We start from the raw sequence: 42627 nt of genomic DNA on the forward strand, positions 1-42627 counted from the left end.
TCGTTGCTCTAAAGTTTTTATAGTCGGTACTCATGCTAAATGTATTTACGACTTATTACCAAAAGAAATAACTAAAGCTTATTTTGAAAATGTTGATGACTTAATAAAAGATTTACCAAATTTATTAGACAGGGACGAGCTTATATTAATAAAAGGCTCAAGAGGAATAAGACTTGATAAAATTATTACCTATTTTAAAGGATAACCATGCTATATAATCTTTTACTACCATACATACATAATTCGCATATTGCTAACTTATTTCATTATATTACTTTTCGGAGTGGCCTGGCTATCCTTATTAGCTTAACCATTTGCTTCTTAACAGGGCCACGACTTATCAGGTTTTTACATGTTCTACAAAAATACGGGCAACCGATTCGTCTTGATGGACCTAAATCCCATCAAATGAAAGCAGGCACTCCTACTATGGGTGGGATAATGATTATTTTATCTAGCTGCCTTACTACTCTATTACTCGCGGATATTACCAACAAATACATTTGGATATCTTTATTTGGCTTTATCAGCTTCGGTATTATCGGTTTCCTGGACGATTATGCAAAGATAACAAAAAATAACCATAAGGGTATCAAAGGTAAAAGCAAACTCTTACTGCAAATGTTTATTAGCCTAATTATATGTCTTTCATTACAATATACCGATCATCCTGGAGGTAATCAACTAGCTATCCCATTTTTTAAAAATTTACTTATTAATCTAGGATATTTTTATATACCTTTTGCGATATTTGTTATAGTCGGTGCTTCTAATGCGGTTAACTTAACTGACGGTCTTGATGGCCTTGCTACTGTTCCGATTGCCCTTACTGCTAGCTCTTTTGCTTTAATAAGTTATTTAGCAGGTAACCATATTTATGCCAATTATTTGCAGATAATATATATTCCCAATAGCGGTGAGTTAACTATTTTTTGCGCCTCACTTGTTGGAGCAAGCCTCGGATTTTTATGGTTTAATGCTCAGCCGGCGGAGATTTTTATGGGCGATACCGGCAGTTTAAGCCTTGGTGGCGTCCTTGGCACTGTAAGTATCATTACCAAGCATGAGCTAGCCCTTGGTATTATCGGCGGGTTATTTGTTGTTGAAACTATTTCAGTTATTTTGCAGGTATATTATTTTAAAACTACTAAAGGTAAAAGAATTTTTAAAATGGCCCCATTACACCACCATTTTGAAAAAAATGGTTGGGCTGAGTCAAAAGTAGTAATCAGATTTTGGATTATTGCCGTTATATTTGCTCTTATAGGTTTGTCTTCCTTAAAATTACGTTAATAACTAAAAATTATATTAAGCAATTAGAAATACTACTAAATTTTTCTTGAATATATAAAAAAATACGATAGAATTTATTAAATTTTATTAATAGGTTTTATATGTCAAAAGAAGATAACTATACTACTCCAGAAGAAAAAAAAGCAAATCAAGTTTTAATTTCAGAGAAAAAAAATTTAGAACAAATTCTAAATAATATTGATAACCTTATAGAAAATAATAAACAATTAGAAGATTTTAGAGAGGTACAAAAACAAATAACCGAACTGAAAAAAGAACAAAACCTCTCTATTCCATGGTTTAAAAAACTTATCAAAATTATTTCTAACGTAAAATACGTAGTTGTCAAAAGTGAATCACAATTAACAGAAGAAGCTATAAAAAATATTAATAAAACCTTACAAAGCGTTGATAATAATTTACACTTAATAGCAGAAAAGTCTGCTCCTTTAAAAGAGACTATGAAGAAAGAAATTAGGAAAAACCTAGAGGGCTTATCAGGAAAGAATTTATCAAAAGAGCAGCAAGATAAGTTAGAAAATTTAGAGTTGAATCCTTTACTTTTGACAAAGCTTTCAGAAAACAATAATATTGAAAACGCTTTATTTAATATAAAAAACAACATACTTACACTTTTAGATGAAAATAAAAATATTACAGAGCTTACACAAATAAAACAACAAATAAAGGAGATTAAGTCAGAAACACCACTTACATTTTTTGAGAAGCTAAGTAAATCATTCCAAAAAATAAAAAGCATTTTTGTTGATACGCCAGAACAAGTTTTTCAAGGAAGTAAACAAAAAACTATCGAAAAATTAGGGCATATTGAGAAAGCGTTAGATAGTATTGATAAAAATATAAAAAACTTATCCCAAGACATACGATCAAAAACACTAATAAAAGCAGATAATATATCACCCAATAAGTTACCAGAGGCTATAAATAAATTAAGCCCTACTGTATTTGTTGTTCCAGAAAATCTACATGACAATTTACTTCCATCACTTAATGATGATCTAAATCAAGATACCCCTTTTCCTCCTCCACCAATTAAAAATGAAGGTTTTTCTACTTTTAAAGAACGAGCAGGCGCTCCAACTATTCCATATCCTTTAGCAAAGAGTATAGATACAAATCCAGTGATAAAAAGGGCTCAAGCTTTATCTTCTACAGAATCAGCTTCTTCTAATAACTTTGCCGGTGTAAAAAGAAATAGAGGACAAAAAATGTCTAATAAACTTCCAACACATTAGAATAAGAAATTTCTGATTATATTTTCTTCTTATTGTTATCTAAAACCCTAATCAAGTAAAATGATAAGGTGCAACCGATGCTTAGGCATAAGAACAATAAAGCAAAATTATTTATTGTTTCACTATGTAGTTTTGAAACGATAAAAGTTATTAATGCTACTAATATATAATATAATGAACCGAAAATCGAGCCGGCTGTACCGGTAACTTTGGCATAATCTTCTAGAGCGTAACGTAACGTCATAGGTATTAGGAGATTATGCCCAATCATATGCAGCATTATCGGAATAAATATTATGGCTATAGCAAAATTATTGTTGATCTGATTATTGCTTAATAAAAAAGCTGCGGTTATTAGCATAGTGCAGCCGAATAAGCTAAATCCGAGTCCTAAAATCATTATTTTTTTGTCGTCCACTTGGCGTTTTTTTATTAAATACCCACCAAGTAAGCCGCCAAAAATATTAGCTAAACATAGTAAAAACGCTAATTTACCGTAAAAAGAAGGCGATAATCCCATATTTTCAATAAAAATAAAAGGAGCTTCGATAAAAAAACCGTAAGTCATGCCGTTAAATGCACCGATAATAAAAGCATAAAGCCAAAGGATTTTATCTTTTACTACTATTTTAAAAACCTTAAAATATTTACTCGTTTGCGAAATGTCCATATACGGATTTGTTTCGGGTAAAATTTTGCAGTATAAAATAAGTAATATAGTAACCATTGAACTTGAAAAGATGAAGACATAACGCCAATCTGAATACTCAACGATATAACCACCAACCGATGAACCAAGCGATGGAATGAATGCCAGCCACACTGATAGACTAGCATAAATATAGGATAGCTCACTCCCTTGATATGAGTCTCTAGCCATCGCCTGCCCTATTACGGAGCCAACACTTGCACCAAAAGCTTGAGCAAAACGTGCTATCATTAACATTTCTATATTAACTGCTAAGGTACTAGTAATAGATGATATAATATAGATTAAGAGCCCTAAAAGAACTATTGGTCTTCTGCCGTAAATGTCTGATAATCTCCCCAAAGACAATATACCAAAAGCAAAACCCAAAAAATATAAGGTAGAAGTAATTTGCGCCGTGCTGCCGCTAATATTAAAAAAAGCGGATAGACTAGGCAGCCCCGCTGTATACATTGTTTCTGATGTAGGAGATAAAACGAATAAGTAAAGAAGCATCCAAGGCGGGATTTTAGCGATTATTTTCATAAGTTTTATAATACTACATTTTTATATCATTCCGTTGATCGCAGGAATCCAGGCTAAAAAGCCTTAGCTTGCAAGGCTTTTTTCTATATAATTGTAAGTTATCGTTACATCTTTAGTTTAATTTTTCTGGATTCCTGCGATCAATGGAATGACATGCTGCTGCTTTTATCGATCCATGCAACAACGCCCACCTAAAACAGGAATGACATAAAAAACACTGCTGCTTTTACTGATTAATCCGTTCCAAACAAATTCGTTCTGTAATGTTTTTTAATTTTTCTACTCTTTCAATCAAATAAAGCAATTGTTCTTTGCTAATTCTATAATTTTTATCGTATCTCGCTTTTACATAAGCATCTCGAAGTAATTTAAAACATTCTTTTTGTTCTAGAGTTGCTTGCGGAAATACTTTAAGTAGTTCAGCGTTATAATTTGCACAATATCCGCCTAGCTTTCTTATATCGTGTAATTTCGGTTTATGACGAGAAAAAACTAATAAAATTGTATTGTAAAAACTCTCGGTAGCTTGGTGTAACTCAAAAGCACATTTATTAAAATATTCTTTTTCTAACGAATATTTGCAATCCAAAAACTCTTTACCCTGCTCAAACCATTGTTCATAATCTTCTTTTGCAATTTCTTTTAACGAACTCCAAGGTAAATCTTTAGCTTCTGCAAGCTGAAACTCGCCGCTATCATATAAAAGAATTCCTTCTTTCTTAATATCAGTATAAAAGTAACGTCCTTTTTCAAGTTGGGTATTTACCTCATTTATTGACTCACATATTATAGATATCGAAGGTTCTAGCGACAAAATTTTAGCTTTCCTTAAGCCTGTTTGTTCTAATCTTTTTTCTATTTTAGATTCCACTCTTAAAGTAGCATGCTGCTTAAATTTACCTTTTTTTAATATTACTAAGAAGTCCAAGTCACTTATATAACTATAAGTAATATGACCTTCAGTATACACATCTCGCACCCAGTTGCCTCTAGCATAAGAGCCGTATAAAATAATCATGGCTATTTTATCCTTGGCAACATCTAAAATTTGCTGAACTATATAATCAAGTCTGTCTTGAACTTCAATAGAGCGTTTAGGTAAAGTAGTTTTCATAATATTATTTTTTATTTCTAGGTCATTATGACTATTACAAGTATGGTGTCATCTAGTTCCTTGATTACGGTATTCAGAAAATTTTAGTAAAAAAGACTGGATGCTGTGGTCGTAGCTACGGCATGACACCGAACGCTTTGCAAAAATTGGTACCATGTAATAAAAGCTATACTCTAAATATTCAAACATTAAATCTAAAATGTACTATGTCACCATCTTGCATTTTATACTCCTTTCCTTCTAGTCGCATCTTCCCAACTTCTTTAGCTCTTGCTTCGCTACCTAAATTTATATAATCTTCATAGCCGATAACTTCTGCACGGATAAAGCCTTTTTCAAAATCTGTATGAATTATTCCGGCGCCTCTAGGTGCAAGAATACCATTTTTGAAAGTCCAGCTATGCGCCTCTTTTGGTCCAATAGTGAAAAAGCTTTTAAGATTTAACAGATTATATGCCTCTTTAATAACTTTACTTAACCCCGTTTCTTCAAGCCCGATATCTTTCAAAAATTCGGTTTTCTCCTCGTGACTTTCAAGAAGAGCAATATCCGCTTCTATTTTTGATGAAATAATCACGCATTTGGCATCTTCCTTTGTTGCTCGCTCAGCTACTAATTTTGTTAATGCGTTACCTACTGAAGCGTCTTTCTCAAGCACATTACAAATATATAAAGTCGGTTTTGAGGTTAATAATTGCAGCTGTTTTATATCTTCCGGATCATAAATATTATTAAGCACTCGTGCAGGCTGGCCGTTAGCTAGTACCTTATATATTTCCTTTAATAATTCTACTTGATCTTTTAGTGCTTTATCACTGGTTTTTAAGCGTTTTTCACTAGTGGCTAAACGTTTTTCTACCGATTCTATATCGGCAAGTATTAATTCAGTTTCTATAATTTCCAAATCATGTATCGGATCAACCTTATCATGAACATGGGTAATATCTGTATCTTCAAAACAGCGCAGCACATGCAAAATTGCATCTACCTCCCTTATATGAGCTAGAAATTTATTACCGAGTCCTTCGCCTTTACTTGCTCCCTTAACAAGCCCAGCAATATCAACAAATTCTATATAAGACGGGATAAGTTTTGCACTACCTGCAAGATTTGCTAGCTTCTGTAAACGCTCGTCAGGTACTGAGACTATACCGCTATTCGGCTCAATCGTACAAAACGGATAATTCGCCGCATCCGCCGATTGGCTGGCCGTTAGCGCATTAAATAACGTTGACTTACCGACATTCGGCAACCCAACAATTCCACATTTTAATGTCATAAATTTTTCCTTAATAAATACATAACTGAATCTTTTTCATAACCGCATTTTGTAAATTCAACTTTGTATCCTAATTTTTCATAAAACGGTTTTGCCTGAAAATCCATAGTCGATAAATAAATAAAATTGCATCCACGCTCAAATGCTAATTCCTCAGCTTTCTTCATTAATGAAGTTCCGTAATTTCGGTTTCTAAAATTCTCATTTACGAATAGTGAACTAATATGTAACCCGCCCCAAAAACTTACTCCTTGCATTCCAGCAATAAAATTTTTATTTTGATCTAAACAAGAAAATGAAAAAGTTTTTAAATCTCCTGTTAAACCTTTTTTTTCTCTAGCATCTTTATTAAAAGCTTCAACAATTATAGATCCGTGATCTTTATCCATTTCATCAGCATAGATAATTTCAAAAGGTAATTCTTCTTTCATAATGTTATATTTTTTTAAATTTTTTGATGTCATCCCCGCACAGGCGTTGTTGCGTGGATACCCAAAACGTTAGTATGTCATTCCCGTGAAAACGGGAATCCAGGCTTTGCTTTGTCATGCTGAATTTGTTTCAGCATCTCTTGTAAAAGATCCTGAAACGAGTTCAGGATGACTTAAAGGTATTTTTTCTGGATTCCCGTTTTCACGGGAATGACAACAAAAGTTTGATTCCCCAGCAATGCTTTTGCAGGAACTATATAGAGTAATATAGTTCTCTTTGATATTGCTAAATTACTTTATTTTTAAATTCTTCTAATTTTCCTTCCAGTAATAAATCAAAATTATTAGTTATTTTATTTATCGCCTGCTCTATTATATTATATTCTGCCTTAAAAAAATTATGAAGCACATAATCAGCCACTTCTTCACTATTTTCCGGCCTGCTTATCCCAATCCTTATACGATGATAATTATTACCTATAGTTTGGTCGAGCGATTTTAAACCGTTATGCCCGCCGTTGCCTCCTCCCTGTTTATATTTTATTCTGCCGACGGCTAAATCAATATCATCATGAATAACATAAATATTTTCAAGTTTAATATTATAGTAAGACTTTATTGCTGATACTGCATTACCCGACAAATTCATATAGGTCATCGGTTTTATCAGCAATAACTTATAAGTTCCTACATTCCCTTCAGCGATGTCAGCATTAAATTTTTTCTTTACGTTAAAAGATAAATTATACTGTTTTGCTAACTTATCTACTGCAATAAAACCGATATTATGCCTCGTATACTGATATTCTTTTCCCGGGTTACCGAGACCTATAACAAAAATCATAATATTACCTTGAATAGAGAGAAATTATAGTTAACTGATATGAGACCTAAAATCTGGAAGTTGATGAAGGAAATATATAGAGAAGGATTTTTGCGGGATTTATCGTTGTATAGAGTTACCAGAATTGTCATTATGAGGAGGCATTTTCCTATGTTATTTCCGTGAAAACAGGAATCCAGAAAATTATAGTCATCCTGAATTTATTTCATGATCTATTACAAAAGATGCTGAAACAAGTTCAGCATGACAAAAACAGTCTAGATTCCTGCCGCAGCTAGAAATGACATCGGAAACTCCATACACTTTGAGTCAAGCCACGGTATGACGCCTCACACTACTTCGCTGCCGCTTCAGCAGGTGTTGCACCCTCTTCTGCCTCAGTTTTTCCTCTACGTCCTATTATCGTTGCAAGAACAAATTCTTTTTTAGTTGCAAATTGACATCCTTCAGGCAATTTTACATTCGAAGATTTTATAGAAGTAGCAATCGGCATATTAGTAACATCAATAGTAATATTCCGGGGAATATTATTAACATCACATAACATGGGAATAGTTCTTTTTATTATATTAAAATACCCTCCCCTTTTAACTCCAAGTGCTCTTTCCTTACCTTCATATACTACCGGCACTGCCATTTTTTGAGTTTTTTCTTCTAAAAACACAAAATCAACATGACGTACTATATCTGTAACAGGATGTAGTTCTACTGCTTTTGGCAGTACTTTATATTGTGTTTCACCAACATTAATATTGATTAACCCTGATATAAAAGCTGGTTTCCGATAATATTTTGTTATTTCTTTTTCTTCAATTGAAATAGCAACAGGCGTTTTATTTGCGCCGTAAATAATAGCCGGAACTCTTCCCGTTCTTCTTAATTCTCTTGCTGCACCGGTGCCGAATTCTGATCGTACTTCTGCAGCAAGTTCTAATATCTCACTCATCTTAATATATCTCCCTAAGCCTTTAAACTTTAAAGCAGGTAATACTAACTGCAAATTATTAAAAATTCAAGTTATAATTATAATTTTTTACTTTTTATTCAATGCCCAAATATTTATGCGTTTGCAGAGATAATCTATAACCTAATTCTAAAGCAAGCTTAACGGCTAATTTATTATTATCGTCGTTAAGTTGTGAGTCATTTTGATCCATTGGTTGAATAAAAACCGGTATATTATAACGGGTTTGTCCAACTTCAGGGACGAAGCTATATTCAGCCACATTTTTAGCAACTATAAATTTTATTGCATTAATATATGGTAATAAATCTTCTCTGATTTTAGAATAACCGTTTTTTCCGGCTTTCGGCGAACATATTATTGAAATTTCTTTCGGTAAGGCTCGATATAACGTACCGTTAGTCTCAATTTGTATTTGAAATCCTTTCTCTAATAATTTCCTACATAGCAATTCAATAGGTTGACGCAACGGCTCACCGCCGGTTATTACAACGAGTGTAATAGATTTTTTCCCTTCAGAGTTTTTACTAAGAGAACTAACCTCACTAATAATATCAGTGACATTAATTAAGTTATATTCTTCAAAATCCGTGTCACAAAAATTACACGCAAGATTACATCCGCCAAGCCTTATAAAAACAGCAGGCACACCGACAAAAATTCCTTCCCCTTGAATGGTCTTAAAAATCGCCTTAACTTCTAATTTTGTCCCGTCACCGTTTAAAATTCCCCTTTTAGGATTTTCTCCAAACATTGATTTTACTTATGAATAAATGATTTATAACCCGCATTGTAGCACAAAATTTAAAAAATATCTTGCAATAATTCATTAATAACATTATTGTGTAGTTTCATCAGTGACATGGCTTTGGTATGCCTATATTTACTGACAAAATCTTAAAATACCAATTTAAAGGAATAATCATGCCTAAATTAAAAACAAAATCCGCTGTAAAAAAGCGTTTTAAACTTACGGCTAGCGGTAAAGTTATCGCATCTCAAGCAGGCAAAAAGCATTTTATGCGTCGTCGTACTAAAGCTCAACTTCGTAATCTTCGAGGTACTACAATTCTTTGTGCTCAAGATGGATATAATGTAAAAAAATATTTTCTTCCATACGGCATTAATTAATTAGGAGCTAAAAAATGACACGCGCAAAATCAGGAAAAATTTCCAAAAATCGACATAAAAAAATCCTCAAACTTGCTAAAGGTTATAGAGGTCGTGCTAACAGTTGTTTTAGAGTAGCCGTTGAAAAAGTAGAAAAAGCACTTCAATATGCTTATAGAGATCGTAGAAATCGTAAACGTGATTTTAGAGGTTTATGGATTCAAAGAATAAATGCAGCTGTACGTGAGCATGGTTTAGTATATTCTCAATTTATTGGTGGTCTTAAAAAAGCTGCAATTGATATAGATCGTAAAGTACTTGCCGAGCTTGCAGTAAATAACAGTGAAGGTTTTTCTCATATCGTTGAGCAAGTAAAAGCTCATATTTAATTTGGTATGATGTCATTCCCTAGGTTCTGTGCACCTAATTGAATTATTATAATTTTGAGTTAATTTTTAGTGAAAATTAATAAGATTTTTGTAGGAATAGTTATTCATATTTCAAAAAAATCTTATAATTTGCAACAAAAAAGAACCAAAATTAGATTTATTTTAATTAGCTGCACAGAGCCTAGGAAGTAATGTTCAAGGTGCTTCGCAATGACGACTTTATCAACCCATGAGACAAAAACCTTGAGCAGTTTGTAGTAAATGGTTTTAGATAATTTTATTCTTCCTAAATCAACACCGACTTGATCGCAGTATACACGCAATAAAAAACTTATTTTAATTTATAAAATAATTTAATCTTTGGAAGAAATTTGCAAAGGGTGACGCATAAGAGCTTTTTTTAAATGATTGGTTTGAATATGAGTATATATTTGCGTTGTACTGATATCAGCGTGACCGAGTAGCTCTTGAATAACCCTTAAATCTGCCCCGCCCTCCAGTAAGTGACTGGCAAAACTATGGCGCAATATATGAGGTGAGATACTTTCATGGTTAAGCCCGGCTTTTATTGCTACCTGTTTAAGAAGAATAGCAAAATTTTGCCTGGTCATATAGCCGCTACCAGAAGTAGAAGGAAATAAATAAATTATACTTTTAGGATATTTTTTATTGATAAAATTATTTCTAATTTTTAAATACTCTGTAATATTTGCAACAGCCTGTTCGTTTATTACTATCATCCTTTCCTTATTGCCTTTCCCTAACACAGAAAATATTTTTTTTACTTCAGATGAAAGTCTGTTAACTAAAATATTACTAAGTTGCAGGCTAACAAGCTCAGAAACACGAAGCCCGCTGGCATATAATAAATGAATCATGGCTTTAAGCCGCAAGCCTTCAGGAGTTTGATTATTTTCACAATAATCAAGTAAGGTTTTGATTTCTAGAATTGATAAGGTAGTAGGGAGTTTATCCTGATATTTTGGTAAATCTACCATTAATACAGGATTATAATTTGTATGATTTTCACTAATTAAAAATTCGTAATAGCTTTTGATAGTTGATATTTTCCGATTAATTGAGCGTGCTTGTAAGCCGTTATTTGCTAAATACTCAATCCAGCTCCTAACATTTTCGGTAGTTGTATTTGATTCTAATATTTTTTGTCTGGTCAAAAAGTTTTGAAAATCCAGTAAATCACGCTTATAGCTAAGTAATGAGTTTTTTGATATAGCCCGTTCAGCCGACATCATCTCAAGGAACTGTTCAATAAATTCCATATTATATTACTCGTCTTTCAAGAGCCGAATACTGTAATTTTTATCATCTTTTGCAAAGCGTGTAAGAGGTCATACCGTGGCTTGTCCACGATATCCAGTTTTTTTGTATTAAGGCTTTTGGATACCGTGCATAATCAATTCCAGTAACCACACGATAATTAAGTGGAGGCCAGGGCCGGAATCGAACCGGCGCATAGAAGATTTGCAGTCAACCGCATTACCACTTTGCTACCTAGCCTAAAACCTTGCGGAATTTTAACCGCATTTCAATAAAAAAGCAACTTATTTTGTGGTTATTATTGCCCAACTGTGGTTATTAATATCCCAAATATTTAGTATTCTCATCTTTTACTAACTGCACTAACTGCTCTATGGTCAAAACTTCCTGAGCTTCTACGCCTAGCCTTCTGATCGTTATCGTATTATTTTCCATTTCCTGCTTACCTAGTACAGCGATTAATGGCACTTTTTGATTAGAAAACTCACGTATCTTATAATTAATTTTATCTGGTGATATATTAATATCCGTTCTTACGCCATTCTCAATTAAAGCTTTTTGTACTTTTAAAGCATAGTCATTTAAATCGCTGGTAATGGTTGCAATAGCAACTTGAATAGGTGCAAGCCATAAAGGAAAACGACCCGCATATTCTTCAATTAAAATACCGATAAATCGCTCAAGTGAACCGAGGATTGCTCGATGAAGCATAACCGGTCTTTTCTTTTCACCACTTGCGGCAATATAATTAGCATCCAAACGCTCCGGTAATACAAAATCAACTTGCAAAGTACCGCATTGCCATTCACGACCAATTGCGTCAGTTAAGACAAATTCAAGCTTCGGGCCATAAAATGCTCCATCCCCCGGATTTAGAGTATATGAGTAGTGCGCCTCTTTTACCGCTTCTTTTAAAGCATTTTCTGCTTTGTCCCAAACTTCATCACTACCGGCACGAACTGCAGGACGATCCGAAAATTTAATTTTAAATTCGGTGAAACCGAAATCTTTATAAACTTCGGTTAGTAACTTACAAAAACTTACTGTTTCACTAGTAATTTGCTCCTCAGTACAAAAAATATGAGCATCATCTTGTACTAAGGCTCGAACTCTCATAAGTCCGTGCAAAGCTCCAGATGCTTCATTCCTATGACACAAACCGAACTCCGACATACGCAAAGGTAAATCACGATAGCTTTTAATACCCTGCTTAAAAATTTGTACGTGGCAAGGGCAATTCATCGGCTTTAAAGCTAAAGTTTTATCTTCTACTTCTAAAGCAAACATATCTTCTCTAAATTTCTCCCAATGTCCGGAAGCTTCCCATAGGCTCTTATCAACTAAAACAGGAGTTTTTACTTCAGTATAGCCGTTTTTACGAATCTTTTTTCTAATATATTCTTCAACGCTCCGGTATATACTCCAACCTTTATCATGCCAGAATACCATTCCTTGCGCTTCTTCTTGAAAATGAAATAAATTTAACTCTTTCCCTAGCTTTCTATGATCGCGCTTTTCTGCCTCTTCCAGCATATAAAGATAGCTATCTAGCTGTTCTTTTGTTGCCCACGCAGTGCCGTAAATACGCTGTAACATCGGATTACGACTATCACCGCGCCAATAAGCCCCTGCCACCTTCATTAACTTAAAATGCTTGACAAAACCCGTTGAAGGAGCATGCGGACCACGACATAAATCAATAAAATTACCTTGCTTATAAAGACTTATAGGTTCATCACTTGGAATTGAAGCAATAATTTCTGCTTTATAATCCTCACCTATTGATTTAAAAAACTCTACTGCCTTATCGCGATCCCATAGCTCACGAACAACAGGCTCATTCCTTTTAACAATTTCTTGCATTTTAGCTTCTATTTTTATCAGGTCTTCCGTAGTAAACGGTTTATCTCTAGCAAAATCATAATAAAAACCATTTTCTATGGCAGGACCGATAGTTACTTCAGTTTCCGGAAATAATTCCTTTACCGCTTCAGCTGTTAAATGCGCTGCATCGTGCCTTATTATCTCAAGACATTCAGGATCTTTAACAGTCAAAATTCTTACTTTACAGTCAGTATTGATTATAGTACTTAAATCTTTTAGCTCATTATCTATTTCGACAATCATTGCCTGTTTTGCTAAAGAAGTAGAAATTTTATTTGCCACTTCAAAAGCACTAATATTTTTTTCAAATTGCCTAGAATTTCCATCAGGAAAGGTAATATTAATCATTATTTTATAACTTATAATTTTTTATTTAATGCCATTTATAAATGACTCTATGAATTATAATATAATTTATATTTATTTAAAAGAATTAAGGTAGATAATTTAGAAATTTATAGAATGTTTTGATAGTAGTATCGTCCTTATAAGGAGTTATTACTTGTGTAAGAAATAGTTAAGCATATTCGCTGTCATTCCCGTGAAAACGGGAATCCAGTCTCTCTTTGTCATGTTGAACTTGATTCAGCATCTTCTGTAAAATATTCTAAAATAAATTCAAGAAGATTATAATTTTCTGGATTCCCGCGGAGGCGGGAATGACATTGGAAGCGTTTTTACCAATCTACGCAACAAGGCGCCTCCCCGGGAATAACATAGAACATAACCTATCTATGCAATCATGCTGAACAAGAATAACATCAAGTATATTCCTATCAATACAAAAATAATTTATTTGAGTTTTTATTGGCATTTTTGTTATTATTAGCGTTTTGGTAATGTGTATTAGTATCTAGTGATTTTAAATATTTATTCATTGCGGCCGTAAATTCATCGGTTTTATAACGAAAAAAATGGTCTGCTCCAGTTATTATTTTATAATCAACCTTTATATGTGATTGTTGCTTAGATAATTTATTTGCTAATTTACGTACTTCATCAACCGACACGATACTATCATTATCGCCTTGTAATATAAAACCCGGAATAGGACACGGCGATAAAAAAGAAAAATCATATTTATTTACTGGGGGTGATATGGCAATAAAATAATTTATTTCAGGGCGACGCATTACTAATTGCATAGCTATCCATGCACCGAATGAAAACCCTAATATTAAATTAACACCGCTATTAGGGTTATTTTGCTGAAGCCAATCAAGAGCGGTTGCGGCATCAATTACCTCACCTACTCCATTATCAAATTTACCCTGGGAACGCCCCACCCCTCTAAAATTAATTCGTAGTACCGTAAAACCGTTATCGGCTAAAATTCTGTATGAGTTATAAACTATTTTATTATTCATAGTTCCCTCATATAACGGATGAGGATGTAAAACCAAAGCAAGGGGAGCCGCCGGATCTGCAGACTTAGTATAGACTCCTTCAATTCTTCCAGCAGGCCCGTTAAAATAAATTTGTGGCATAATTAATTTATGATAAATTTTTATAAGTTAAAACATAACATACTAATTAACCTCAATCAAGGAAAGTAAATAGGCATTATTCAAAAAAAATGTTGGCATATTAAGTATCTTCAGGTTTATAGTTCTCGCTATTTTCCTGATTATTGTTAGATTTAACTAGCTGCTGAACACGACGAGTAGTTAAACTTAACGCTTTAGCTATATCGGATAGTTTGTAGTTAATAAGGCTCACGGTCTAAGGAAAAGTGGCATTTTGCCATTATGCTTTGTAGAAAAAATTTAAGCTGGTTCAGCTGTAGCTTCAACTATTTCACCTACTAACTTAGGTTTCCAGTTTTCAATTTCATTTATTAACTGATCAGGTAAGTTTTTATCATGTATGTAGTCTTTACTATATTTAGGGTTTTTAATAATATTAGATATCAGTAAACTTTTTAAAGTATCATAAGAAGCTATATGATTATTTAATTTTTGAATGTTATCATCTATAAGTATAATATCATTTTCTATGAGATCTTTTTCACTTTTTTTCCCATTGCTACTTATATGTATAGCAAGCCTAGAATTTAAATTTTCGTATTTAGCTTTTAGAGATTCTCTAAAACTACCTAATTTATTTAAATGGGTGGAAAAAAATCTAGAATTTTCAGGGGTTATTGATAACTGCCAATCTACAAATTCTTTTATACAGCTCCTAAACGTATAATCTTTTATTATACAAAAATCATTACATTTATATGCTTCCATAAGCTTCAGTAAAATTTGTACTTTAGTTTTATTTGCTAATCCTTGTAAATTTTTTGAATATGAAAAAACTTTATTAATAGGAGTGATTACTTCAGTATTTGCTCCATATTGTGTCAGTAATTTTACTATTTTAGTGTATCCATATTTAGTAGCTACTTGAATAGGGGTCAAACCCGATTCACTTTTAAATTCTGTTGAAGCACCATATTTAAGTAAAAGATTTATAACATCAACGTTTTCTACAGAAGAGTTAGCTGTAGCTAATTGACATAAAATACTATGACCAAGATTAGGATTGGCTCCTTTCTCTAGTAAAAATTGTACTATCTCAACTGCAGAATTTGAACAAGCATATTCTAGAAAAGTTTTACCTATAAAATTTGGAGTATTAGAGTCAATACCTTGATCAAGAGCTTTTTCTAGAAGTAACTTTATTTTGCCAGTTTTATTATAGTTTTTAAAGTTGTAAAATACAGGAAATATATCGTCTGCTGTCATAGGCGAGGTTGAATTTAAAATATCGTCCAGATAATCTGAATTTTGATTTATTTGAGTATTATTTTCTGGAAGCATTAAGGTACTTATATTTATATAAAATATGAATACATCACAAATTATTAATAATCAAGTTAATATTTTAGAATTTTCTTAAGAATTATATTGGTAATACTATAATCTTCAACCCATTGCAATAAAAAATAGTTTACTTATTAATTTATTAGTAGTATTTATAATTTAGCAAATTTAAATTCAAAGGTTACTTATGAGACCATTAGAATTATTAAGGGACTTAGTTTATTTTATTGATTCCCAGAAAGATCAACTTAAAAATATTTTTACTGAAGAATTACTTGATAATGTTATAAGCTATAAACTACTTGATAATATAACTTCACTTAGTTTAGATGAAATAAAAGAATATTTTGTTAATAACAAAATAAACATACAAGCTCAAGATGAATGTGGAATAGGGTTTATACAACATGCTTTACATAATCCAAATTTCAAAGAAGTTATTCCATATTTAATTAAGCAAGGAGCAAATATTGATCAGCAAAATAATTACGGTTATACTGCTTTACATAGCGCTGCATCTAGAAGTCCATATAATTTTATAGAATGTATAGATAAGATGAAAGTATTATTAGATAATGGTGCATCTCGTAATATAGAAAATTCTAGAGGTGAACAACCGCAAAATATGCAATATGTTTCTCAGGAAGCGAAAGATTTTTTAATTTCATATCAGGTAAGCTCTAATCAAGATAGCATTGCTTTAGGAAAGCATAATGAATATGCTCAATAGTTTGAAGTTTAATCGCTTTATACTTCTATGCTACTGCAAAATAAGGTAGTAGCATATTTCGCTTTTTGCTCTTATCGGTTAAGTTAGAATCCCTATACCTATAGCCTTTCCAGGCTCATAATTCTCAAAACGAAGCAAAATGCTTTAAAAATTCCTATCGCTAGGGAAGGTATGGAGGGCGTTACCCACGATAGCGTTATCCAGGAAGTACCTTTTAAATTATATTAAGCACATAAATTTTAACCCTACAAACGCCAGGTAAGGATAATAGAAATCTGATACTTATATGGGATACAAGCCATTAATCATGACGAGTTTGGTAAGCCTAAAACAACGTTTGTATACTTCTTGATTATATCGAATTATTTATATCATTCCCGTTTGAACTAGCACGATATAAATTCGGCAAAATTGAAAGATATTTTTCCTTTGAAAGTTCGTTATAAAGTACTGGATCGATATTACCGCCGGATATTAATACTAATATTTTCTTCTGACTTCCCTGAGTTTTTAACCATTCTACTACTCCTACCATATTTATTGCACTTGACGGCTCGCATACAACTTTTAGTAAATGATTGAGCCAGGCAGTCCAGTAATATATTCCGTATTCATCGGCTAAAAATAATTTATCGATCTTTTTTAAATAAGTAAAAGTACGCGGCGAAATACTTAAGGTTCTAAGACCATCAGCAATAGTATTAGGCGATTCAGCAAATTTATATATTGAGTTATTTTCAAGTGATAGGAAAGCATCCTTTGCTTCCTTGGGCTCAGAACCGATAATTAAACTCGAGGGTGAGAGCAATTCTTTGGCCAGGTATGAACCGGCTATTAATCCCCCTCCTCCGCAAGAAGCAAAAATAGCATCAGGAGCAAAACCTAATTGCTGCAAAGCTTCGTAACACATGGTACCTGCACCAGCAATAGTTGAATCACTATCTGAAGGATGCAAATAATAAAAACCGTTTTTTATATCTTCTTTTGCCCTCTCTTCCGCTTCTTGTCTTGTTTTCGTAAATATTACTTCCCCGCCATAATGCTTTGCCGCTTGTTGCTTAACTTTTGAAGTATTTTGCGGTAAATAAATTCTAGCTTGCACGTTAAGTAATTGTGCTACCCAAGCAAGCCCTATTCCGTGATTACCGGTACTATACCCTACTATTTTACCTGGTAATTTCCCCTGATCCTTTAATTCTAATAAATGATTTAATACTCCTCTAACTTTAAAAGCGCCCGTTTTCTGTAGTGATTCAATTTTAAAAAAAATATCATGTCCAAGCATTTCATTTAAAGTTTCCGACTGAATTATTGGCGTTAAATGCAGATATTGTTTTACTCTATTATGCGCTATTGCTATTGTTTCAGGAGAAAGTAATAAATTCATATATTAATGTTCCGTAGCTTGAAATGAAAGTGACACTATATTATATACTTAACAACCAACTTAAACTCTATAAAAATTTAAGGTTTTAAATAATGAGTAAAAAAACTCTGCCGTTAATGGCGTTACGAGATATAGTAATATTCCCCGGAATTATCGCTCCTGTTTTTGTAGGAAGACAAAAATCTCTTCAGGCTTTATCTAACACTACGATTGCCGAAGAAGATAATAGTAAATATATTTTATTATCTCTTCAGAAAAAGACCGACCAAGCTGTGCCAGATAAAAGAGACCTTCATAATATAGGGGTGCTTGCCAAAGTTATTCAAGTGGTAAAATTACCAAATAATACAGCAAAAATTCTTATTGAAGCAATTGCCAGAGTAAAATTATCTAATATCTTTGGTGAGGAGGCATTTGAAGCCGATTATAAAATTATGCCTGATGAAGAAATATTTGATGCCACTAATATGCGGGAACTAGTAGATAACGCCGTTCGTTTATTTACTCAATATGCCGTTACTAATAAAAAAATTAATACTGAAATTATTGAGGCAATAAGTAAAGAGATAAAAGATAGCTCTAATTTTCTTAATATAATTAATATTTTAGCTTCGCATCTAATTACTTCACTTGACGCCAAGCAAAGTTTACTAGAAGAAATAAGTCCTTTTAAACGTATTACCACGATTATAGGAATACTTAGTTCTAATTTAGTACATTCAGAAACTGAGCAGGCATTGCAACAACGAGTAAAAAAACAAATTGAAAAAACTCAGCGCGATTATTATTTGCACGAGCAAATGAAAGCAATTCAAAAAGAGTTAGACGAAGATAAATCGGAACTTTCACAAATTGAAAAGAAAATTAAAGTTTTAAAACTTTCCAAAGAAGCAAAAGAAAAAGCCGAAGCTGAATTAAAAAAATTAAAGATGATGAATCAAATGTCCGCTGAATCTTCGGTAACACGAAATTACCTGGATATTTTACTTAGTTTACCTTGGGGGAAATACGATCAAACTAAAATTAATATTAATCAGGCGGTAAAAATTTTAGATCGCGATCATTTCGGGCTTGAAAAAGTTAAAGAACGAATTATTGAATATCTGGCGGTACTTGAGCGTTCCCAAAAAATTAAAGGACCAATATTATGTTTAATAGGGCCGCCTGGAGTCGGCAAAACTTCGTTAGTAAAATCTATCGCTGAAGGAATGAATAGAAAATACACTAAACTTGCTTTAGGCGGTGTTAGAGATGAAGCGGAAATTAGAGGACACCGGAAAACATATCTCGGCTCCATGCCTGGTAAACCGATTAATTTAATAAAAAAAGTTAAAACCAGTAATCCAGTAATGTTATTAGATGAAATTGATAAAATGGGTTCTGATTTTAGAGGCGATCCGGCATCTGCTTTACTCGAGCTATTAGATCCTGAGCAAAACAGTCATTTTGTCGATCACTATCTAGAAGTAGAATATGACCTTTCAAATGTTATGTTTATTGCTACTGCCAATTCTTATAATTTGCCAAGAGCTTTAAGAGATAGAATGGAGATTATTGATATTTCCGGTTATGTAGAAGAAGAAAAAATACAAATTGCTAAAAATTACTTGATACCTAAACAATTTAAAATGCATAAAATTAAGAAAGATGAAATTAACATCACCGATGAAGTTATTTTAGATTTAATTAGATATTACACTAAAGAATCCGGTGTAAGAGCTTTAGAGAGAGAAATAGGAGCATTGACTCGAAAAGCCCTTAAACAAATTTTATCTGATAAAACTATTAAACATGTAGATATAAATAAAGTAAATCTTGAAGAATATCTAGGGGTTAGAAAATATAATTTTGGGCTCGCTGAAAAGGAAAATCAAATAGGAGCTACTACTGGCCTTGCCTATACTGAAGTGGGGGGTGAACTTTTAACCATAGAAGCGTTAGCATTTCCAGGAAAAGGCGAAGTTAAAACTACAGGTAAGCTTGGGGATGTAATGAAAGAATCAGCCTCAGCTGCTTATAGTTGCTTTCGTAGTCGAGCAGACAGTTTTGGTTTAAAATATGAAGACTATAAAGATTTAGATATTCATATTCATGTTCCGGCCGGTGCTATTCCTAAAGACGGGCCATCGGCAGGCTGTGCTTTATTTACCACTATCGTATCGTTAATGACTAAAATACCCGTTCACCGTACTGTTGCAATGACGGGAGAAATTACTTTAAGAGGAAATGTTTTGCCGATTGGAGGACTTAAAGAAAAATTACTTGCTGCTAGCCGCGGAGGTATTACTACCGTATTAATTCCGGAAGAAAATGTTAAAGATTTAAAAGATATTCCACAAAACATAAAAAACAGTCTTAAGATTTTACCAGTTTCTAATATTGATCAAGTATTAAAATTTGCTTTAGTAAGTAATGCTAATTCAGTTGCTACAAATATTGCTGTTTAAAAAAACAATTACCAAGCGAGGATTATAAGTATTTTGTCATCTAATTCTTTGATCCCCTACTGTATGAACGTTGTAATAATGTCATTCCCGTGAAAACGGGAATCCAGTCTTTTTCTTTGACATTAATCCACTTGTTTTAGGATATTTTGTATGAAATACTGGATCAAGTTCAACATGACTTAAAAGTATTTTTCTGGATTCCCGCCTGCGCGGGAATGACATCGTAATACTCATGCGGGTAGCCTTACTGTCAAGAGAAAAATCTGCTATAATCTTAAATATTTATATTGAATAAAATACCATTCTCGTGTCTACTAAGGGTATATTTTTGTATTAAAATTTTCGATGTTATCTTTACGAAAACAGAGCGTTATCGCAGGCACTGGAAACGCTAGTAAAAAACATTGTCATTGCGAGCAAAGCGAAGCAATCCAGCCAACTTCAATAAGATTGCCGCGTCGGCACGATGTGCCTCCTCGCAATGACAATTCCGGTAACCATGCAACAATAAATAAAAACAAAAATATATAATCTCTATTACTAAATTTAATCAATATATCTTAAGTACATATAATGACCACACCCGCAAAAGCTAAATTTCTTATAAATATTGACCTTAATAACGATAATCTGCTTACTCCTTTCGGTAAAGCCGTTTTAAAAGATCGCTATCTTTTGAAAGGTGAAAATTTTCAAGATTTGTTTGCCAGAGTTGCAAGTTATTATGCTGCAAATAAAGAACATGCTCAGCAATTATACGGTTATATGAGTCGGATGTGGTTTATGCCAGCAACACCAATTTTGAGTAACGGCGGAACGGATAGAGGATTACCTATTTCATGCTTTTTAAATGAAACGGATGATAGTTTAGACGATATAGTAGATTTATGGACGGAAAATGTTTGGCTAGCATCACGCGGCGGCGGGATCGGTAGTTACTGGGGAAATGTTCGCTCTATTAATGAAGTTATTAGTGGTAAAGGTAACTCTTCAGGAATTATACCATTTATTAAAGTTATGGACTCTATGACTCTTGCTATTTCGCAAGGCTCTATTAGACGTGGTTCATCTGCAGTATATTTACCTATTAATCATCCTGAAATTGAGGAGTTTATTGATATAAGACGCCCAACTGGTGGTGATATTAATCGTAAAGCTCTCAATATTCATCACGGTATAGCCGTAACCGATGAGTTTATGAAAGCTGTTGAGCATGATAAGGATTTTGAGCTTATTAGCCCTGCTACTAAAAAGGTTGTCAACAAAGTTAGAGCTAGGGATTTATGGATTAAATTATTAACTACCAGAATAGAAACCGGTGAACCGTATTTATTATTTATCGATAGTGTTAATAAGTCTATACCGGAACATCATAAAAAGTTAGGACTACAAGTTAAGATGTCGAATCTTTGTAGTGAAATTACTTTACCGACGGGAATTGATCATTTAGGGAAAGCTAGAACTGCAGTTTGTTGTCTATCATCATTAAATTTAGAATATTTTGAAGAATGGAAAGATGATAAAGAATTTATCCCGGCTATTATGCTATTTCTTGATAATGTTTTAGAAGATTTTATAAATAAAGCTCCAACCACCATGGCACGAGCAAAATATTCAGCGCAGCGTGAACGTAGCGTTGGGCTAGGTGTGATGGGATTTCATTCCTTTTTACAATTAAAAAAGGTACCGATCGAGTCAGTAATGGCAAAAGTCTGGAATAAAAAAATATTTGAGCATATAGGTAAGGAAGCAGATAAAGCCTCAATAGCACTCGGAGAAGAAAAAGGAGCTTGCCCTGATGCGAAGGAGGTAGGGAGTAAAGAACGATTTAGTAATAAAACAGCAATCGCGCCAACTGCTTCAATTTCGGTGATTGCCGGTAATGCTTCTCCTGGAATTGAACCATTTGCCGCTAATAGCTTTATTCAAAAAACTTTAACCGGTTCTTTTAATGTGCGTAATAAGCATTTAGAAAAGCTCCTAATAGAAAAAAGTTTTAATAATGAACAGGTTTGGTCTTCAATTGCCACGCATGAAGGATCAGTGCAGCATTTAACATTTTTATCAGATGAAGAAAAAGAAGTTTTTAAAACTGCATATGAGATAGATCAGAATTGGCTTATTGAGTTAGCCGCAGATAGAACGCCGCACATTTCACAAGCTCAGTCTTTAAATGTGTTTCTTCCCGGTAACGTTAGTAAACATTATTTAAATAATATTCATTTTAAAGCCTGGAAAAAAGGTGTAAAAAGTTTATATTATTGCCGTTCAACTTCAATCCAAAGAGCAGATAAGGTTTCACACAGCGTGCTTAAAGTTGACTTTAAAGATATTGAAAAGGATAATAAAAAAATTAAAGAAGAAGCGGATAAATATGACGAATGTTTAGCTTGTCAGTAATAGACTTCAAAAATTAGCGTTGCTTTGTTAAATCCTGCGGTAAATTATACGCTTCACTCTTCGGATTAAAGGCACTCTGTTCTTTACTGAAATTAGTTCTTCGTGCACAACTCTTCATTTTATAATAGTATATAAAAATAACTATATGCAAAGATATTTAGATCCAACAAATGATATAGCATTTAAAAAACTGTTTAGCGATAGCGCTCGTTTAATGAGCTTTTTAAATAGTATTATGAGATTGCCAGATAATTTAAAAATCATCGGGCTTGAATATATTTCAAATGAGCAGGTACCGGATTTAGGTCAAAATAAAAGAAGTATTGTAGATGTCAAAGTAAGAGATAGTTCAGGTAATGTCTATATCGTTGAAATGCAAAATGGCTATGCTGACGCTTTTTTAGCAAGAGTTCAGTTTTATGGTTGTGTAGCATTTTCTTCACAATTAAAAAGAGGTAAAGAATATGCCGATTTGGCGCCGGTAGTGATGGTAGTCATTACTTCCGGATTTCAGGCATTACCAGAAGAAAAAGAATGTATTAGTTATCACCAGACTATTAATGTGGGTAATGGTCAAAATCAACTCAAATGCCTATCATACGTATTTGTCGAATTAGATAAATTTACCAAGGAAGCAGAGGAACTTGAAACAATAGAAGATGATTGGCTATATATGATGGCTAAATTTGATAGAGCAAAAGAACCACCAAAACATACGAAAGATGAAATCGTACTTTCGGCTTATACAACTATTGAACAATTTAACTGGAGTGAAGGCGAATATGATAGCTATATTAAAGCAATGTTATTTGCTCAAACAGAGGAGTTAAATCAAAGAAATAAGTATAAAGAGGGGAAAGAAGAGGGGAAAGTTGAAGGAAAAATTGAAGGGAAAGCAGAATTAATAGGAATGATGATAAAACAAGGTAAATCTGTCAAACAAATAGCAGAATTTACAGGATTATCTACAGAAGAAATAGAGAAACTCCAAGATTAGATATATGAAACAATACATAGATTTGCCTCTCTCAAGAGAACATAAAAGTAGTTATTACTAAGAAAAAAAAGAGAGAGGCAGAAAAGTAACAAGAAACTTATTACCTGAAGATATAGATATAATATCAGGAACTACAAAACAAATAGAAAAATTAAAGAACAAATAAAAGGAAATATATGTCATTACTTGATGCAAGCCCGATTTACAAGCCATTTTCCTACCCGTGGGCATATGAAGCCTGGCATACTCAGCAAAAAATCCACTGGTTGCCTGAAGAAGTACCGCTTGCCGATGACGTTAAGGATTGGAAATATAATTTAACTCCGGGTGAGAAGCATTTATTAACTCAGATATTTCGCTTTTTTACGCAGGCAGATATTGAAGTAAATAACTGTTATATGAAGCACTACTCAAGAGTATTTCAGCCGACGGAAGTATTAATGATGTTATCGGCTTTTTCTAACATGGAAACGGTTCATATAGCTGCTTATTCTCACTTGCTTGATACGGTAGGTATGCCGGAAGTTGAATATTCGGCTTTTCTTAAATATAAGGAAATGAAAGACAAGTATGATTATATGCAACGTTTCGGCGTTGAAACTAAGGAAGATATTGCGGCTACTTTAGCGGTATTCGGAGCTTTTACCGAAGGCTTGCAGTTATTTGCATCATTTGCCATTATGCTAAATTTTCCACGTTTTAATAAAATGAAAGGTATGGGACAAATTATTGCGTGGTCGGTGAGAGATGAAACTTTACACACCAATTCCATTATTATGTTGTTTAAAACTTTTGTTAGGGAAAATCCGGAAGTTTGGACCGAAGAACTTCGCAGCCGTCTTTATGAGGCCTGCGCTACAATTGTGCATTTTGAAGATGCCTTTATCGAGCTTGCTTTTGAGGTAGGGGGCATTGAAGGATTAACGGCGAGAGAAGTAAGGCAATATATTCGTTATATTGCTGATCGCAGGCTAATGCAGCTTGGTCTTAAGGAAATATATTTAGTTGATCATAATCCTTTGCCTTGGCTTGATGAAATGTTAAACGGCGTTGAGCATACTAATTTTTTTGAAAATAGATCAACTGAATATTCCAAAGCAGCAACTACCGGCTCTTGGGAAGAGGTATTCGCTGAAATGGATAAATAGCCTTATATTCTTTAAGAACAAAATTTAAGTGAAAGGCGTTTGTTCAAAAAATATTTTGGCTAGGTGAATATAAATATCAAGCGTCTCTTTTTCGTCTTTATTAAAAATATAAGGCGCCTTTACATAAATAAGGTTTTTTTTATTAAGTTGATTTTTATTACTAAGTAAATGTATATATAACCGATTAGAAGAATCGGATTCTTTACTTAATATGTGATATAAAGTTGTTATTTCTTTTTTAGATAATAATATAATATCTTCTAATTCTTTTTTAAATAACACACTTAATTCTTTATCTTTTTGTAATTCTTCTTGTGAAATTATTCTAATATCCTCTAGATTAAAATAAAATTTAATATTTTTCAAAAATTCCTCAGCGTATTTTTGAGGTGAAAAATGTTCAATATTTTTAACAAGATGGTTAAGAAGAAATTTTTTATCTAGATAAAATTGAATTATCCTTAAGTTTTTTTCCTTTAAAATTTTTTCATATCGCCATAATTTTACAACGCCTATTGCAATAAAAAAAATAAAAATACTAACTAGCAGTAGGTTTAAAATATTAATTTGATTAAACATTATTATAATTAATTTATAATTTCAAAAACACACCTATAGTAGTAAATTTTATTTTAATTTCAATTATTTATTTATATGGTTGTAATATATTATAAACATTGTTGCGTAGATACTGGAATTATTATTTTAGAATGAGCATAATTTTTCTTCATTAATATCTTTACTAAAAACTTTAAAAAATAAATAAAAAACAGCAATAGCATTATAAATAATGCTATGCGTTTGGCCAATATCCTTTTTTATTTTGCTTATATTCATTGCAACAAAATAAATAATAAATTATATGAACGACTGGAAAAGGAGTAGGGCATTCTGAAGTTCATCGCTATACAAGAAAGCATTGTTATATGAATTATTAAAAACGCTGATGACTATATTTTTCTGAATTTTCGTCGTTGCTGGCATGAAATTGATAACGTTTTTATTGATTTATACAATACACTTCATAATGATAAATTTTTAATGATCTTTTCTAATTGTATTTTAGTAGTAGAACTTGCTAAAGTTAAAGGTAGCCGTATATCCTCACCGCATAAACCTAAATAATAAACAGCATATTTTACTGGGATTGGATTGGATTCAGCAGATACTGCTTTATACAAGGGTAACAGCTGCCTATGAATTGCAAGCGCACCTAAAGCATCTCCATTAATCCATTTATTTTGTAATTCTTTACATAAGTTAGGTATTATATTCGATACTACCGATACACACCCTACTCCGCCTTGAGCATTATATGCAAGGCTTAAATCGTCATTACCGCATAATAGATTAAAATCTTTTTTTATTAATCCTTTAATTCTTAATGGTCTTTCCAAATCTATACCTGCATCTTTTAAAGCTACAATCCGAGATAGCCTAGCAAGGTTGAATATTATTTCATCAGTAAAATCCATACCTGTTCTACTCGGCACCGAATATAACATAATTGGTAAATTACTTGCCTCATGGATAGCTTCAAAATGTTTATAAATTCCTTCTTGTGTAGGTTTTAAGTAAGAGGGCGGGCTAGCCATAAAACCGTCGACTCCAATTTTTGTAGCTTCAGCAGCAAGCTCTACAGCATAAGCAGTATTATTTGAAGAGCAACCGGCTATTACTGGGATACGCTTATTAATGATATCCTTACTAGTGTGTAGCAATAATTTATATTCTTCAAAACTTAAACTACTGCCCTCACCCGTCGAGCCTGCCACTACTATTCCATCAACACTACTATCTATTTGATATTTAAGAATTTTCTCCAGCGATGTTAAATCTAATTTATTGTTTTTAAAAGGAGTTATAACTGCCGTAATTAACCTTTTAAATATATTATCCATTTTATTTATTTTTATTTAGTTTATTATTAAGTGCGATGTCATACCGTGGCTTGACCACGGCATCCAGTCTTTTTATTAAATGTTTTTTCTGGATATCGTGGTCAAGCCACGGTATGACATTATGCTGGATGCTAATCACTCACGTACTAATTTATCATATTCTTTTTTTAAAGAATCGGTAATTTGATGATCTTTAAAAGTTATTTTTTTATTTCCCAAATCTATAGAACGAATTTTTTGCATTTCAATAGCCGTGCCTGTAGCAAAACATTCGATAAAATTTTCTACATTCTCTAATTTTATATATTCTTCTTTAGTTTCTATCCCTAATTTTTTAGCAATTTCTATAATAGTCTGGCGAGTTATACCGTTTAAAAATGTATCGGCTATAGGAGTGTATAGCGTATTATCTTTAACGAAAAAAACATTGCTACTGATAAATTCAGCAATATATCCACGAAAGTCCAGTAAAATTGCATCATCATAGCCAAAAGTAGTAGCTTCTCTTTTACTCACTATTGCCATATTATAATGCCCAGCTCCTTTGCATTGTGGCGGCAGGCTATCCGGAGGCGCTTTACGCCAACGACTAATATGTACATTTATTCCTTCTACCGAAAAGTGCGATGTAGAAGGGATAGCAACAATCATCACATTAACACTTAAACTTTCATGACTAATGTTCATTGACTCACTCCCAGACCAGATAAGCGGCCTTATATAAGCATCCTTGATATTATTCTTTTCAATAACTAATTTGTGCCCTTCTATAATTTCATCAACACTATAAGGAACTTGTAATTTTAACGCTTCTGCTGATTTTATTAGCCTTATCGTATGTTCTCTTAACTTAAAAACTTTTCCGTTATAAGCTCTTTCTCCTTCAAATACGGCTCCTGAATAATGTAAACTATGCGTTAAAACATTAATTTTGGCATCAAGGCAGGAAATTAACTTACCATTAATCCATATATAACCGGCAGATTGTTCCAGATAAACAGGTTGCTTTTGTAGAATTGTCATTGTCAATAAACGCTAATTAGATTAAACTCAAAAAAATTAAACCCTATAATATTTTAATTATGAAAGAATATAAAGCTCACATTTTAATTGTCGATGATGATAACAGAATATTAGCGCTTTTGAAGAAATTTTTACATAAAAATGACTTTTTAGTATCAACGGCAGAATCCGCTATTGAAGCTAAAAATTTACTTGCGCGTTCTAATTATGATTTAATCATTCTTGATGTAATGTTACCAGAGATAACAGGGCTTGATTTCGCCGAAACTATAAGGGATGCCGGGAATGCTGTACCAATCGTTATGCTAACCGCTTTATCTGAGCCTGACGACCGAGTTAAGGGGCTAGAAGCCGGTGCGTCAGATTATTTAACAAAACCTTTTGAGCCGAGAGAGTTATTATTGCGGATCAATAATTTAATTAATAATTATAAAAAAGAAAAAAACATAAAAAAATTCGGTAATAATTATTATAACTTTGATTCCAAAGAATTTATTAAAGATACGCAGTCGATACCGCTTAGTTCAACTGAACAAAAATTACTTGAAATACTAATAGAGCGTACGGGAAAAGCAATATCACGAGATGAGTTATCCAAAATAATGGGCAGGCTTAGTTTACGATCTATTGACGTGCAAATTACTAGGATAAGAAGTAAAATTGAAGATAATCCTAAGGAACCTAAATATTTAAAAACCGTGCGGAATGAGGGCTATGCTTTTTATACGTAAATTATTGCCTAAAACATTATTCGCTCGCTTTGTTTTAATTATAATTATTCCGATTTTAATAGGCCAGCTCTTAGCAATATTTTTATTTTATGACCGTCATTGGTATAATGTCTCATATTATACCAGCACGATTATTATTAATGAAATGGAGTCTTTAATTAAAAAACATAAAAACGGAGATAGACAAAAGACAAACTCATGGGAAAATTATCTTAATTTATCTTACCAATTTCAGCCAAATATTAAACTATCTTCAAAACAACCGAAATTAAATGAATCGTTAGAAATTTTTAAAAATATTTTAAACACTAAAATTACTGAAAAAAATATTGTTAAATTAAATAACGATCACAAAATAGAGGCATCATTTCAATTAGCTGAAGGTGTATTACAAATTACTTTTCCGGCAAAATTATTACTTAACCCGACCGTGTATATTTTTGTTTTATGGCTTATATTTCTAACCATTATATTACTCACTGTTTCTATAATTTTTTCTAAAAATCAAATAAAATCGATTTTAGCTTTAGCCGATGCAGCTGATGAATTCGGCCGTGGAATTCAAAAAGCTAGAAATTTCAAGCCCTCGGGAGCTTTAGAGATAAGAAAAGCCGGGCTTGCTTTTTTAAAAATGAAAAAACGCTTGGAAAAACAAATTACTAAAAGAACTAATATGCTAGCTATGATTTCCCACGATTTACGCACCCCTTTAACTCGAATGAAATTACAATTAGAGCTAATGGAAACTTCGGAAGAAGCAGAAGGGTTAAAGCTAGATATATTAACCATGCAACAAATGATTAATTCCTATCTTGACTTTGCGCAAGGCGAAAATACTGAAGAATTTGAAGTAGTTGTTATTTATTCGTGGGTTGCATCCTTTTTAAATAAATGGTCACATGTAGATATAGAATTAATAAATTTAGATAATATAACTAACGCACAAGTACAGATTAAACAACATTCGTTTGAAAGAGCCTTGTCTAATTTAATAAGTAACGCTATAAAATACTCAAATAAAATAAAAATTTCAGTACAAACTAATAATTCTTACGTAATAATAAATATTGAAGATAATGGCCTCGGCATAAGTGACAAAGAAAAACTATCTGTTTTTAAGCCTTTTTATCGTTCTGATAAGGCAAGGCATCTTGAGGATTCTGGTAGCGTCGGGCTTGGGCTCGCTATTACTAAAGAAATAATAAATGATCATAAGGGATTTATTTATCTGGAAGATAGCAAGGATTTAGGGGGATTGGCTGTTAGAATCAAAATGCCGGTATATAGCTTGAACTATTAAGGTTTATATATTAAATTTAGCAAGCTTCGCTTGTGTTCACATAATAAATATACGCTGCGCAATTTTGTTTTTAAACTTTACATTTATATCTTAATAATCGGAGTTATATCATTAAAATTAGTTAAAAATATAAATTACAATGGTTATAAACATAAAACACCTAGCAATAATAATGGACGGAAATGCTCGTTGGGCAGAAAGACATAATTTGCCGAAGGCAGAAGGTCACCGAGTCGGAGCCAATAAAATTCGCGAGTTATTGCCAGAGCTTATTAACCTTAGGGTGCCTTATGTAACCTTATATACTTTTTCTTCAGAAAATTGGCAACGATCAAAATCTGAGATATCTTTTTTAATGAAATTATTAACTGGGTATTTAACAGAAGAAATAGCTTCTCTTCATAAAAATGGAGTCAGAATAAAAGTAATAGGCCGGCTTGAACGTCTAAGTTCGGATTTGCAAGCCCAGATAAAAGATGCAATAGAATTAACGAAATACAATAATAAAATAACGGTATGTATAGCTTTTAGCTATGGTAGTCGTGATGAGATAATCGATGCCTGTCAAAAACTTATAGTTAACGGTAAAAAAGAAATCACCGAAAATGATTTTAAAAATGCTCTTTATGATCCCGCAATGCCTGATGTAGATTTATTATTACGCCCAGGCGGAGTTTTTCGTATTAGTAATTTTTTACTGTGGCAAGCCGCTTACGCTGAATTATATTTTTCTCCTAAATATTGGCCTGATTTCAATAGAGATGATATAGTAGAGGCATTAAATGACTATTCACAAAGAAAAAGGACTTTTGGCAAAAGATGAAACCATAACGGCATCGTCATTGCGAGGAGGCATTTATGCCGACGAAGCAATCTTATGAAATTTAAGAGAGATTGCCACGTCGGGACTACGTCCCTCCTCGCAATGACGGGGTTTTTCCTAAAATACTAAACAAATATTACTATGTTATTAAGAATTTTATCTGCACTGGTTCTAGGACCAGTATTTATTATTGCTATATTATGGCTAAAACCGTTATTTTATGTTTTAATGGTATTAGTTGCCATAGGTATGCTATGCGAGTGGTATGATATGACGAAATCATCACTGACATATTTGTTAATGGGGCTAATAATTATTCCCTTGCCTATTATTTCGCTGACATTATTACAAGCTAAAGGTAATAATGAATATTTGATATTACTTTTTTTTGTTATTATTTGGTCGGTTGATACCTTTGCCATGATCGGGGGTAAAACTATTAAAGGCGCAAAGTTAGCTCCTAAAATTAGTCCTAATAAAACATGGAGCGGTCTAATTGGCGGGGTAATATCAGCAGGAACTATTACTGTGCTTGTCAGTGTAGCCTTTGGTTTTCATATTAAGAATTTATTTATAATAAGCTGCGCTTTAGCATTAACGGCGCAATTAAGTGATCTATTTGTTTCGTATTTTAAACGAAAATTTAATATTAAGGACAGCGGCATTATAATACCTGGGCATGGGGGTGTGTTAGACCGCTTTGATAGTATAATTTTAACAAGCCCAATATTATTGTTTTTACATATTTATGACTATTTTTAATTTTATATTAAATAATAACTCCAAAAAATTGATATTTAATATATCGTTAGCCTTATTACTTGGCTATTTTGTTTTTCACTCAATTTATGGTAATAAAGGTATTATTGCTTATTTAAGGGTGAATCAGCAACTTGAAAAGGCATATACAGAGTTAAAGGCCTTAAGAGCTGAAAGAGTCGAAATTGAACATAACGTAAAATTATTAAGACCCGAATCACTGGATAAAGACATGCTGGATGAACAAGCAAGAAAGGTTTTAGGTATAGCCTCTCCTAATGAAAAAGTATTTACAACAAAAAATTGAAAGGAATTATGGCTATTACGATTTATCAACACGACCTTCCAGATGATTTTCATCTTGAGGGAGATTTAGCAATAGATACCGAAACTATGGGATTAAATCTTCATAGAGATAATTTATGTTTATTACAGTTAAGTAATGGCAACGGTGATGCTCATCTTATAAATTTTATTAATAAAAATTATGCTGCTCCTAATTTAAAAAAATTATTATTAGATAAAAATAGATGTAAAATATTTCATTTTGCCAGATTTGATTTGGCAGCAATAAAGAAATATTTACAAATTGATCTAGAGAATATTTTTTGCACTAAAATATCGTCAAAATTGGTAAGAACTTATACCGAAAGTCATGGCCTCAAAGACCTATGCCGAGAGCTACTTTCTCTACAACTTTCTAAACAGCAACAATCTTCATATTGGGGGGCTGAACAGTTATCTAATGAGCAAAAAGAATATGCCGCTAAAGACGTGCTTTACTTACATCAATTAAGAGATATTTTACAAAAAATGCTCATCGCCGAGAATAGACTTGAAATAGCTAAAAATATCTTTAATTTTCTACCAACTAGAGCAAATTTAGATTTATTAGGCTGGAGCGAGATCGATATTTTTGCACATTAAGATTATGTATTCCTAGGCTCTGTGAACAAAATTTAAGTTATTTATATTTTAAGAGATTTTTTAGTAAAAATTAATAAGATTTTTGTAGGAATAGTTATTCATATTTCAAAAAAATCTTATAATTTGCAGCAAAAAAGAACTAAAATAGATTAATTTAAATTTTGTTCACAGAGCCTACTCATTACAAAAAATATCCTCATTGCGAGAAGAGACGTAGTCTCGACGCGGCAATCTAGACAAAAAATGTCATAAGGTTATTATTTTTAGATTGCCACGCACTCTTCGAGTGCTCGCAATGACACAGGGGGGTTAGGAAATATAATTATTATCCCCGTTCTCTATTATTTCCTGTTGTACCTTTTGTATTAGGAGTAATGGATGGATGAGAGATCGGTATTTCACCTGTTTTCTTTACTGCCTCTTCCTGCTTATGAGACGGTGGACTAAATAATACTTTATCAAATCCAACAGGATTAACTTTACGAAGCTCTGCACGTTCTTTTGAATTAATTTCTTTAGAAGGTTTTGACGTAATAATCTCTAAATCTTTTAATTTATCCTTATTTTGTTCAATAAATTTTGATAACCCTACTCCTAATTGTTTTTCTGATATAGCATTTGAAAAAATTTTATCATTAATTTCTGTCTCAGCATATTTATCACTTTTTAAAACATGCTCACTAGCAATTTTCGCTAGCTTTTCTGCCAAATAATCTTTTCGCGTAAAAATTGATTTAAACTTTTCCCACCGTGAAGTTCCCTGAGCATTTACTGTTTTTAATTCCTTTGCTATCACCGCATTATTCTCAGATAAATAGGCAGTATCCAAGGTAGCTAATACCGGCATTAAAGTTTTAGTAACTTTTTTATTATCTATTTTGGATTTGTTTATTATAGTAACACATTGTTCTAAGGTTTTTCCTATTTCTTTATTTATATTTAGTTTTTCAATGATTTGATCTGTGGTTTTGGTAACAGCTTTTCTAAGTTCTTCTAACTTTTCTAATGGTATTTCATCTGTATTTAATTTTGATTTTTTACTTTTATCCCCTAGAGTAATATATTTTTCATATTCTGCTAGCTTTTCTAGAGAAAAAGCGGGTTTATTATCTTTAAGAATCTTCATAGCTATTTTAATTATTTCTTTAGCATATTGATCTTTTGGTATATTTTTGCCGTTTACTTCAACTAAAGCTTTTTTAACAGCTGCTACAGGAATACTTAAAATTTCTGCTTTATCTACTACTCCTTCATAACCTAAGTCATCATAAGGTCCACCTGCACTCAGAGGTAGTATAAAACCTTTCAACGCTGCTTCTGTTTTTGATAAATTCAGTTTAAGTTTACCTTTTTCTTCTTCGTTAACCTCTAGTTTAATAGATTGTTCTAAACTATTATTTATATTATTAACCAGTTTTTGAATTTTATCATTTGATAATATTTTATTAATTGTAGAGGCCCCTAATCCTTCAATTGTACTAATAATATAGTCATTAGAGCGAATATGCTTTTCAATAAGATCATTAATGAATTCTGTATTTTTAATTAAAGTATTTATTCTTCCAGGCAGATTTTTTATATCCTGTATTTGGCCTTCAATTTTAGCAATGTTCTTATTATCTAGCATATTATTTTCCTTAGCTTATAATTAATATTACCTTATTATACAAATCAAAAGTTAAAAAGAAAATTTATTATGATAAGGATAATATTTTTTTGTTGAGGAAGTTCGGATAATGATTTCTTCAGGGATTTCAGCAAGGAATCTGGATGGTGATGATCTAACTATTTCAAAGAATATTTTTCGGCTTTCGGCAAAGGTAATATATAACTCTTTTTTTGCTCTGGTAATACCAACATAAGCAATGCGGCGCTCTTCTTCAACCCCTTTTTCACCGTCTTCATTAAGTGTTCTTTGATGAGGGAATACTCCTTCCTCCCAGCCCGGTAAAAATACTACATCAAACTCTAAACCTTTAGCAGAATGAAGAGTCATTATAGTTACAGAACCACCAAAATTGGTTTCTAGTACTTCATTTTCCATTACTAAACTAGAATGTTCGATAAAATCATGAATATCGTTAAAGTCTGCTATGGCTCTTAGCATTTCATTGATATTTTCAATGCGCCCTAGAGCTTCGTCGGTTTTTTCCTCTTTCAGCATATCAAGATAGCCTGATTCTTCCAATATAGCTTTCGTAACATCTAGAGGGCTTTCCGCATTATATCTTGCTTGCCAGTGTTCTATCTTGTTAACTAGATCGTTTAAACTATCATATAATTTAGCTTTAAACTCTCCATTTTGTAACATTTCTTTAATAGCCGTGAAAACAGAAATGTTAAGGTCTATAGCATAAGTTTTTATACGGCTTACTGTTGTTGCTCCAATTGATCGCCTTGGAACATTAATAATACGCTCTAAAGCTAAATTATCATTATGATTTAACGTAATTCTTATATAAGCGAGCAAATCTCGTATTTCCATCCGTTCATAAAATCTAAGGCCGCCGATAATTTTATACGGCATCGCACTATTTATAAATGCTTCTTCAAAACTACGAGTTTGAAAGCCGGCACGAACCAATATTGCTACGTTACTGGCGTTGTATTTTCCTTCTCTAATCAATTTATCTATTTCAGAAGCAATAAATCTTGATTCCTCTTTATCGCTCCAACATGAGACGACTTTAATTTTTTCTCCGCTATCTTTATCAGTCCATAGCGTTTTACTATGACGATTTTTATTATTGTTAATAACATTAGAAGCTGCAGCAAGAATCGGCAAAGTTGAACGATAATTTTGCTCTAATTTAATAATTGTGGCATTAGAAAAATCTTTTTCAAAACGTAATATATTCCCCACTTCCGCGCCGCGCCAGCCATAAATAGATTGATCGTCATCGCCGACACAACAAATATTTTTAGAATGACTCGCAAGCATCCGCGCCCATAAATACTGCACTACGTTAGTATCTTGATACTCATCAATTAGAATATATTTATATTTATCTTGATAATATCTTAATATATCAGGGTTTTTTATAAAAAGTTCATTATTGTAAAGTAATAAATCACCGAAATCTACCACATTTGAAAGAAGTAAGCCCCGTTGATATTCTTCATAGACAAGCTTCGCTACTCGTTGAATAGGAAGAGTGACATCCGAAGTTGATAATTTAGAAGGTAATAACCCTTGATCTTTCCAGCGTGAAATTATGACATGCAAGAGCTTAGGAGCATATTTTTTTACGTCAATATCTTTTTGTTTAACGATATCCTTAACTAATTTCATCTGATCATCATGATTGATAATCGTAAATCTACTAGTTAAAGATAAATTTAAATGCTCTGCTTGCTCCCGAAGTATTTTTGCCGCCATCGAATGAAAAGTACCGATATTAAGACCATAACAGCTAATTAAACTGTTAACTCGCTCAGCCATTTCTTTAGCAGCTTTATTAGTAAAAGTAACGGCTAAAATATTTTGCGGTTCTGCTAGATTCTTATAAACAATATTAGCTATCCGAGAGGTTAATACTTTCGTCTTCCCCGTCCCTGCCCCGGCAAGTAGAAGAAGTGGCCCTTCGGTATGAAGAGCCGCTTTACGTTGCTGTTCGTTAAGAGAATCGAGAAAATTGTGTTTGTCGAACATCCTTGACGTTATTCCTGTAAATTTATATATTTTGTATTCAGATATTCAAATATTCCTTCAAATGAGCCTTCTACGCCAAAACCAGAGGCTTTACGTCCGGCAAAAGGCGCTTTAGCGCTTGCGGGCAGTGGTGCATTAATTGATACCATACCAAAATCTAGCCTAGAAGCAACTATATTTGCCTGACTTATATCTTTTAAATATATATAGCTCTGTAAACCATACTCGGTGCTATTAGCTCTTTCTATAACTTCTGCCTCGGTATGAAATTTATAACACGCAACTACTGGCCCAAATATCTCGGTTTTAAAAATATCCATATCATCAGAACAATTAACAATAATAGTAGGCTCTAAAAAATTTCCTTCATCTTTCCCACCGCAAAATAATTTAGCTCCTTTAGCTTGCGCATTTTCCAGTAAACTTTGAATTTTGTCAATAGCAGCTTTATTAATTAAAGGTCCAATATCTGATTGCTCGTTTAAACCATCTCCAGCTTTAAGCTTAGCAAATTTAGCGGTAAAAATTTCTATAAACTGATCATATATTTTTTCTTCAATAAATATTCTATTTGGTGCAGTACAAGATTGTCCACTATTTCTAGTTTTAGCAATTACTAAATCATTCGCTGTTTGTTCTAAATCCGTATCCGCAAATATAATAAAAGGTGCATTACCACCAAGCTCTAAAGAGATACGTTTAACTGTCTGTGCTGAATTTTTATAAAGAATTTTGCCAACATTTGTTGAGCCGGTAAAAGATAATTTGCGGATCCTAAAATCGTCACAAAATATTTTGCCGATAATATCGGAATCACCGGTAATTACATTAAATACTCCCGAAGGTAAACCGGCATCACTTCCAAGCTTTGCCAGTAGCAAGGCAGAAAAAGGCGTGAGACTTGAGGGTTTCAATATCACACTACAACCTGCTGCTATTGCCGGAATAACTTTACGAGTTATCATGGCGTTTGGAAAATTCCATGGAGTAATACATGCAACGGGCCCTATAGGTTCACGTTCGGTAATAATTTTATGATTTTTATTATTACCGGGTTTTATAGTTCCTTGAATGTTATGAATAATATTTGCATACCACTCAACGAATGAAGCACCGTATAAAATTTCATTTTTTGCTTCTTGAAGTATTTTTCCTTGTTCTAAAGTTAATATATAAGCCAGTTCATCAATATTTTCGAGTATTAAACTATGCCATTTTCTTAATATCGATATTCTCTGCTCAAAAGAACTTTGTGACCATAATTTAAAAGTTTCTACAGTATTGTTAATAGCATTATTAATGTCAGGCAAAGCTAAATTTGGTACTGAGCTGATTTGTTGCAAAGTTGAAGGATTAATAACCGGTATTTGCTTTGTAGAAGTTAGCCACTCGCCGTTGATATAGTTTTTTCCTGTAATAGATTCAAGTAAATGCATAGAAACTCCTATTTTATTACCTTGGATTATCGTAAGACATTGTTTATGTCATTCCCGCGAAGGCGGGAATCCATCCTTGCTTGCGTCATGCTGAACTTGTTTCAGCATCTATAATATTTGATCCTAAAACAAATTCAGGAAGACTTTTTGTATTTTTCTAGATTCCCGCCTGCGCGGGAATGACATAAAACAAGTCATATAACAACGGTTTTCAATTCTCGAAAGATGAGTAGTATTATACGCTAAATGATTTTCCACAACCACATTCTGCTTTCTGATTCGGATTAGTAAAGACAAATCCTGATTTAAATTGGCTCTCTACATAATCCATTTCGGTATTTATAAGATACATTAATGCTTTCGGATCGATCAGTATTTTTACGCCTTTGTCTTCAACTATCTCATCAAATTGGTTCTTATCATCGGCATATTCGACATAATAAGAATGTCCAGCACAACCGCCTGATTTTACCCCAACTCTAACACCAAAAGACGGCTTGCTTCGTTTCTCAAGCAATAATTTAACTTGTTTTGCTGCTGCTTCAGTTAATGCAATAACATTTTTACCCATTATTTTTTTTATTTTTATAATCAGCTATAGCCGCTTTTATTGCATCTTCGGCAAGTAGTGAGCAGTGGAGTTTTACAGGCGGCAACGATAATTCTTTTGCTATTTCAGTATTTTTAATAGTCTCTGCTTCGTCAACTGATCTACCTTTAATCCATTCAGTTACCAAAGAGCTTGAAGAAATAGCAGCTGTACAACCAAATGTTTTAAATTTGGCATCTTCAATAATACCGTTTTCATCAACTTTAATTTGTAATTTCATTACATCTCCGCAAGCCGGCGCACCGACAAGCCCCGTACCGACATTTTTATCTCCTTTATCAAGAGCACCGACATTACGGGGATTTTCATAATGATCAATCACTTTCGGGCTATATGCCATTGTTATTCTCCTTTATAATTCAAATTTTATAGGATACTCGAATGATTTTGAAAATTGAATTTTATTTTGAGGGGTGAGTGAGCGGAGAGTACACTTACGTACGTGAGCACACGAATCCCTAATAAAATGAAAGAGCAATTTTTAAAAGCAGAAAAGTATCAATGTGTTGCCCATTTTATTTTAGCTAAATCCACCCCCTCCTGCATCATTTCCCAAAGAGGGCTTAGCTCCCGTAACTTACTGATTTTTTCGGTTATTAACTTTACTGCATAATCAACTTCTTCTTCAGTTGTAAATCTTCCTATACCAAACCTGATAGAAGTATGGGCCAGTTCTTCACCGATTCCCATAGATCTTAAAACATATGACGGCTCCAGGGAAGCTGAAGTACAGGCAGAACCTGAAGAAACCGCTAAATCCTTAATACCGACTATAGTAGATTCACCTTCAACTCCTGCAAAACTTAAATTTAAATTACCTTTATATCTTTTATCTTTATCGCCGTTCAAATGCACATCCGAAATATTTTTATTTATATTATTTAAAAATCTTTCAAATAAATAATTTACATGTTCAAGGTCTTTATGCATTTCATTTAACGCTATTTCCGCAGCAACGCCAAGCCCGACAATTAACGGCGTCGGAAGTGTTCCGGAACGCATGCCTCTTTCTTGCCCACCGCCATTTATTAGCGGTGTTAACCTTACTCGTGGCTTTTTCCTAACATATAACGCTCCGATACCTTTGGGCCCATAAATTTTATGCCCGGAAATACTTGCAAGGTCAATATTACATTCATTAACGTCAATCGGAATTTTACCAAACCCTTGGGCGATATCCGAGTGAAAAAATATACCTTTTTCTCGACAAATTGCCCCTATTTCCTTTAAGGGCTGAATAACACCAATCTCGTTATTAACTGCCATTACTGATATTAATACAGTTTGATCAGTAATATTATTTTTTAACACTTCTAAATCTATTAAGCCATTTGTTTGAATCGGTAAATAGGTAACTTTAATCCCTTCCTGCTCTAAATGCCTACAGGCATCAAGAACGCATTTATGTTCGCTGGCAACAGTAATAATATGATTTTTCTTGCCGCCATAAAACTTAGCAATACCTTTGATAGCTAAATTATTAGATTCGGTTGCACCAGAAGTAAAAATAATTTCCTTAGCCTCACCTCCTATAAGCGTTGCTACCTGCTTTCTTGCATTTTCTATAGCTTCCTCAGCTTCCCAACCAAAAGAATGACTACGTGAATGAGGATTGCCGAATTTAGTAGTAAAATAAGGAATCATTGCCTCCATTACCCTTGGATCTATCGGGGTAGTAGCCTGATAATCCATATAAATTAGACTTTTTGTATAACTTGCTTCTAAGGGTAATTTGTATGTCAAGCCGGTACTCGCATCCTCACGTACACTAGAGTACGCTGCGGTGCTGCGTTCCGTGTTTCCTTCAAATTCCTCCTTATTAGCTACGCTATGCAAGAAGTCTATTGTCGATTTTCCTGTTTCGCTCATATTAATTCCTGGTTGTAAATTTCTTCAAATGCTTCAATAAAAATTTTAATGTCTTGTTGTGTTTGGTTATGGCTTAATGATATTCTAATAGAAGAGCTTATTTCATCCTCGTTTAAACCCATAGCATTTAGAACATGCGATTTAGATACCTTACCTGATGAGCAAGCAGAGCCGGAACTAACATAAACACCTCTTAAATCAAAAGCTATTAATTTTGTTTGTGCATCGGTTTTAGGTACTATAATTAATGAGGTATTAGGTAACCTTAAGACACTTTGCCCTATTATTTTTACGTTTTTATATTTACTTAAGTATTTCTCTAGTAACTCCTGTAACTCTTTCATTTTCTTACATCTATCTGCTATTTCAGTTGTTACTATTTCGGCAGCAAGACCAAAACAAGCGATTGCTAAAACATTTTCTGTACCGGAACGCATATTTTTCTCTTGCCCACCACCGATTGTTAGCGGAGTTAGTGAATTTTTCGAGCTAGCAATTAATGCACTACTACCAAATCCTGCTCCTATTTTATGTCCTGAAATTGTACAAAAATCGAGCCCTAAGCTTTTGATATTTATAGGTATCCTGCCTAATCCTTGCACGCAGTCACTATGTAAAGCAGCACCGTATTTCTTAGTAATCTTGCTTATGGCGGCTATATCCTGAATAACACCAGTCTCATTGTTAGCAAGCATTATTGAAACGAGTTTTTTATTATTATTACTTTGAGATAACAGCTTTTCCAGCTCTTCTAAATTAATAATACCTTCATTGTCAACCTTTATTATTTTAATATTAGGAGCATATTTTATATGAGTATAAATTGATAAATGTTCAATAGCGGCAATAAAAATATCCCCGTCATAATAATTTTTCATTATTAAATTATTGCTTTCTGTACCTGAAGAAGTAAAAATAATTTCATATTCTCTTAAGTTTATCACTATCCCGACAGAGTTTGCTATTTGCTCTCGCGCTTTTTCTATTATTTTTTTTCCTAATCGCCCTTGTGTATGAATAGAGGAAGGATTTAAACCTCCTTCCATTAAACTCAACATTAATTCTTTAACTTTCGGCTCGGTAAAACTGGTAGCGTTATGGTCTAAATATAACATAATTATTTAATTACAGCATCATTCAAAAAGCTTGATACAAGCGAATTTTCGGTATTCACCTATGCTCACGTACAACTAGTACGCTGCGCAGACTCTCCCTTAAATTCATCTTGCCTGAAGCTTTCTAAATTTAGCTGAACATCCTTTATTGATATATTTTCAAGATAATCACGAATATGATTGGTAAGTCCTTTCCATAATTTATGCGAATTACATTTTATTGTATTAGGCACACAACTTTTAACTGATTTTTTATAACATGTAGTCATTATAATATTTTCATTAACAGCATCCATGATATCAAAAATTTTTATTTCATGTAAATTACCAGCTAGAATATATCCTCCTTTCGGTCCTTTAATTGACTTTACTAAATTAGCTTTTTTAAGCTTGGCAAAAATTTGCTCTAAATAACTAACCGGTATATTCTGCTTTAAAGAAATCTCGGCTAGAGTAATCGGCTTATCGGTTAACCTTGATGCCATATCCAAAATAGCCATTACTGCATATCTGCCTTTTGTTGTTAGCATCATATACTGCTCTTCTTTTAAAAGTTATTTTTATCTTAAACTATAATACCATAGTAATTTAGTCAAGTATTTTGATATAAATCTATTTACTAAAAATCTTATAATTAGAAGTATAGAAAAAACTAAAATAGACTAATTTAAATTTTGTTCACAGAACCTGAATTACTTTTAAAATTAAGTTTGTTAATAGTCTCTACTATAAATAACTTTTAAAAACTCCTTTTTTATAATAGGATATTATTATATACGTATATCTTTTTAATATTTTTCAGAGTAAATAATCAATGTCCGCTCAAATAATCGAGTTATTAATTTTTGCAGGTATCGCTTTTTTTATTATTAATAAGCTAATTACTACGCTGGGTTCTACTTCCGATGACGATCCCACTAAACATAAATCATATTTTGGGGAGCCGACTGTTAAAGACGTCACTTCTACTTCAAGCAATTCAAATGATTCTGCTAGGAAAAACCAACCCGTCATTAAGGATTTAAAAGCGTTAGAAGGCTTGATAGTCGAGCAAAATCTAACACCGGTTTTCGAGGGTCTGGAAATGCTACAAAAACGTCTTAGATCATTTCAGCCGATTAGTTTTATAAATAATGCTAAAGCAGCATTTCAAATGATTATTGAAGCAATAACTAACAAGCAAAAAGAAGAGTTAGGACAATTGATAGATAAAAGATTTTTAGAAAAATTTGAAGAAATAGCACCTGATTACGGGGATTTTATAGATTCTACAAGTTTAAATGCTCAATTTTCTGAAATTTATATGTTCGGTAATAATGTTTTTATTAAATTATTGTTTCAGGGGAAAAATGTTGTTGATAAACTTGAAAATCTTAAAGAAGAATGGACATTTACCCGTAGCATCAATACAAGCGACGTAGATTGGTTTTTAAGTAACGTCGAAAGGGTGTAGCTTTTGTCATCCGTGGCTTGAATCGGTGTTGCC

41 protein-coding genes and 1 tRNA gene (1 of these 42 cut by a window edge) are annotated in these 42627 nt (G+C 32.8%); 17 read left to right on the forward strand and 25 right to left on the reverse strand.

The window, feature by feature from the left end:
* The 3 genes from OTR29_RS04930 to OTR29_RS04940 form a co-directional block, all read left to right on the forward strand.
* Nucleotides 1–205, forward strand: the 3' end of a protein-coding gene (locus tag OTR29_RS04930) for a UDP-N-acetylmuramoyl-tripeptide--D-alanyl-D-alanine ligase (RefSeq protein WP_422229608.1). The gene continues 1157 nt to the left of window position 1, outside the view; 205 of the gene's 1362 nt are visible here — the last part of the coding sequence; its start codon lies off the left edge, out of view; the stop codon is at nucleotides 203–205.
* 2 nt (nucleotides 206–207) lie between these two features.
* Nucleotides 208–1293: a phospho-N-acetylmuramoyl-pentapeptide-transferase gene (gene mraY / locus OTR29_RS04935; RefSeq protein WP_422229610.1), complete on the forward strand. Its 1086-nt coding sequence runs from the start codon at nucleotides 208–210 to the stop codon at nucleotides 1291–1293.
* A 101-nt stretch (nucleotides 1294–1394) separates the two neighbouring features.
* The gene (locus tag OTR29_RS04940; RefSeq protein ID WP_422229611.1) at nucleotides 1395–2549 is read left to right on the forward strand and encodes a hypothetical protein; all 1155 of its coding nucleotides are present in this window, start codon (nucleotides 1395–1397) and stop codon (nucleotides 2547–2549) included.
* A gap of 16 nt (nucleotides 2550–2565) precedes the next feature.
* Here the strand turns inward: OTR29_RS04940 and OTR29_RS04945 are convergent, their stop codons facing one another.
* The 7 genes from OTR29_RS04945 to OTR29_RS04975 all read right to left on the reverse strand — a co-directional run bounded on the left by OTR29_RS04945 (nucleotide 2566) and on the right by OTR29_RS04975 (nucleotide 9169).
* Nucleotides 2566–3783 carry a Bcr/CflA family efflux MFS transporter gene (locus OTR29_RS04945; RefSeq protein ID WP_422229613.1) on the reverse strand — a complete coding sequence of 406 codons (1218 nt, stop codon included), beginning with the start codon at nucleotides 3781–3783 and terminating at the stop codon, nucleotides 2566–2568.
* A 226-nt stretch (nucleotides 3784–4009) separates the two neighbouring features.
* Nucleotides 4010–4897: a HEPN domain-containing protein gene (locus OTR29_RS04950; RefSeq protein ID WP_422229615.1), complete on the reverse strand. Its 888-nt coding sequence runs from the start codon at nucleotides 4895–4897 to the stop codon at nucleotides 4010–4012.
* 181 nt (nucleotides 4898–5078) lie between these two features.
* The gene (gene ychF / locus OTR29_RS04955; RefSeq protein WP_422229616.1) at nucleotides 5079–6176 is read right to left on the reverse strand and encodes a redox-regulated ATPase YchF; all 1098 of its coding nucleotides are present in this window, start codon (nucleotides 6174–6176) and stop codon (nucleotides 5079–5081) included.
* A complete protein-coding gene (locus OTR29_RS04960; RefSeq protein ID WP_422229618.1) occupies nucleotides 6173–6607 on the reverse strand; it encodes a GNAT family N-acetyltransferase in 435 nt (144 codons plus the stop codon). The genes ychF and OTR29_RS04960 overlap by 4 nt, the downstream gene beginning before the upstream one ends.
* 286 nt (nucleotides 6608–6893) lie before the next feature.
* Complete coding sequence (gene pth, locus OTR29_RS04965) at nucleotides 6894–7451, reverse strand: aminoacyl-tRNA hydrolase (RefSeq protein WP_422229620.1); 558 nt, start codon at nucleotides 7449–7451, stop codon at nucleotides 6894–6896.
* 334 nt (nucleotides 7452–7785) lie between these two features.
* Nucleotides 7786–8397 carry a 50S ribosomal protein L25/general stress protein Ctc gene (locus OTR29_RS04970; RefSeq protein ID WP_422229687.1) on the reverse strand — a complete coding sequence of 204 codons (612 nt, stop codon included), beginning with the start codon at nucleotides 8395–8397 and terminating at the stop codon, nucleotides 7786–7788.
* Between the two features lie 94 nt (nucleotides 8398–8491).
* Nucleotides 8492–9169, reverse strand: coding sequence for a 7-carboxy-7-deazaguanine synthase QueE (locus OTR29_RS04975; RefSeq protein ID WP_422229622.1), 678 nt, complete (start codon nucleotides 9167–9169; stop codon nucleotides 8492–8494).
* Nucleotides 9170–9339: 170 nt separating this feature from the next.
* Here OTR29_RS04975 and rpmI point away from each other — a divergent pair, with 170 nt between their 5' ends.
* Together rpmI and rplT are read left to right on the forward strand one after the other, a co-directional pair.
* On the forward strand, nucleotides 9340–9546 hold the full coding sequence (gene rpmI / locus OTR29_RS04980; RefSeq protein ID WP_341794004.1) for a 50S ribosomal protein L35: 207 nt from the start codon (nucleotides 9340–9342) through the stop codon (nucleotides 9544–9546).
* A gap of 14 nt (nucleotides 9547–9560) precedes the next feature.
* Nucleotides 9561–9914, forward strand: a complete 354-nt coding sequence (gene rplT, locus OTR29_RS04985; RefSeq protein ID WP_422229624.1) for a 50S ribosomal protein L20 — start codon at nucleotides 9561–9563, stop codon at nucleotides 9912–9914.
* A 353-nt stretch (nucleotides 9915–10267) separates the two neighbouring features.
* Here the strand turns inward: rplT and xerD are convergent, their stop codons facing one another.
* The 6 genes from xerD to OTR29_RS05015 all read right to left on the reverse strand — a co-directional run bounded on the left by xerD (nucleotide 10268) and on the right by OTR29_RS05015 (nucleotide 15883).
* Nucleotides 10268–11194: a site-specific tyrosine recombinase XerD gene (gene xerD / locus OTR29_RS04990; protein ID WP_422229625.1), complete on the reverse strand. Its 927-nt coding sequence runs from the start codon at nucleotides 11192–11194 to the stop codon at nucleotides 10268–10270.
* 163 nt (nucleotides 11195–11357) lie between these two features.
* Nucleotides 11358–11432, reverse strand: a tRNA-Cys gene (locus tag OTR29_RS04995).
* Nucleotides 11433–11510: 78 nt separating this feature from the next.
* The gene (gene thrS / locus OTR29_RS05000; RefSeq protein ID WP_422229627.1) at nucleotides 11511–13424 is read right to left on the reverse strand and encodes a threonine--tRNA ligase; all 1914 of its coding nucleotides are present in this window, start codon (nucleotides 13422–13424) and stop codon (nucleotides 11511–11513) included.
* Between the two features lie 428 nt (nucleotides 13425–13852).
* The gene (locus OTR29_RS05005) at nucleotides 13853–14563 is read right to left on the reverse strand and encodes an alpha/beta hydrolase (RefSeq protein WP_422229629.1); all 711 of its coding nucleotides are present in this window, start codon (nucleotides 14561–14563) and stop codon (nucleotides 13853–13855) included.
* A 100-nt stretch (nucleotides 14564–14663) separates the two neighbouring features.
* Nucleotides 14664–14795, reverse strand: coding sequence for a hypothetical protein (locus OTR29_RS05010; RefSeq protein WP_422229631.1), 132 nt, complete (start codon nucleotides 14793–14795; stop codon nucleotides 14664–14666).
* A gap of 47 nt (nucleotides 14796–14842) precedes the next feature.
* Nucleotides 14843–15883: an ankyrin repeat domain-containing protein gene (locus OTR29_RS05015; RefSeq protein ID WP_422229633.1), complete on the reverse strand. Its 1041-nt coding sequence runs from the start codon at nucleotides 15881–15883 to the stop codon at nucleotides 14843–14845.
* 190 nt (nucleotides 15884–16073) lie between these two features.
* Here OTR29_RS05015 and OTR29_RS05020 point away from each other — a divergent pair, with 190 nt between their 5' ends.
* A complete protein-coding gene (locus OTR29_RS05020; RefSeq protein ID WP_422229634.1) occupies nucleotides 16074–16616 on the forward strand; it encodes an ankyrin repeat domain-containing protein in 543 nt (180 codons plus the stop codon).
* Nucleotides 16617–16968: 352 nt separating this feature from the next.
* Here OTR29_RS05020 and OTR29_RS05025 read toward each other — a convergent pair whose 3' ends face one another.
* Complete coding sequence (locus OTR29_RS05025; RefSeq protein WP_422229636.1) at nucleotides 16969–18003, reverse strand: serine/threonine dehydratase; 1035 nt, start codon at nucleotides 18001–18003, stop codon at nucleotides 16969–16971.
* Between the two features lie 92 nt (nucleotides 18004–18095).
* Here OTR29_RS05025 and lon point away from each other — a divergent pair, with 92 nt between their 5' ends.
* From lon to OTR29_RS05045, 4 genes are all read left to right on the forward strand, one after another.
* A complete protein-coding gene (lon, locus tag OTR29_RS05030; RefSeq protein WP_422229638.1) occupies nucleotides 18096–20450 on the forward strand; it encodes an endopeptidase La in 2355 nt (784 codons plus the stop codon).
* 573 nt (nucleotides 20451–21023) lie between these two features.
* Nucleotides 21024–22850 carry a ribonucleoside-diphosphate reductase subunit alpha gene (locus tag OTR29_RS05035; protein WP_422229640.1) on the forward strand — a complete coding sequence of 609 codons (1827 nt, stop codon included), beginning with the start codon at nucleotides 21024–21026 and terminating at the stop codon, nucleotides 22848–22850.
* A gap of 145 nt (nucleotides 22851–22995) precedes the next feature.
* Nucleotides 22996–23847: an Rpn family recombination-promoting nuclease/putative transposase gene (locus OTR29_RS05040; protein WP_422229642.1), complete on the forward strand. Its 852-nt coding sequence runs from the start codon at nucleotides 22996–22998 to the stop codon at nucleotides 23845–23847.
* Between the two features lie 176 nt (nucleotides 23848–24023).
* On the forward strand, nucleotides 24024–24995 hold the full coding sequence (locus OTR29_RS05045; RefSeq protein ID WP_422229644.1) for a ribonucleotide-diphosphate reductase subunit beta: 972 nt from the start codon (nucleotides 24024–24026) through the stop codon (nucleotides 24993–24995).
* 24 nt (nucleotides 24996–25019) lie between these two features.
* On the opposite strand, the gene OTR29_RS05050 is transcribed toward OTR29_RS05045, so the two are convergent.
* The 3 genes from OTR29_RS05050 to OTR29_RS05060 form a co-directional block, all read right to left on the reverse strand.
* The gene (locus tag OTR29_RS05050; RefSeq protein WP_422229646.1) at nucleotides 25020–25574 is read right to left on the reverse strand and encodes a hypothetical protein; all 555 of its coding nucleotides are present in this window, start codon (nucleotides 25572–25574) and stop codon (nucleotides 25020–25022) included.
* Nucleotides 25575–26017: 443 nt separating this feature from the next.
* The gene (gene dapA, locus OTR29_RS05055; RefSeq protein WP_422229648.1) at nucleotides 26018–26896 is read right to left on the reverse strand and encodes a 4-hydroxy-tetrahydrodipicolinate synthase; all 879 of its coding nucleotides are present in this window, start codon (nucleotides 26894–26896) and stop codon (nucleotides 26018–26020) included.
* A 135-nt stretch (nucleotides 26897–27031) separates the two neighbouring features.
* A complete protein-coding gene (locus tag OTR29_RS05060) occupies nucleotides 27032–27919 on the reverse strand; it encodes a branched-chain amino acid transaminase (RefSeq protein WP_422229650.1) in 888 nt (295 codons plus the stop codon).
* 59 nt (nucleotides 27920–27978) lie between these two features.
* Between OTR29_RS05060 and OTR29_RS05065 the strand changes: the two genes are divergently transcribed.
* From OTR29_RS05065 to OTR29_RS05090, 6 genes are all read left to right on the forward strand, one after another.
* Nucleotides 27979–28650, forward strand: a complete 672-nt coding sequence (locus tag OTR29_RS05065; RefSeq protein WP_422229652.1) for a response regulator transcription factor — start codon at nucleotides 27979–27981, stop codon at nucleotides 28648–28650.
* On the forward strand, nucleotides 28634–29950 hold the full coding sequence (locus OTR29_RS05070; protein WP_422229654.1) for an ATP-binding protein: 1317 nt from the start codon (nucleotides 28634–28636) through the stop codon (nucleotides 29948–29950). The genes OTR29_RS05065 and OTR29_RS05070 overlap by 17 nt, the downstream gene beginning before the upstream one ends.
* Before the next feature lie 139 nt (nucleotides 29951–30089).
* Entirely contained in the window at nucleotides 30090–30773 is a 684-nt protein-coding gene (gene uppS, locus OTR29_RS05075; protein ID WP_422229655.1) for a polyprenyl diphosphate synthase, read from the forward strand.
* Between the two features lie 141 nt (nucleotides 30774–30914).
* Nucleotides 30915–31535, forward strand: coding sequence for a phosphatidate cytidylyltransferase (locus OTR29_RS05080; RefSeq protein WP_422229657.1), 621 nt, complete (start codon nucleotides 30915–30917; stop codon nucleotides 31533–31535).
* Entirely contained in the window at nucleotides 31522–31839 is a 318-nt protein-coding gene (locus OTR29_RS05085) for an FtsB family cell division protein (RefSeq protein WP_422229659.1), read from the forward strand. Before OTR29_RS05080 ends, OTR29_RS05085 begins: the two co-directional genes overlap by 14 nt.
* Nucleotides 31840–31847: 8 nt before the next feature.
* Entirely contained in the window at nucleotides 31848–32459 is a 612-nt protein-coding gene (locus OTR29_RS05090) for a ribonuclease D (protein WP_422229661.1), read from the forward strand.
* Between the two features lie 325 nt (nucleotides 32460–32784).
* Here the strand turns inward: OTR29_RS05090 and OTR29_RS05095 are convergent, their stop codons facing one another.
* From OTR29_RS05095 to OTR29_RS05130, 8 genes are all read right to left on the reverse strand, one after another.
* A complete protein-coding gene (locus OTR29_RS05095) occupies nucleotides 32785–34086 on the reverse strand; it encodes a hypothetical protein (protein ID WP_422229663.1) in 1302 nt (433 codons plus the stop codon).
* A 51-nt stretch (nucleotides 34087–34137) separates the two neighbouring features.
* Nucleotides 34138–36111: a DNA helicase PcrA gene (gene pcrA / locus OTR29_RS05100; RefSeq protein ID WP_422229665.1), complete on the reverse strand. Its 1974-nt coding sequence runs from the start codon at nucleotides 36109–36111 to the stop codon at nucleotides 34138–34140.
* An 8-nt stretch (nucleotides 36112–36119) separates the two neighbouring features.
* Complete coding sequence (locus tag OTR29_RS05105; RefSeq protein ID WP_422229667.1) at nucleotides 36120–37547, reverse strand: NAD-dependent succinate-semialdehyde dehydrogenase; 1428 nt, start codon at nucleotides 37545–37547, stop codon at nucleotides 36120–36122.
* Nucleotides 37548–37782: 235 nt separating this feature from the next.
* Entirely contained in the window at nucleotides 37783–38118 is a 336-nt protein-coding gene (locus OTR29_RS05110; RefSeq protein ID WP_422229669.1) for a HesB/IscA family protein, read from the reverse strand.
* Nucleotides 38111–38497: a Fe-S cluster assembly scaffold IscU gene (gene iscU / locus OTR29_RS05115; RefSeq protein ID WP_422229671.1), complete on the reverse strand. Its 387-nt coding sequence runs from the start codon at nucleotides 38495–38497 to the stop codon at nucleotides 38111–38113. The genes OTR29_RS05110 and iscU overlap by 8 nt, the downstream gene beginning before the upstream one ends.
* A 158-nt stretch (nucleotides 38498–38655) precedes the next feature.
* On the reverse strand, nucleotides 38656–40026 hold the full coding sequence (locus tag OTR29_RS05120; protein WP_422229673.1) for an IscS subfamily cysteine desulfurase: 1371 nt from the start codon (nucleotides 40024–40026) through the stop codon (nucleotides 38656–38658).
* Nucleotides 40023–41141: a cysteine desulfurase family protein gene (locus tag OTR29_RS05125; protein WP_422229675.1), complete on the reverse strand. Its 1119-nt coding sequence runs from the start codon at nucleotides 41139–41141 to the stop codon at nucleotides 40023–40025. The genes OTR29_RS05120 and OTR29_RS05125 overlap by 4 nt, the downstream gene beginning before the upstream one ends.
* A 65-nt stretch (nucleotides 41142–41206) precedes the next feature.
* On the reverse strand, nucleotides 41207–41674 hold the full coding sequence (locus tag OTR29_RS05130; protein WP_422229677.1) for an Rrf2 family transcriptional regulator: 468 nt from the start codon (nucleotides 41672–41674) through the stop codon (nucleotides 41207–41209).
* A gap of 281 nt (nucleotides 41675–41955) precedes the next feature.
* Here OTR29_RS05130 and OTR29_RS05135 point away from each other — a divergent pair, with 281 nt between their 5' ends.
* Nucleotides 41956–42594, forward strand: a complete 639-nt coding sequence (locus OTR29_RS05135) for a Tim44/TimA family putative adaptor protein (protein ID WP_422229679.1) — start codon at nucleotides 41956–41958, stop codon at nucleotides 42592–42594.
* Nucleotides 42595–42627 lie beyond the last annotated feature (33 nt).

Source organism: Rickettsia endosymbiont of Halotydeus destructor (assembly GCF_049278075.1).
In the GTDB taxonomy this organism is placed as follows: domain Bacteria; phylum Pseudomonadota; class Alphaproteobacteria; order Rickettsiales; family Rickettsiaceae; genus Rickettsia.

Excerpts from the sequence above, each read along its gene's own strand:
- OTR29_RS04950 (WP_422229615.1), bottom strand. The coding sequence starts at position 4,897 with ATGAAAACTACTTTACCTAAACGCTCTATTGAAGTTCAAGACAGACTT.
- rplT (WP_422229624.1), top strand. The coding sequence starts at position 9,561 with ATGACACGCGCAAAATCAGGAAAAATTTCCAAAAATCGACATAAAAAA.
- OTR29_RS05020 (WP_422229634.1), top strand. The coding sequence starts at position 16,074 with ATGAGACCATTAGAATTATTAAGGGACTTAGTTTATTTTATTGATTCC.
- lon (WP_422229638.1), top strand. The coding sequence starts at position 18,096 with ATGAGTAAAAAAACTCTGCCGTTAATGGCGTTACGAGATATAGTAATA.
- dapA (WP_422229648.1), bottom strand. The coding sequence starts at position 26,896 with ATGGATAATATATTTAAAAGGTTAATTACGGCAGTTATAACTCCTTTT.
- xerD (WP_422229625.1), bottom strand. The coding sequence starts at position 11,194 with ATGGAATTTATTGAACAGTTCCTTGAGATGATGTCGGCTGAACGGGCT.
- OTR29_RS04970 (WP_422229687.1), bottom strand. The coding sequence starts at position 8,397 with ATGAGTGAGATATTAGAACTTGCTGCAGAAGTACGATCAGAATTCGGC.
- pth (WP_422229620.1), bottom strand. The coding sequence starts at position 7,451 with ATGATTTTTGTTATAGGTCTCGGTAACCCGGGAAAAGAATATCAGTAT.
- OTR29_RS05005 (WP_422229629.1), bottom strand. The coding sequence starts at position 14,563 with ATGCCACAAATTTATTTTAACGGGCCTGCTGGAAGAATTGAAGGAGTC.
- ychF (WP_422229616.1), bottom strand. The coding sequence starts at position 6,176 with ATGACATTAAAATGTGGAATTGTTGGGTTGCCGAATGTCGGTAAGTCA.
- OTR29_RS05025 (WP_422229636.1), bottom strand. The coding sequence starts at position 18,003 with ATGAATTTATTACTTTCTCCTGAAACAATAGCAATAGCGCATAATAGA.
- OTR29_RS04945 (WP_422229613.1), bottom strand. The coding sequence starts at position 3,783 with ATGAAAATAATCGCTAAAATCCCGCCTTGGATGCTTCTTTACTTATTC.
- mraY (WP_422229610.1), top strand. The coding sequence starts at position 208 with ATGCTATATAATCTTTTACTACCATACATACATAATTCGCATATTGCT.
- pcrA (WP_422229665.1), bottom strand. The coding sequence starts at position 36,111 with ATGTTCGACAAACACAATTTTCTCGATTCTCTTAACGAACAGCAACGT.
- OTR29_RS05110 (WP_422229669.1), bottom strand. The coding sequence starts at position 38,118 with ATGGGTAAAAATGTTATTGCATTAACTGAAGCAGCAGCAAAACAAGTT.
- OTR29_RS05135 (WP_422229679.1), top strand. The coding sequence starts at position 41,956 with ATGTCCGCTCAAATAATCGAGTTATTAATTTTTGCAGGTATCGCTTTT.
- OTR29_RS05015 (WP_422229633.1), bottom strand. The coding sequence starts at position 15,883 with ATGCTTCCAGAAAATAATACTCAAATAAATCAAAATTCAGATTATCTG.
- OTR29_RS05095 (WP_422229663.1), bottom strand. The coding sequence starts at position 34,086 with ATGCTAGATAATAAGAACATTGCTAAAATTGAAGGCCAAATACAGGAT.
- OTR29_RS05050 (WP_422229646.1), bottom strand. The coding sequence starts at position 25,574 with ATGTTTAATCAAATTAATATTTTAAACCTACTGCTAGTTAGTATTTTT.
- OTR29_RS04975 (WP_422229622.1), bottom strand. The coding sequence starts at position 9,169 with ATGTTTGGAGAAAATCCTAAAAGGGGAATTTTAAACGGTGACGGGACA.
- OTR29_RS05105 (WP_422229667.1), bottom strand. The coding sequence starts at position 37,547 with ATGCATTTACTTGAATCTATTACAGGAAAAAACTATATCAACGGCGAG.
- uppS (WP_422229655.1), top strand. The coding sequence starts at position 30,090 with ATGGTTATAAACATAAAACACCTAGCAATAATAATGGACGGAAATGCT.
- OTR29_RS05125 (WP_422229675.1), bottom strand. The coding sequence starts at position 41,141 with ATGTTATATTTAGACCATAACGCTACCAGTTTTACCGAGCCGAAAGTT.
- thrS (WP_422229627.1), bottom strand. The coding sequence starts at position 13,424 with ATGATTAATATTACCTTTCCTGATGGAAATTCTAGGCAATTTGAAAAA.
- rpmI (WP_341794004.1), top strand. The coding sequence starts at position 9,340 with ATGCCTAAATTAAAAACAAAATCCGCTGTAAAAAAGCGTTTTAAACTT.
- OTR29_RS05070 (WP_422229654.1), top strand. The coding sequence starts at position 28,634 with ATGCTTTTTATACGTAAATTATTGCCTAAAACATTATTCGCTCGCTTT.
- OTR29_RS05130 (WP_422229677.1), bottom strand. The coding sequence starts at position 41,674 with ATGATGCTAACAACAAAAGGCAGATATGCAGTAATGGCTATTTTGGAT.
- OTR29_RS05090 (WP_422229661.1), top strand. The coding sequence starts at position 31,848 with ATGGCTATTACGATTTATCAACACGACCTTCCAGATGATTTTCATCTT.
- OTR29_RS05080 (WP_422229657.1), top strand. The coding sequence starts at position 30,915 with ATGTTATTAAGAATTTTATCTGCACTGGTTCTAGGACCAGTATTTATT.
- iscU (WP_422229671.1), bottom strand. The coding sequence starts at position 38,497 with ATGGCATATAGCCCGAAAGTGATTGATCATTATGAAAATCCCCGTAAT.
- OTR29_RS05040 (WP_422229642.1), top strand. The coding sequence starts at position 22,996 with ATGCAAAGATATTTAGATCCAACAAATGATATAGCATTTAAAAAACTG.
- OTR29_RS04940 (WP_422229611.1), top strand. The coding sequence starts at position 1,395 with ATGTCAAAAGAAGATAACTATACTACTCCAGAAGAAAAAAAAGCAAAT.
- OTR29_RS05045 (WP_422229644.1), top strand. The coding sequence starts at position 24,024 with ATGTCATTACTTGATGCAAGCCCGATTTACAAGCCATTTTCCTACCCG.
- OTR29_RS05060 (WP_422229650.1), bottom strand. The coding sequence starts at position 27,919 with ATGACAATTCTACAAAAGCAACCTGTTTATCTGGAACAATCTGCCGGT.
- OTR29_RS05085 (WP_422229659.1), top strand. The coding sequence starts at position 31,522 with ATGACTATTTTTAATTTTATATTAAATAATAACTCCAAAAAATTGATA.
- OTR29_RS05035 (WP_422229640.1), top strand. The coding sequence starts at position 21,024 with ATGACCACACCCGCAAAAGCTAAATTTCTTATAAATATTGACCTTAAT.
- OTR29_RS05120 (WP_422229673.1), bottom strand. The coding sequence starts at position 40,026 with ATGAGCGAAACAGGAAAATCGACAATAGACTTCTTGCATAGCGTAGCT.
- OTR29_RS05065 (WP_422229652.1), top strand. The coding sequence starts at position 27,979 with ATGAAAGAATATAAAGCTCACATTTTAATTGTCGATGATGATAACAGA.
- OTR29_RS04960 (WP_422229618.1), bottom strand. The coding sequence starts at position 6,607 with ATGAAAGAAGAATTACCTTTTGAAATTATCTATGCTGATGAAATGGAT.